This window comes from Nocardia sp. NPDC051833, assembly GCF_040681225.1.
Lineage (GTDB): Bacteria > Actinomycetota > Actinomycetes > Mycobacteriales > Mycobacteriaceae > Nocardia.
In genome coordinates, this window is sequence record NZ_JBFAYK010000001.1 from 3418294 (window position 1) to 3475964 (window position 57671).

50 protein-coding genes and 1 tRNA gene (1 of these 51 running past the window's edge) are annotated in these 57671 nt (G+C 70.5%); 31 read left to right on the forward strand and 20 right to left on the reverse strand.

Annotation, left to right across the window (positions count from 1 at the left end; translation table 11 throughout):
- Positions 1-133, forward strand: the 3' end of a protein-coding gene (locus AB0L91_RS15595) for an ATP/GTP-binding protein (RefSeq protein WP_019044951.1). It extends 470 nt beyond the left edge of the window; 133 of the gene's 603 nt are visible here — the last part of the coding sequence; its start codon lies beyond the left edge, outside the window; the stop codon is at positions 131-133.
- A gap of 48 nt (positions 134-181) precedes the next feature.
- Here AB0L91_RS15595 and AB0L91_RS15600 read toward each other — a convergent pair whose 3' ends face one another.
- Positions 182-568 (reverse strand): DUF6000 family protein, encoded by a 387-nt coding sequence (locus AB0L91_RS15600; protein ID WP_365010417.1) that lies wholly within the window; start codon positions 566-568, stop codon positions 182-184.
- A gap of 93 nt (positions 569-661) precedes the next feature.
- Between AB0L91_RS15600 and AB0L91_RS15605 the strand changes: the two genes are divergently transcribed.
- Positions 662-2173, forward strand: a complete 1512-nt coding sequence (locus AB0L91_RS15605) for a carboxyl transferase domain-containing protein (RefSeq protein WP_365011312.1) — start codon at positions 662-664, stop codon at positions 2171-2173.
- A 93-nt stretch (positions 2174-2266) separates the two neighbouring features.
- Complete coding sequence (locus AB0L91_RS15610; protein WP_365010419.1) at positions 2267-3121, forward strand: aldo/keto reductase; 855 nt, start codon at positions 2267-2269, stop codon at positions 3119-3121.
- Here the strand turns inward: AB0L91_RS15610 and AB0L91_RS15615 are convergent.
- On the reverse strand, positions 3102-4220 hold the full coding sequence (locus AB0L91_RS15615) for an NAD(P)-binding domain-containing protein (protein ID WP_355271141.1): 1119 nt from the start codon (positions 4218-4220) through the stop codon (positions 3102-3104). The two genes, AB0L91_RS15610 and AB0L91_RS15615, sit on opposite strands and share 20 nt — an antisense overlap.
- A gap of 90 nt (positions 4221-4310) precedes the next feature.
- Here AB0L91_RS15615 and AB0L91_RS15620 point away from each other — a divergent pair, with 90 nt between their 5' ends.
- The 5 genes from AB0L91_RS15620 to AB0L91_RS15640 all read left to right on the forward strand — a co-directional run bounded on the left by AB0L91_RS15620 (position 4311) and on the right by AB0L91_RS15640 (position 9012).
- Positions 4311-5039 (forward strand): enoyl-CoA hydratase, encoded by a 729-nt coding sequence (locus AB0L91_RS15620; protein WP_357346389.1) that lies wholly within the window; start codon positions 4311-4313, stop codon positions 5037-5039.
- The gene (locus AB0L91_RS15625; protein WP_365010422.1) at positions 5039-6172 is read left to right on the forward strand and encodes an MBL fold metallo-hydrolase; all 1134 of its coding nucleotides are present in this window, start codon (positions 5039-5041) and stop codon (positions 6170-6172) included. Before AB0L91_RS15620 ends, AB0L91_RS15625 begins: the two co-directional genes overlap by 1 nt.
- A 30-nt stretch (positions 6173-6202) precedes the next feature.
- Positions 6203-6448, forward strand: a complete 246-nt coding sequence (locus tag AB0L91_RS15630; RefSeq protein ID WP_355271145.1) for an antitoxin — start codon at positions 6203-6205, stop codon at positions 6446-6448.
- Between the two features lie 51 nt (positions 6449-6499).
- Positions 6500-8767, forward strand: a complete 2268-nt coding sequence (locus AB0L91_RS15635) for an ATP-dependent DNA ligase (protein ID WP_365010425.1) — start codon at positions 6500-6502, stop codon at positions 8765-8767.
- Between the two features lie 71 nt (positions 8768-8838).
- The gene (locus tag AB0L91_RS15640; RefSeq protein WP_355271148.1) at positions 8839-9012 is read left to right on the forward strand and encodes an antitoxin; all 174 of its coding nucleotides are present in this window, start codon (positions 8839-8841) and stop codon (positions 9010-9012) included.
- 125 nt (positions 9013-9137) lie between these two features.
- Here the strand turns inward: AB0L91_RS15640 and AB0L91_RS15645 are convergent, their stop codons facing one another.
- The 7 genes from AB0L91_RS15645 to AB0L91_RS15675 form a co-directional block, all read right to left on the reverse strand.
- Complete coding sequence (locus AB0L91_RS15645; RefSeq protein WP_357346392.1) at positions 9138-9785, reverse strand: isochorismatase family cysteine hydrolase; 648 nt, start codon at positions 9783-9785, stop codon at positions 9138-9140.
- Positions 9786-9835: 50 nt separating this feature from the next.
- Positions 9836-10474: an ammonium transporter gene (locus AB0L91_RS15650; protein WP_365010429.1), complete on the reverse strand. Its 639-nt coding sequence runs from the start codon at positions 10472-10474 to the stop codon at positions 9836-9838.
- 212 nt (positions 10475-10686) lie between these two features.
- Positions 10687-11364: a hypothetical protein gene (locus AB0L91_RS15655; RefSeq protein ID WP_357346393.1), complete on the reverse strand. Its 678-nt coding sequence runs from the start codon at positions 11362-11364 to the stop codon at positions 10687-10689.
- Between the two features lie 54 nt (positions 11365-11418).
- Positions 11419-12159, reverse strand: a complete 741-nt coding sequence (locus tag AB0L91_RS15660) for an energy-coupling factor transporter transmembrane protein EcfT (RefSeq protein WP_355271154.1) — start codon at positions 12157-12159, stop codon at positions 11419-11421.
- Positions 12156-14273, reverse strand: a complete 2118-nt coding sequence (locus tag AB0L91_RS15665; RefSeq protein WP_365010433.1) for an ATP-binding cassette domain-containing protein — start codon at positions 14271-14273, stop codon at positions 12156-12158. The genes AB0L91_RS15660 and AB0L91_RS15665 overlap by 4 nt, the downstream gene beginning before the upstream one ends.
- 83 nt (positions 14274-14356) lie before the next feature.
- Positions 14357-15136: a metallophosphoesterase gene (locus tag AB0L91_RS15670; RefSeq protein WP_355271157.1), complete on the reverse strand. Its 780-nt coding sequence runs from the start codon at positions 15134-15136 to the stop codon at positions 14357-14359.
- 151 nt (positions 15137-15287) lie between these two features.
- A complete protein-coding gene (locus AB0L91_RS15675) occupies positions 15288-15731 on the reverse strand; it encodes a MarR family transcriptional regulator (RefSeq protein WP_365010435.1) in 444 nt (147 codons plus the stop codon).
- Positions 15732-15792: 61 nt separating this feature from the next.
- Here AB0L91_RS15675 and AB0L91_RS15680 point away from each other — a divergent pair, with 61 nt between their 5' ends.
- The 3 genes from AB0L91_RS15680 to AB0L91_RS15690 all read left to right on the forward strand — a co-directional run bounded on the left by AB0L91_RS15680 (position 15793) and on the right by AB0L91_RS15690 (position 18653).
- Positions 15793-16404 (forward strand): TIGR03086 family metal-binding protein, encoded by a 612-nt coding sequence (locus AB0L91_RS15680; protein ID WP_365010438.1) that lies wholly within the window; start codon positions 15793-15795, stop codon positions 16402-16404.
- A gap of 48 nt (positions 16405-16452) precedes the next feature.
- Positions 16453-17394: an RNA polymerase sigma factor SigJ gene (sigJ, locus tag AB0L91_RS15685; protein ID WP_365010441.1), complete on the forward strand. Its 942-nt coding sequence runs from the start codon at positions 16453-16455 to the stop codon at positions 17392-17394.
- An 80-nt stretch (positions 17395-17474) separates the two neighbouring features.
- A complete protein-coding gene (locus AB0L91_RS15690) occupies positions 17475-18653 on the forward strand; it encodes an FAD-dependent oxidoreductase (protein WP_365010443.1) in 1179 nt (392 codons plus the stop codon).
- A gap of 152 nt (positions 18654-18805) precedes the next feature.
- Here AB0L91_RS15690 and AB0L91_RS15695 read toward each other — a convergent pair whose 3' ends face one another.
- The gene (locus AB0L91_RS15695; RefSeq protein WP_365011314.1) at positions 18806-19576 is read right to left on the reverse strand and encodes an RNA pseudouridine synthase; all 771 of its coding nucleotides are present in this window, start codon (positions 19574-19576) and stop codon (positions 18806-18808) included.
- Positions 19577-19617: 41 nt separating this feature from the next.
- Complete coding sequence (locus AB0L91_RS15700) at positions 19618-20610, reverse strand: adenylate/guanylate cyclase domain-containing protein (RefSeq protein WP_365010445.1); 993 nt, start codon at positions 20608-20610, stop codon at positions 19618-19620.
- A 261-nt stretch (positions 20611-20871) separates the two neighbouring features.
- Between AB0L91_RS15700 and AB0L91_RS15705 the strand changes: the two genes are divergently transcribed.
- Positions 20872-21747, forward strand: a complete 876-nt coding sequence (locus AB0L91_RS15705; RefSeq protein ID WP_365010447.1) for an NAD(P)-binding domain-containing protein — start codon at positions 20872-20874, stop codon at positions 21745-21747.
- On the opposite strand, the gene AB0L91_RS15710 is transcribed toward AB0L91_RS15705, so the two are convergent.
- Positions 21748-22209, reverse strand: coding sequence for a hypothetical protein (locus AB0L91_RS15710; RefSeq protein ID WP_365010450.1), 462 nt, complete (start codon positions 22207-22209; stop codon positions 21748-21750).
- Positions 22210-22330: 121 nt separating this feature from the next.
- Between AB0L91_RS15710 and AB0L91_RS15715 the strand changes: the two genes are divergently transcribed.
- The 4 genes from AB0L91_RS15715 (at position 22331) to AB0L91_RS15730 (ending at position 26207) form a co-directional block, all read left to right on the forward strand.
- Positions 22331-22990: a GAP family protein gene (locus tag AB0L91_RS15715; protein WP_365010453.1), complete on the forward strand. Its 660-nt coding sequence runs from the start codon at positions 22331-22333 to the stop codon at positions 22988-22990.
- A gap of 1 nt (position 22991) precedes the next feature.
- Positions 22992-24683 carry a SulP family inorganic anion transporter gene (locus AB0L91_RS15720; RefSeq protein ID WP_365010455.1) on the forward strand — a complete coding sequence of 564 codons (1692 nt, stop codon included), beginning with the start codon at positions 22992-22994 and terminating at the stop codon, positions 24681-24683.
- A gap of 138 nt (positions 24684-24821) precedes the next feature.
- On the forward strand, positions 24822-25613 hold the full coding sequence (locus AB0L91_RS15725; protein ID WP_365010456.1) for an SDR family oxidoreductase: 792 nt from the start codon (positions 24822-24824) through the stop codon (positions 25611-25613).
- Positions 25614-25703: 90 nt separating this feature from the next.
- Entirely contained in the window at positions 25704-26207 is a 504-nt protein-coding gene (locus tag AB0L91_RS15730) for a PPOX class F420-dependent oxidoreductase (RefSeq protein ID WP_355271730.1), read from the forward strand.
- Here AB0L91_RS15730 and AB0L91_RS15735 read toward each other — a convergent pair whose 3' ends face one another.
- Positions 26208-26906, reverse strand: a complete 699-nt coding sequence (locus tag AB0L91_RS15735) for a MerR family transcriptional regulator (RefSeq protein ID WP_365010459.1) — start codon at positions 26904-26906, stop codon at positions 26208-26210.
- 61 nt (positions 26907-26967) lie between these two features.
- Here AB0L91_RS15735 and AB0L91_RS15740 point away from each other — a divergent pair, with 61 nt between their 5' ends.
- The 4 genes from AB0L91_RS15740 to AB0L91_RS15755 all read left to right on the forward strand — a co-directional run bounded on the left by AB0L91_RS15740 (position 26968) and on the right by AB0L91_RS15755 (position 28925).
- Positions 26968-27408 carry a DUF6194 family protein gene (locus tag AB0L91_RS15740; protein ID WP_365010461.1) on the forward strand — a complete coding sequence of 147 codons (441 nt, stop codon included), beginning with the start codon at positions 26968-26970 and terminating at the stop codon, positions 27406-27408.
- Between the two features lie 145 nt (positions 27409-27553).
- Positions 27554-27820 (forward strand): hypothetical protein, encoded by a 267-nt coding sequence (locus AB0L91_RS15745; RefSeq protein ID WP_365010463.1) that lies wholly within the window; start codon positions 27554-27556, stop codon positions 27818-27820.
- A 19-nt stretch (positions 27821-27839) separates the two neighbouring features.
- Complete coding sequence (locus tag AB0L91_RS15750) at positions 27840-28286, forward strand: DUF1801 domain-containing protein (RefSeq protein ID WP_365010465.1); 447 nt, start codon at positions 27840-27842, stop codon at positions 28284-28286.
- Positions 28287-28331: 45 nt separating this feature from the next.
- Positions 28332-28925, forward strand: coding sequence for a hypothetical protein (locus tag AB0L91_RS15755; RefSeq protein WP_365010467.1), 594 nt, complete (start codon positions 28332-28334; stop codon positions 28923-28925).
- A 9-nt stretch (positions 28926-28934) separates the two neighbouring features.
- Here AB0L91_RS15755 and AB0L91_RS15760 read toward each other — a convergent pair whose 3' ends face one another.
- Positions 28935-30254 carry a cytochrome P450 gene (locus AB0L91_RS15760; protein ID WP_355271180.1) on the reverse strand — a complete coding sequence of 440 codons (1320 nt, stop codon included), beginning with the start codon at positions 30252-30254 and terminating at the stop codon, positions 28935-28937.
- A gap of 303 nt (positions 30255-30557) precedes the next feature.
- Here AB0L91_RS15760 and AB0L91_RS15765 point away from each other — a divergent pair, with 303 nt between their 5' ends.
- The 4 genes from AB0L91_RS15765 to AB0L91_RS15780 all read left to right on the forward strand — a co-directional run bounded on the left by AB0L91_RS15765 (position 30558) and on the right by AB0L91_RS15780 (position 33435).
- Positions 30558-30764, forward strand: coding sequence for a hypothetical protein (locus AB0L91_RS15765; RefSeq protein ID WP_365010471.1), 207 nt, complete (start codon positions 30558-30560; stop codon positions 30762-30764).
- 345 nt (positions 30765-31109) lie between these two features.
- Complete coding sequence (locus AB0L91_RS15770; RefSeq protein ID WP_365010474.1) at positions 31110-31352, forward strand: helix-turn-helix transcriptional regulator; 243 nt, start codon at positions 31110-31112, stop codon at positions 31350-31352.
- Between the two features lie 4 nt (positions 31353-31356).
- Positions 31357-32625 carry a HipA domain-containing protein gene (locus tag AB0L91_RS15775; RefSeq protein WP_365010476.1) on the forward strand — a complete coding sequence of 423 codons (1269 nt, stop codon included), beginning with the start codon at positions 31357-31359 and terminating at the stop codon, positions 32623-32625.
- A 147-nt stretch (positions 32626-32772) separates the two neighbouring features.
- Positions 32773-33435, forward strand: a complete 663-nt coding sequence (locus AB0L91_RS15780) for a pentapeptide repeat-containing protein (protein WP_365010479.1) — start codon at positions 32773-32775, stop codon at positions 33433-33435.
- 210 nt (positions 33436-33645) lie between these two features.
- Here AB0L91_RS15780 and AB0L91_RS15785 read toward each other — a convergent pair.
- Positions 33646-33718, reverse strand: a tRNA-Arg gene (locus AB0L91_RS15785).
- 85 nt (positions 33719-33803) lie between these two features.
- Entirely contained in the window at positions 33804-34280 is a 477-nt protein-coding gene (locus AB0L91_RS15790) for a hypothetical protein (RefSeq protein ID WP_365010481.1), read from the reverse strand.
- Between the two features lie 257 nt (positions 34281-34537).
- On the opposite strand from AB0L91_RS15790, the gene AB0L91_RS15795 reads away from it, so the two are divergent.
- The gene (locus AB0L91_RS15795; RefSeq protein WP_365010484.1) at positions 34538-35167 is read left to right on the forward strand and encodes a hypothetical protein; all 630 of its coding nucleotides are present in this window, start codon (positions 34538-34540) and stop codon (positions 35165-35167) included.
- 1274 nt (positions 35168-36441) lie between these two features.
- Here the strand turns inward: AB0L91_RS15795 and AB0L91_RS15800 are convergent.
- Positions 36442-37239, reverse strand: a complete 798-nt coding sequence (locus tag AB0L91_RS15800; protein ID WP_355271191.1) for a DUF1542 domain-containing protein — start codon at positions 37237-37239, stop codon at positions 36442-36444.
- 99 nt (positions 37240-37338) lie between these two features.
- Positions 37339-38478, reverse strand: a complete 1140-nt coding sequence (locus tag AB0L91_RS15805; protein ID WP_355271193.1) for an acyl-CoA dehydrogenase family protein — start codon at positions 38476-38478, stop codon at positions 37339-37341.
- 72 nt (positions 38479-38550) lie between these two features.
- On the opposite strand from AB0L91_RS15805, the gene AB0L91_RS15810 reads away from it, so the two are divergent.
- From AB0L91_RS15810 to AB0L91_RS15820, 3 genes are all read left to right on the forward strand, one after another.
- Positions 38551-39150 (forward strand): TetR family transcriptional regulator, encoded by a 600-nt coding sequence (locus AB0L91_RS15810; RefSeq protein WP_365010487.1) that lies wholly within the window; start codon positions 38551-38553, stop codon positions 39148-39150.
- Between the two features lie 19 nt (positions 39151-39169).
- Entirely contained in the window at positions 39170-39553 is a 384-nt protein-coding gene (locus AB0L91_RS15815) for a metalloregulator ArsR/SmtB family transcription factor (RefSeq protein WP_355271195.1), read from the forward strand.
- A 119-nt stretch (positions 39554-39672) separates the two neighbouring features.
- On the forward strand, positions 39673-41310 hold the full coding sequence (locus AB0L91_RS15820; RefSeq protein ID WP_355271196.1) for a long-chain fatty acid--CoA ligase: 1638 nt from the start codon (positions 39673-39675) through the stop codon (positions 41308-41310).
- Positions 41311-41443: 133 nt separating this feature from the next.
- Here AB0L91_RS15820 and AB0L91_RS15825 read toward each other — a convergent pair whose 3' ends face one another.
- Both AB0L91_RS15825 and AB0L91_RS15830 read right to left on the reverse strand, forming a co-directional pair.
- Positions 41444-41836 carry an SCO5389 family protein gene (locus tag AB0L91_RS15825; RefSeq protein WP_218720750.1) on the reverse strand — a complete coding sequence of 131 codons (393 nt, stop codon included), beginning with the start codon at positions 41834-41836 and terminating at the stop codon, positions 41444-41446.
- Between the two features lie 85 nt (positions 41837-41921).
- Positions 41922-42953 carry a nitronate monooxygenase gene (locus AB0L91_RS15830; protein WP_365010492.1) on the reverse strand — a complete coding sequence of 344 codons (1032 nt, stop codon included), beginning with the start codon at positions 42951-42953 and terminating at the stop codon, positions 41922-41924.
- A gap of 266 nt (positions 42954-43219) precedes the next feature.
- On the opposite strand from AB0L91_RS15830, the gene AB0L91_RS15835 reads away from it, so the two are divergent.
- From AB0L91_RS15835 to AB0L91_RS15845, 3 genes are all read left to right on the forward strand, one after another.
- Complete coding sequence (locus AB0L91_RS15835; protein ID WP_365010494.1) at positions 43220-44086, forward strand: M23 family metallopeptidase; 867 nt, start codon at positions 43220-43222, stop codon at positions 44084-44086.
- 325 nt (positions 44087-44411) lie between these two features.
- On the forward strand, positions 44412-51620 hold the full coding sequence (locus tag AB0L91_RS15840; RefSeq protein WP_365010496.1) for an amino acid adenylation domain-containing protein: 7209 nt from the start codon (positions 44412-44414) through the stop codon (positions 51618-51620).
- A 56-nt stretch (positions 51621-51676) separates the two neighbouring features.
- Complete coding sequence (locus AB0L91_RS15845; RefSeq protein WP_365010499.1) at positions 51677-57538, forward strand: amino acid adenylation domain-containing protein; 5862 nt, start codon at positions 51677-51679, stop codon at positions 57536-57538.
- Positions 57539-57671 lie beyond the last annotated feature (133 nt).

The window sequence follows — 57671 nt, forward strand, 5'->3', positions numbered from 1 at the left end:
CATCCGCCAGGCCCTGGCCGTCCCCGCCGACGTGCCGATCATGTCGATCGACGCCCGCCGCCGGGAACCGGCCAAGCAGGCCCTGGTCTCCTTGACCGAGTACGCCCTGCGCAAGGTCATGCAGGGCTACTGAGCCGAACCCGGGGCTGCCGCGATGAAGGCAGCAGCCCCGCTTCGCCCCTCAGCCCCCCGCAGCCCCGATCCGCTCCGCCAGCCCGCACAGCGGATCGATCAACTGCTCGGCAGCATTCGGTAGTCGCGCATAACCGAAACCCTCGACGAACCGCCCCGCGTACCCCGTACCCAGGCGGCGATCGAGCGTGAGCAGCGCGTGCACCGCTGGTGTCCGGCTCGGACACCGGCCGACCCGAAGGCCTCGATCGAGGTACTCGACCAGCTCGTCCCGAAATCCGGTGCGGCGATCAAGCGCGATGAGCCATGCCGCGGTGAGCCGTGGCCGCCAGTCGAATTCGAGGAGCTGACGCAATTCGGCGTCGGCGATCACCCACCGCTGCACCAGCATCCGATCCGCTGGGTGCGTTGGAGGGTGGAAGCTCATGGCTGCCATTGTGGCAAGCGACGATGGATGGCTGTCAGGGTTCCGGGTCCGGGTCTGCGCGGGTCCAGGCGAGGATGATGGGGCTAGGCTCGGCGCGTGCGTATGTCGGCGTTCGACCTGATCGGGCAGTTGCTCGATACCGATTCGTTTCTGAGCTGGGATCGGCCGCCGGTCGAGCCCGCGGTCTCGCCCAAGTACCGGCAGGAGCTCGTCGCGGCGGAGCGGCGGGCGGGTACCGACGAGTCGGTGGTGACGGGGGAGGGGTTGTTGCGCGGGCGGCGGGTGGCTGTGATCGCCTGTGAGTTCGCGTTCTTGGCCGGGTCGGTGGGGGTGGCGGCGGCCGAGCGGATCGTGTCGGCGGTGGAGCGGGCGACCGAGCTGGGATTGCCGCTGATCGCGTCGCCGACCTCGGGCGGGACCAGGATGCAGGAGGGCACAGTCGCTTTCGTGCAGATGGTGAAGATCGCGGGGGCGGTCGCGGTGCACAAGGCGGCGGGGCATCCCTACCTCGTGTACCTGCGCGATCCCACGATGGGTGGGGTGTTCGCGTCGTGGGGATCGCTGGGCCACATCACCTTCGCCGCGCCCGGCGCGCTGATCGGCTTCCTCGGGCCGCGCGTGTACGAAGCGCTGTACGGCAAGCCCTTTCCGCCCGGCGTGCAGACGGCGGAGAACCTGTACCGCAACGGCGTGATCGACGGCGTGGTGACCGTCGAGGTGTTCCGCCGGATCGCCCACCGGGCCCTCAGCGTCGCGAGCGGCGTCGTGCTGCCGGTGGCGGCCGAACCCGGCTGGGCCGCGCCGGTGCGCAGTCCGGCCGCCGCCGCCGATTCCGCGTCGACCGCCTGGGACTCGGTGCTGAGCACTCGCCGCCCTGGCCGCCCCGGCCTCCGCGACCTGCTCCGCCATGTGACCCAACGGGTTCCGCTCAGCGGCACCGGCCAGGGCGAGTCCGATCGCACCGTGGTGCTGGCGCTGGCCCGCTTCGGCGGACAGCCCTGTGTCGTCTTCGGCCACGACCGCTCCGGCCAGCAGGGCGAGCACACGATGGGCCCGGCCGCCCTGCGCGAGGCCCGCCGGGCGATGGCGCTGGCCCGTGAGCTGCGCCTGCCGCTCGTCCTGGTGATCGACACCGTCGGCGCGGCGCTGTCCAAGGAGGCCGAGGAGCGCGGCCTCGCCCCCGAAATCGCCCGCTGCCTGGCCGATCTCGTCACCCTCGACACCCCGACCGTCTCGATCCTGCTCGGCCAGGGCACCGGCGGCGGCGCGCTGGCCCTGCTCCCGGCCGACCGGGTGCTGGCCGCAGGCCACGGGTGGCTGGCCCCGCTGCCGCCGGAGGGCGCGAGCGCCATCGTCTTCCGTGACACCGCGCACGCGGCGGAACTCGCTGCGGCCCAAGGCATCCGCGCGATCGACCTGCACGCCGACGGTGTCGTCGACCGCATCGTCGACGAGCACCCCGACGCCGCCGACGAACCCGTCGCCTTCGCCCGCCGCATGGTGCTCGCGGTCACCGAGGAGCTGGCCGCCCTGCGCGCCACGCCGACGGCGGAACTGCGTGTCCTGCGGCAGGCGCGCTACCGGCGAATCGGCCTTCCCGGGGCCGGTCACTGACCGGCGCCCCGCTTCCTACCCGGTCCGGAACCGGGGGAAACACGCGAGGGCGCGTCGTTGACGGTACGGCGAAGCACTTCTACCGTCGGATGGGTGACCTTCCGTAGCGCTAACAGCCCTGTTCCCACCATCGTGCTCAATGACGGGAACGTCATTCCGCAGCTCGGCTTCGGTGTGTTCCAGGTGCCGGAGGACGACGTCACCCCGGTGGTGGCCGCCGCGCTGGACGTCGGCTACCGCAGCATCGACACGGCCGCGATCTACGGCAACGAGGAGGGCGTCGGCCGCGCCATCCGCGCCTCGGGCATCCCCCGCGACGAGATCTACGTGACCACCAAGCTCTGGAACGCCGAGCAGGGCTACGACAGCACGCTGCGCGCCTTCGACGCCAGCATGCGGCGCCTCGGCCTGGACTATCTCGACCTGTACCTGATCCACTGGCCGGTGCCATCGGCCGGTCGCTACGTCGACACCTTCCGCGCCTTCCAGGCGCTCAAGGCGCAGGGCCGGATCGGCTCGATCGGCGTCTCCAACTTCCGGGTGATCGACCTCGAGACCGTGATCGCCGAGACCGGCGAGACCCCGGCGGTCAACCAGATCGAACTGCATCCCACCCTCGCGCAGCGCGAACTGCGCCAGTACGACGCCAACCACGCCATCGCCACCGAGGCGTGGAGCCCGCTGGGGCAGGGCACGCTGCTGGACAACCCGACCGTGGTCACCATCGCCAAGGAACTCGACCGCACGCCGGCGCAGGTGATCATCCGCTGGCACCTGCAGCTGGGCAATATCGTCATCCCGAAGTCGGTCACCCCATCGCGCATCGCCGAGAACTTCGACGTGTTCTCCTTCGAACTGGACGCGCAGGCGATGGAGGCGATCAACCGGCTGGACACGGGCACCCGCGTCGGCCCCGATCCGGGCACGTTCAGCGCCGGGCTGGCGTGATCCCCAGGTAGCCGGTCAGTTCGGCGGCGGCGGCCCGGCCCGCCCGGTTGGCGCCGATGGTGCTGGCCGACGGTCCGTAGCCGATCAGGTGCACGCGCGGGTCGACCGCCACCTGGGTGGCCAGCCTGCCGGTCATCGTGATGCCGCCACCGGGCCCGCGCAGCCGCAGCGGCGCCAGGTGGTCGAGCGCGCTGCGGAAGCCGGTCGCCCACAGGATGACGTCGGCCGCCTGGAACCGTCCGTCGGCCCAGCGCACCCCGGTCGGTTCGATCCGCTCGAACATCGGCTGCCGGACGAGGACGCCGCGGTCGCGCGCGGCGCGCAGGCGCTCGTCGAGCGGCAGACCGGTCACCGAGACCACCGACCCGGGCGGCAACCCGCGGCGCACCCGGTCCTCGACGATCGCGACGGCCGCGCGCCCGTCGTCCTCGCGGAACGGCAGTGAGCGGAACACCGGCTCGCTGCGGGTGACCCATGTGGTGGACGTCACCTGGGAGATCTCGTCGAGCAATTGCACCGCCGAGATGCCGCCCCCGACGATGACCACGTGTTTGCCGGCGAACTCGGCGGCGGTGCGGTAGTCGCGGGTGTGCAGCTGCCGTCCGGCGAAGCTGTCCGCGCCGGGGTAGACCGGGATGAACGGGTGCTCCCAGGTGCCGGTGCCGTTGATCAATCCGCGGGTGCGCAGCGTCCCCGCGCCCTCGGTCTCCACGTGCAGCACCTCGCCGCGACCGGCGCAGGACTGGCCGTCGGCGGTCCGGTCGCACACCACGTTCACCGTCACCTGCCGGCGAACCCGCAGGTCGAAGCGCTTCTCGTAGAGCTCGTAGTAGTGCGGCACCGCGCTGGCCGCCGGCGCCGACTCCGAGCCGGGCGGCAGTGTCTCGGCGAAGGACATCCCCGGCAGATCGTGCACCCGGTTGACGGTGGTCAGCGTGAGGGAGGGCCACCGGAACTGCCAAGCACCGCCGGGGCCGGGGGCGTGGTCGACGATGAGGAAGTCGCGTTCGGGAACCAACCCGAGGCGGCGCAGGTGGTAACCGGCGGAGAGTCCGGACTGGCCCGCACCGATCACCAGGATGTCGAAGTCGGTCGCCACAGCCGCCGATGCTATCGCCTTACCGGGCGCCGACGGCCGCCTGTGGCAGAGTTAGGGCAACGATGGTGTCGGTACTTCTGGGGAGGACGCATGCTCGGCGTGACTCGCGATGGTGACGTGATCACCATCGAAATGCAGCGCGAGGAACGGCGCAACGCGCTCAGCGAGGAACTGGTCGGTCTGCTGCGCGACGCGATGCTCGACGCGGTGGCCCACGGCGCGCGGGCGATCGTGCTGACCGGCCGTGGGCCGATCTTCAGCGCGGGCGCCGATCTGTCGGGCGTGTACTCCGAGTCGTTCCTCGGCGGCCTGCTCGACATGCTGCACACCATCGAATCCCTCCCGGTGCCGGTGATCTCGGCGATCAACGGCGGTGCGCTCGGCGCGGGCGTGCAGCTGGCGATCGCCTCGGACCTGCGGGTGATCGAACCGGACGCGTTCATCGCGGTGCCCGCCGCCAAGCTGGGCATCTCGGTCGACCGCTGGACGGTCTCGCGGCTGGTCTCGCTGATCGGTGGCGGTCCGGCGCGCACCATCCTGCTCGCGGCCGACCCGGTCTCGGCCGCCGACGCTTACACCTTCGGCTTCGCCAACAAGCTCGGCACCCTCGCCGACGCGCAGGACTGGGCGAAGTCCATCGCCGCGCTCGCGCCACTGTCGCTCCAGGCGATGAAACTGATGCTCAACGACGACGGCACCCGCGATCCGGCCAGTGCTCAGCAGCGGGCCGCGCTGGAAGCCGCCTGGTCAAGCAACGACGCGAAGGAGGGCCGATTGGCTCGGCAGGAGAAGCGCCCGGCGAAGTTCGTGGGCCGCTGATGCGGCTCGCACGCGTTGCGGGGTCGGTGGCGAGCACGCTCGGGCTCGCCTGGGTAGCGCGTGCGGTGTGGGGACTGCCCACCGCGCTCGGCGCGGGCCCCGCGGACATCGAACCGACCGCACTGGGCAAGTCGTCGTATCGGGACGGCCGGTTCCACAACACCGAGCCGAGCAGCATGATGGCCGCGGGCGCCGCACCGTCGCTGCTGTGGTCCGGGCTGACCAAGGGCCGGGTGGGCAGGCCGTCGCGTCCGGTGCCACTGGAGACGCCCGCCCCGCCCGCCGAGGCCGCCGACCTGGCGGTGACCTGGTACGGGCACGCGAGCGCGCTGATCGAGCTCGACGGCTACCGCGTGCTGGCCGACCCGGTGTGGAGCGAGCGGGTCTCGCCGTCGCCGGTGATCGGCCCGGCTCGGCTGCACCCGGTCCCCGGCGAACTGACGGAGCTGCCCGCCGTCGACGCGGTGATCATCTCCCACGATCACTACGACCACCTGGACAAGGCCACCGTCGACGCCCTGGTCCGCGAACAGCTCGCGCCGTTCGTCGTGCCCACCGGTATCGGCGCCCACCTGCGCCACTGGGGTGTGCCCGAGTACCGGATCATCGAGCTCGACTGGGGTGGCTCGGTCTCGCTCGGCCGCGGCGAGAACGACCGCGGTCTCACCATCACCTGTGCCGAGGCCAGGCACTTCTCCGGTCGCGGCCTGGTCCGCAACACCACGCTGTGGGCGTCGTGGGCGCTGGCCGGACCCACCAAGCGGGTCTATTTCGGCGGCGACACCGGCTACACCAAGGCCTTCGCCCAGGCGGGCGCCGTCCTCGGCCCGTTCGACCTGACGCTGCTGCCGATCGGCGCCTACGACGAGCGCTGGACCGATGTGCACATGAATCCCGAGGAGGCGGTGCGCGCGCACGCCGACCTGTGCCTGGGCGACCCCGGGTACGGGCTGCTGGTCCCGATCCACTGGGCCACCTTCAACCTCGCCTTCCACGGATGGTCCGAGCCGGTGCATCGATTGGTGTCCGCGGCGGCCGCGGCGGGTACCTCCACAGTGGTGCCCAAGCCGGGCCAGCGGGTGGTTCCGAATGACCTCCCACCGCGGGTTTCGTGGTGGGAGGATGTGGAGTGACACCTTCTTACGGGAAAGGAACATCGGCAGATGAGTCTCGTGGATACCTTGAAGGGCTTGCTCGGTAAGGGCAAGGAAGCGGCTGCGCAGAACGCCGACAAGATCAACGAAGCGGTCGACAAGGCCGGCAGCTTCATCGATGACAAGACCGGCGGCAAGTACAGCGACAAGATCGAGAAGGGCAAGGACGCGGCGAAGAAGGTCGTTCCGCCGCAGGCCGACCCCGGGAGCACCGCAGGCGGCGCCGCCCCGACCGATCCGGGACCGCAGGCCTGATTCGGTGCGCGGGGGCCGCAGGCCGTCGGTCCCCGCGGCCGAACCGCGTCGATGGTCCGCCGGGAGTTCCGGGGTCCGCCGGGGGAACCGGCGATCGAGGTTGAGCTCAGCAACCTCGACAAGGAGCTGTACCCGGCGACCGGGACGACCAAAGGCGAGGTGATCGCCTACTATTCGGCGATCGCCGAGGCGATGTTGCCCCATCTCGCGGGGCGGCCGGTCACCAGGAAGCGGTGGCCCAACGGGGTGGACCACCCCGATTTCTTCGAGAAGAATCTGCCGGAGCACGCACCCGCCTGGATCCAGCGCCGGGTGATCGAGCATTCCAGCCGCACGGTGACCTACCCGCTGATCGACTCCGAAGCGGGACTGGCCTGGCTCGGCCAGCAGGCGGCCCTGGAAGTCCATGTGCCGCAATGGCGTTTCGACGGTGACCAGCGCGGCCCGGCGACCAGGATCGTGTTCGACCTCGATCCCGGCCCCGGTGCCGGCCTGGCCGAATGCGCGCGGGTGGCGCTCGCCGTGCGCGACCTGGTCGCCGAGATCGGGATGCGCGCGTTCCCGGTGACCAGCGGCAGCAAGGGAATTCACGTCTACGTGCCGCTGGATCGGGTGGTGAGCTCACGCGGCGCGTCCACCGTCGCCAAGCAGGTCGCCGCCAATCTCGAACAGCTGCACCCGGATCTGGTCACCGCGACGATGGCGAAGTCGGCCCGCGCGGGCAAGGTCTTCCTGGACTGGAGCCAGAACAACGCGGCCAAGACCACCATCGCCCCGTACTCGCTGCGCGGCCGGGCCGAGCCCAATGCCGCGGCGCCGCGCGACTGGGCCGAGATCGAGGACGCGCAGTCGCTGCGCCAGCTGCGCTTCGACGAGGTTCTCGTGCGCTGGCAGCGCGACGGCGACCTGCTGGCCGAGCTCGATCCGCCGCTGCCCAGCGGCCCCGACGCGCTCACCAAGTACCGCAGCATGCGCGATCCCGACCGCACGCCCGAACCGGTGCCCGCCGCGCCGCCGGAGCCGGGGCCCGGCGATCGCTTCGTCGTCCAGGAGCACCACGCGCGCCGGCTGCACTGGGACGTCCGGCTCGAACGCGACGGTGTGCTCGCGTCGTGGGCGGTGCCCAAGGGCCCGCCGACCGAACCGAGACACAATCGGCTCGCCGTGCGCACCGAGGACCATCCCCTCGAATATCTCGACTTCCACGGCACCATCCCGAAGGGCGAGTACGGCGCGGGCGAGATGACGATCTGGGACACAGGCACCTACCGCACCGAGAAATGGCGCGACGACGAAGTGATCGTGGAACTGGACGGCGGCCGCCTGCACGGCCGCTACGCCTTCATCCGCACCAACGGCGACCAGTGGCTGATGCACTTCATGCGCGACCAGAGCCCACGAGAACCGGTGGGGGACACCGGCACCGGGGACTTTCCGCGCGGCCTGTCGCCGATGCTCGCCACAGCGGGCGAGGTGGACGGGCTGAGCGCGGGGGACTGGGCCTTCGAGACCAAGTGGGACGGCTTCCGGGTGATCGTCGAGATCGACGACGGCATCGTCACCGTCCGCAGCCGCGCGGGCAACACCGTGACCGCCCGCTACCCCCGGCTGGCCGCGCTGGGCGGCGAGCTGGCCGGGCACCGCGTGGTGCTCGACGGCGAGGCCGTGGTCCTCGATGCGAGCGGGCTCTCGGATATCTCGGCGCTGCAAGCTGATTCGGCGCTCGCGGTGTTCGTCGCCTTCGACGTGCTCTACCTCGACGGCACCTCGCTGCTGCGCAAGAAGTACAGCGACCGGCGCGCGGTGCTCGAGGCCCTCGGCAAGCTGGCGCCGTCGATGAACGTCTCCCCGTTGCTGGCGGGGTCGGGGGCCGAGGCCATGGCGGTCAGCCGGGAACAGGGGCAGGAAGGGGTCGTCGCCAAGCGGGTCGACTCGATGTATCAACCGGGCAAGCGCACCCAGACCTGGCTCAAACAGCGCAACTGGCGCAGCAGGGAGGTCGTCATCGGGGGGTGGCGGCGCAGCGACAAGCGCGAGTTCAAATCGCTGCTGCTCGGTATCCCACACGAGAACGGGCTGGTCTACATCGGCCGCGTCGGTACCGGTTTCGGCGTCGAGCAGTCCCGGCGGATCGCGGCGGAACTGCGGCGGCTGCACCGCGCGAGCTCGCCGTTCGTCAACGAGATGACCGCCGAGGAGCGGCACGACGCGCAGTGGGTCACCCCCGAACTCACCGGTACCGTCCGTTTCCAGTCCTGGACCGACACCGGCAGGCTGTGGCATCCGGTGTGGGACGGCGTGACGAGTTCACCGAGCTGACCCTGCCGCGAAAGCTGCGGTGTTGCTAGGGTGATCGCGTTGGACCGGTTCGAATCAGCGAGGAGTGCACGGTGGATTTCAAGAACCTGGCGGGCAAGGCGATGGATCTGGCCGCCCAGCATGCGGACAAGGTCGACGGGGTCATCGAGAAGGCCGGTGACGTGGTCGACGAGAAGACCGGCGGGAAGTTCTCCGGTCAGGTCGATTCCGCCCAGGACGCGGCCAAGAAGGCCATCCGGGACTGAGGTCTCGGCGGCTGGTGCCGCAGGGCTTCCGGCCTCGTCACCTCGCGTCCGAGAAGCGATACCGCGCCGTCGGCGTTCCGTATCGCCCCTCGGGCGCGAGATGGCCGAAAACCGTGTGCCACAGGTTAGCCAGTGGGGTTCTTCATCAGGTCGGTGATCGTCGCGACGTCGGTGACCAGCGCGTTTCCCTGGAAGGCGAACTCGTCGTAGGCCCTCGCCATGGCTTCTTCGTCGCGGCCGCCGCAGGCGTCGCCGATCACCACCGGGACGAAGCCCAGGTCGGTGGAATGCGCGACGGTGGGCACGATGCCGATCTCGAGCGCGACGCCGGCGATGGCGTAGGCGCCGATCTTCAGATCGCGCAGGAGCGCGGCCAGCGGGGTGCCCTCGAAGGCCGACATGGTCATCTTGTCCAGGACCAGTTCGTCCGCGCGGGGTACCAGTTCCGGCACCAGTTCGAAGCCCGGGGTATCGCGCTGGAGGATGAACTGCACGTCATCGATGGATTCCGCGTGCTGCCAGCCCATCAGCAGGCGCATCGCGTAGACGCCGGAGAGGCGGCGCGGCGGGAAGAAGTGCCGCAGGAAGATCACCGGATAGCCCGCACTGCGGGCGGCCTCGACCACGCGCACCACCCGTTCGACGACCTCCTGGCCGTCGGGCAGCTGGCCGAGCACGCCGACCTGCATGTCGTAGACGATCAGCGCCATCCGGTCGGGCGCGCACAGATCGCCGAGGGTATCGGGAATGTCGAGTCCGTTGCCTTGTCGCACCGACGCCAGTGTAGGCGTCGATGCGACCGGCAATAGGGCTGTTGCGCAGACTATTTGGTCTGCTGCGCCCACTGCGTGGTGCCCGGCGGCGCCAGCAGCGTGTTGATCAGGTCGAAGCCCGCGACGGCCAGCGTGGGTCCGCCGACGACGAGGGTGCCGATGATCCCGCCGACGGTAGCGCCGGTGATGAAGCCGGGAATCGCGCCGACGCCGCCCGCCGCCGCGCCGACCACCAGGCCGATGACCGCGCCGACGGCCATGCCGACGAAGCTGCCGATGGCGGTGGCCAGGCCGAAGGTGGAGGCGAAGTTCGCCTGTGCCGCATAGTTTTCCGCGGGCGAGGCGACCGGGGTCAGGTTGGGCCTGGCCGCCGCGACGTCCTTGACCGCGGTCAGTTCGAGGACTCGGCTGTCCTCGCGAACCGTGTGCGGCAGCGGGTATTCGAGGCTGCCGTCACGGATCGAGAGCGGCAGCGAGACCAGGGTCGCGCCCGCTTCGTCACGGACGTGGACGGTGCCGCCGTCGATGGCGAAGGTGCCGTGGGTGAGGGTGGTGATGACTTTGTTGCCGACCAGGTCGGTGCGGTACTCGACGTCCGGGGTTACCGGATCCGCCCCTGCCACACCGGTGCCGACGAGCGCTACCGCGAGGACCGGAATGGCCGCGGCGGCGATCTTGCGGATGATCATGTGAACGTTCCCATCTGGTTCATCAGGTGACGTGCCCAAACGAAATGCGCCGTGATCATGGCTCCCCCGAGAAAGCTAGTGACGGCGCGTAAAGCGGTCCAGCTCGATGTCGAGATGAACCATAGCCTGCCCGAGGGTAGCTGAACAGTGAATTCGGGTTTTAAACATCAAATCTTTCATAGTTATTCGCTATCGCGAACCGTGCTCGCCCACTACTCGATGATGTTGATCGCGCGCGCGACGATCGTGACGACGATGACCACGGAAATGGCGGATTGCGCCATCATCAGCACCTTGCACCACCGCGACAGCGGGAGCACATCGGCCGGGGCGAAGGAGGCCGCGTTGGTGAAGGCCAGGTAGAGGTAGTCGAGGTACTCCGGCCGCCAGTCCTTGCCGCCGAGCCGTTCGTCCTGCATCTGCGGAAACAAGAAGTCTGGTAGAGGTTTCCGGCCGTTGGCGCGCGCGGCGGGACCACCCCGATCGAACTCCCAGTACAGCAGGGAGAAGGCGATGATGTTGGTCGCCCAGATCATCGCCCCGCTACCGAGCAGCGTCCCTGCCCCGCGGTTGTCCTCGCCCGTGAAGATGGTCTGCACGAGGCGCAGCGCCGACACCGTGGTCGCGAAGCTGATCAGGCCGGACAGCAGCAGGCTGAGCCGGCGGATCCAGGGTTCCTCGCGATCCATCCGGCTCGGGTTGGCGATCAGCAGCACCGCCATCACGCCGAGCTCGAGCATCGGCAGCAACCACACCGGGGCGGGCAGGAACTCGCTCGGCAGCAGCACCTGGACGACCACGATCGTCAGGATCGCCGCGGTGGCGGCCAGGCGGGACTCGCCCTCGGTGGGCTCGCGCCAGGCGGGAACCGCGCGCTCGCTGTGGGTCACGCCAGCCAGTATCGCCCGGCCCGCGCCCCGCGCGGCGCAGGACGCCCGGCGGGGTCAGAGCGCGACGCTCAGCGCGATCGCGCCGACGCAGACCGCGACGACGACGCCGAGGGCGATCGCGTCGCGGCGGGTGGGCGCGCTGGGGTGCGCGGTGAGCATGCCGGTGCCGCCGCGCGCGGTGATCGCCTCGCCGAGTTCGCCCGCGCGGCGGGTGGATACCGCCATGCACGCGGTGAGGATGTCGATGAGCGGGTTGGCATCGGCGGCGCGATGCAGCAGGTTCTCCTTCGGGCGCAGTTTGCGCGCCGCGCGCAGCACCCGGATCTCGTCGAGCAGCAGCGGCAGGCCACGCAGCGTCAGCGCGACGACCACCGCCCACTCGTCCACCGGCAGGCGCAGCTTGCGCAGTGGCGCACCGAGTTTCGCCAGCGCGGGCGCCACCTCGCCCATCGGGGTGGTGTAGGCGATCAGGAACGAGGCCGCCACCAGCACCATGCCGAACACGAAGACCTGCGCGTACCCGAGCACCGCCTTCATCCCGATCGGCGCGTTGATCAGCCCGCCGAGCAGCACCAAACCCCAGAACCACCAGGGCAATCGGGGCAGCGCGCCCAGCGGCAGCCGGGCCACCACCCAGATCAGCACCAGGAACGCGATCATCATGCCGAGCACCGGCCAGGTCGGCAGGAACATCAGCAGCAGGCTGATCAGGAAGGCGGCGATCATCTTGGTCCCCGCCCACAACCGGTGTACGACACTGTCGACCGGAACCTCACGCAGCAGCACGGTACTCATCGGACGACCCCGCTTCCCGGTTCGTTGTGCGGTGGATTGTCCAGTCGCCAGACGGTTTCCGGGCGTCCCGGCAGCAGCGGCGCCGGCTGCGCGCCGACCGGGCGCCGCGCGCCCGCGGTCTCGACGACGACGCCCGCGTCCAGGTGCACGGTCCGGTCGCACACCGCGGTCACATCGGCCACGTCGTGGGAGATGACGATCAGCGTCTGCCCCGCGTCGCGCAGCCGGGCGAGCAGTTCGACGATCTCGGCGCGGCCCTGCGGATCGAGTCCGGCCAGCGGTTCGTCCAGCACCACCACCTGGGGATGACTGGCCACCATCGCCGCGAGCACCACCCGCTTGGCCTGCCCGCCGCTGAGTTCCTCGACCGAGCGGGCGGCGAGGCGGCGGTCCAGGCCCACGGCGTCCAGCGCCCGGCCGACCGCGCCGGAGCCGGTCGCCCGGCCGCCCCAGTCGGCGATCTCGGCGCCGACGGTCTGCTTCTGCAATTGCAGCCGGGAGTGCTGGAAGGCCAGCGCGACCCGGCCGATCTGCTGGTCCACCGGATCGCCGCGCAGCTCGCAGCGACCCGAGCTGGGCGCGATGAGCCCGGCGATGATCCAGGCCAGCGTCGACTTGCCGGAACCGTTGCCGCCGACGATCAGCAGCGCTTCGCCTTGGCGCACCGACAGGTCGACGCCGTGCAGCGCGGGCGCCTCCCACGGCGTGCCGCGGTTGTAGGTGTGGCGCACGTCGGTCAGTTCCAGGATGGTCGCGCCCATCGGGCCGCGGCGCTGGTCGCGGGCGGGCTGCGGCCAGCGGGCGAGGTGGTCGACCATACGGCCGTTCGCCAGGTGGATCACCCGGTCGGCGGCGCTCGCGTCGGCCTCGTGGTGGGTCACCAGGACGACGGCGGTGCCGTGCCTGCGCGGCAGTTCGGCCAGCAGCGCGACGAGGTCGCGGCGGCCGTCGGGATCGATCATCGAGGTCGCCTCGTCGGCGATGAGCAGCGCGGGGCGCCGGGCCAGCGCGGCGGCGACGGCGAGACGCTGCTGCTGACCGCCCGAGAGGGTCGCGGTCTCGCGCCTGCCCATGCCGGTCAGGCCGACCTCGGCCAGCAGCGCGTCGACCTCGACCTCGGCGGCCAGCTCGGCCGACAGACCCCACACGACGTCGTCGGCGACCGAGACGCCGAGGGTCTGGCTCTCCGGGCGTTGCAGCACCAGCGCGGTGCCGCCCAACTCGCCCAGTCCGGCCGAGCCCGGCCTGCTGACCGCGCCCGAGGTCGGCGGCCTGCCCGCGAGCACGCGGGTGAGCGTCGACTTGCCCGAACCGTTGTGACCGACCACGGCGACGAACTCGCCCGGGTGGATGGTCAGGTCGATGCCGGACAGCGCGTCGGCGGTGGCGCCGGGATAGCGGTAGCCCGCGCCGTGCAGGGTGACCGGCAGCGGGCCGATCGCGCGGTCGTCGTCGGGGGCGTCGAGGCGGTCGCTGCCGGGCAGCCAGGCCAGCCGGTCCAGCACCGTGCCGAGCACGAACCACGACACGATCGCGCTCACCAGTACCCCGAGGAAGACCGATCCGCCGAGGTAGAGCCACCAATTGCGGAGCAGCGCTTCGGTGAGGTCGGCGGCGGCGCGGCCGAGCGGCTCGAGCGCGGGTTGCCGGGCGGCCAGGTTCTGGATGCCCTTGGCGGTATTGCGGATGGCCTCGAAGAACAGCTCCCTGGTGCGCGCGAAGAGCAGCAGGCTGCCGACCGAGAACAGGCCCCAGCCCACACCGGCGAGCGTCGCGAGCGCCAGCACCGCGGGCAGCCCGCCGCCGCGCCGCTTCACGATGCCGATGATGCCCGCGAGCGTCGCGGCGCCGAACACGCCGAGCGCGGGCATGATGCCCGCGGCGACGAAGGTGACCAGCCCCGCCGCGACGCTGGCGGTGACCAGCGCGCGCAGGCGATAGCGGTGGGCGAGCAGACCCAGCGGAACCGCCGCGACCAGTTGCAGGGCCGCGGCCATGGGCACCAGGGAACCGACGGTGATCAGGCCGACGGTCAGACCGGCCATCACGGCACCGGTGGCCAGTTCGATGGGGCGCAGGGGTCCGCGGGGCAGCTCCGCGGGCGTGTCTCTCACCTGTCCCAGTCTGCCAGGGGTGTATGTGGCCGGTCTGTGACCTCGTGTAGCGGTTGTGTGAGGAATCGGTGGAGAAACCGGGCTCAGACCGGCGGTTCGGCCAGCCAGCCGCCCATCGCCACCGTGCGGAAATGAGTTGTGAGGGTATTGGTCTCATCGATGACGTGCAGGGCGACCGCCGGATCGGGCGCGTAGTCCATCACCTTGTGCGGCAGCGTCACCTCCCAGGCGCCGCCCAGCACGGACGCGGTGCTCGGGCAGGTCACCATGGGTTTTCCGGCGAAGGTGGTCGCGATGGGGGAGTGCGCGTGGCCGGTGAGGACGCCGATGATGCGCGGATCGCCCGCGACGACGGCGGCGAGGCGGTCCGGCTCGGCCAGCGCGATCACGTCGACGACCGGGCTGGCGACGGGTTTCGGCGGATGATGCAGCGCCACCAGGATGGGGCCGTCGGCCGGCGCGGCGGCCAGCGTCGCGCGCAGCCAGTCGAAGGTCTCGTCGGCGAGCAGGCCGCCCGATTCGCCGGGAACGCTGGAGTCGAGCAGGATCACGGTGAGCGGTCCGACGCGGTGGACGCTGTTGATCGGCGCGGTGGACGGCGGTTCGCCCAGTAGATCGGTGCGGAAAGCGACGCGGTCGTCGTGGTTGCCCGGCAGCAGGTAGACGGGGATGTCGGCCGCCAGGGCCAAGCGGGCTTCGGCGTACTGCTCCGGCTTGCCGGAGTCGGTGATGTCGCCGGTGACGAGGATGACGTCGGGCTTGCGGGGGAGGTCGGCCAGATAGGCCATCACTCGCTCCACGCGCTCGGTGTTGCGCGGGGTGAGGTCGAAGTGGGTGTCGCTGAGCTGAGCCGCCAGGATCATCGGCAGTCGCTTTCTTCTCTGGGATCGCTCCGTTGCGTCAGAGTGTGCCGGTATGAGTCTTCGGCACCTCTCAAGGCTAGATGACCTGGGCTTATCCGTCTTCATGAGGCGTACCACGGCCGGTAACCTCATCGCCGGTCTGTGTCATCGATCACGCGTCGGAGATCGGCGTTCCGCTGCGTTCGGACAGGGTTTGTAGTACTCGCAGGAAGGTGTGCCGATCCGCGGCGGGGAGGTCGGCGAGCAGCCGCTGTTCCTGGGCCTGGATGTCGTGCTGGGCGCGGTCGCGCAGGTTCGCTCCGGCGGGGGTCAGCCGGACGAGGTTGACACGCCGGTCGGCCGGATCGGGTTCGCGCCGGATCAGGCCGCGGCGCTGCAGGTCGTCGAGGACCGGGATGATCCTGGTCTTGTCCGCGCGGACCGCCTTGGCCAGCGCGGCCTGGGTGTGGACGGGTTGTTCGTCGAGTCCGAGCAGCACCACGTAGGCCCACATGGTGAGCCCGTGCCGGTCGAGGATGGGCCGTTCCGCCTCCGTCAGCGCGCGGCCGAGCGGCACGAGCATGGCCGCGAGGTCGGGGCGGGTCGCTTTCGGCATGGTCGAAATCTACCGGGGTGATCGCCTTGGCAGATCGTAAGCATATGCATACGATCTACATATGCATACCATTTCGGAAGATCAACTCCTGCTCGCCAGGCATCGGCGCGCCGTCCGGTTGAGCGTCGACGCGGTTTCGCCGGTCGCCGACGCCTCGCTGACCTGCGAAACGCCGTGCGCCGGGTGGGATCTGCGCGACCTGCTCGAACACATGGGCACCCAGAACCGCGGCTTCGCGGCCGCGGCGCGTGGCGAGGACGACCCGGGAGTGTGGGAAGTCCGGCGCGCCGCCGACCCGGTCGGTGACTACCTGCGCTCGGCCGACGAGGTGCTCGCCGCCTTCGCCGCACCCGGCGCGCTCACCCGCACCCTGGCCCTGCCGGAGATCCCACCCGGGCGGTTCCCGGCCACGATCGCCCTCGGCTTCCATCTCATCGACAGCGTCGTGCACGCGTGGGATGTCGCCCGATCCGTCGGCGGCACGATCGATCTCGACCCCGACCTGGCTCCGACCGCGCTGCGCGTCGCCTTGGCCGTCCCGACCGGAAAATCGCGTCAGCGTCCCGGCGCGGCCTTCGCCCCGGCGCTCGAGATCGCTGACGACGAGGCGACGCTCGACCGCATCCTGCGTGCCCTCGGTCGTTCGCCGCGCTGGCGGCCGTCCGGCCGGTGACCTCGCACCGGGTAGCGGCGGCCCGCCCGGATGGCCGACCATGGGGGGATGATGCTCAGTACCGACCAGGCCGATGTGTTCGAGGCCTCCCGTGGCCGCCTGGAGGCGATCGCCTACCGGCTGCTCGGCTCGGCCGGTGACGCCGAGGACGCGGTACAGGACACCTACCTGCGCTGGCACGCTGCCGACCGGGACCGGATCGAGACCCCGGTCGCGTGGCTGACCAAGGTCCTCACCAATATCTGCCTCAACCAGCTCACCTCGGCCAGGGTGCGACGGGAAACCTATGTCGGACAGTGGCTTCCGGAGCCGGTGCTGGCCGGTGACCGGATGCTCGGCCCGGCCGACACCGTCGAGCAGCGCGAATCCGTCTCGCTCGCGATGCTCGCCGTGATGGAACGGCTCTCGCCCAACGAGCGCGTGGTGTACGTGCTGCGCGAGGCGTTCGGGTACCAGCACCGCGAGATCGCCGAGATGCTCGAGATCGGCGAATCGAATTGTCAGCAGATCTACCGGCGGGCCAAGCAGCATGTCGGCGGGCGCTCGCGCGTCACCGTCGACGCGGCCACGGCGGAGCGGATCGTCGAGGAGTTCCTCGCGGCGGTGCTCAGCGGTGACACCGACCCGCTGGTCCGGCTGCTGGTCGACGACGCGGTCGGCATCGCCGACGGCGGCGGCCGGATCCCGGCCCGCAAGTCCCCGGTCCTCGGCGCGCTCGGCATCGCCCGCTACCTCAGCCACGTGTTCCGGCCGACGGCGGCCAAGCGCGCCTATGTCGGTGGGACGCCGGTGTTCTACGCCTGCGTGGTCAACGGTGGGCCCGGCGCGCTGGCGATGGTCGGCGACGAGGTGATCGCGGTCGTCGGGCTCGATGTCACGCCCGACGGCATCGCCGGGGTGCAGATCCAGGTCAACCCGGCGAAGCTGGCCCGGGTCACCCAGCAGTGGACGGCCGAGGGGCCGCATACCCCGCTCGATTTCGCTTGGTGACCCAGATCACATCAGTGAAGTGTCAGGGTTCGCGCGCCTGTCCGGTTCAGGAGGGGAGTCCATCCCGATAGGAGCGAGCCATGAAGCACCGCATTGTCGTCCTCGGCGCCGGGTACGCCGGAGCCATCGCCGCCGGACGTCTGGCCAAGCGGCTGCATCGCGATGATGTCGCGATCACCGTCGTCAACGCCGACCCCGATTTCGTCGAGCGGGTGCGGATGCACCAGCTGGCGACCGGTCAGGAATTGCGCACCCGCTCGCTGCGTGAGGTGTACGCGGGCACCGGGGTCGAGGTCGTGGTCGACCGGGTCGGCGCGGTCGACGTCGAGCGCAAGCACGTCACCCTGGCCGACGGCACGACCATCGCCTACGACACCCTCGTCTACGCGCTGGGCAGCACCGGCACCGATCAGGGCGTCCCCGGTGTCGCCGAGTACGCGCACAGCCTCGCCGGAAAGCAGGCCGCGCTGCGGCTGCGGGCGCGGCTGGCTGAACTGCCCGCGGGCGCGCCGGTGGTGGTCGTCGGCGGTGGCCTGACCGGCATCGAGGCCGCGACCGAGATCGCCGAGGCCCGCCCGGATCTCGCCGTGTCGATCGCCGCCCGCGGCGGTGTCGGCGGCTGGCTGAGCGAGAAGGCGCAGCGGCACCTGGGCGCGGTGATCGACCGGCTCGGCATCACGGTGCACGACCACGCCGGCGTCACCCGCGTCACCGAGAACGCCGTCGTCGCGGGCGATACCGAGATTCCGGCGGCGCTGACCGTGTGGACCGCGGGCTTCGCGGTACATCCGATCGCCGCGGCCACCACGCTGACGGTGTCGGACACCGGCCGGATCGTCGTCGACGCCACCATGCGCTCGGTCTCGCACCCCGATGTCTACGCCGTGGGCGACGCCGCCCTCGCCGACGGACCCGGCGGTGTACCGCTGCGGATGGCGTGCGCGACCGGCAGCCCGATGGCTTGGCGGGCAGGCGACGCCATCGCCGCGCGCCTGACCGGGCGACCGGTCCCCGACGAGCAGATCGGCTATGCCACCCAGTGCATCAGCCTCGGCCGCCGCGACGGCATCCTCCAGAAGGTGACCTTCGACGATCAGCCGACCTCGACCGTGCTGACCGGTCGGCTCGGCGCCCGCGTCAAGGAGTTCATCTGCGCGGGCGCCGCGTGGAGCGTCAGCCACCCGACCCTGATGATGCCGAGCCGTCGTCGGCGGATCATCACGACCGCGGCCGAAACGGACCAGTTCGTCGCTCCGTGACGGTGGGCGAAGTCGGCTACCCGGCCGGTCGTTTCCTCGGCCCGGCGCTGCCCGGCGGCCCGGCGCGGCCCGGTCGGCGCGGCTCCGCCTGGCTTGCCCGGCGGGGTCGGCCTGGTTGGTCGAGCCGGGCGGTGGGGGGATTCTGCCGGGTATCACACGGCGAGTTCGGCCAGCCGCTCGGACGCGGTGCGGAGCAACTGCTCCGCCGCGTCCGGGTCGGCGGCCAGCGGTTCCCAGAAGTCGGGGCCGGGGGTGGCGGTCAGGTCGAGGACCGGCGGGGTGAGCCAGTCGGCGTCGAGGCCCAACCGCCAGGAGTGCAGGTGGGTGCGGGGGAAGGTGGCGGTGCGGTCGAAGAGGGGGTCGCCCAGGATCGGGTGGCCGATCCAGGCCAGCTGCACCCGGATCTGGTGGCGTCGGCCGGTGACCGGCGCGACGGCGAGCAGGGTGTGCTCACCGTGCCGGGCGACGGTGGCGAATCGGGTGAGCGAGGGGTAGTTCTTCGCGGGCAGCAGATCGGCGTCGTCGACGGACCAGCGCTCGCCGTCGCGGCGGATCGCCTCGCGCGGCGCGGCGATCCGCACCCGGTTCTTGCGCCCGACGCTGAGCGGCAGATCGATCTCACCCCGCTCGGGCAGGTCGGTGCCCGACACGATCGCCAGGTACGCCTTGCGCGCGGTCTGCTTGGTGAACTGCCTGGTCAGCTGGCCGTGCGCGGCCAGATCGACGGCCAGCAGGACCAGCCCCGAGGTGACCTTGTCGATCCGGTGCACCGGATACAGCTGGGTGCCCGCCGCCTGCGCCAGCTCGACCAGGTCGGTGTCGTGCCGCTCCCCGGTCACCGAGATCCCGGCCGGCTTGTTCAGCGCGAGTACGGCGTCGTCGGCGAACACGGTGTACCGCTCGCGCACGCTCTGCCAGTCCATCTCCACGTCGACACCCTAGAGAACGGTGTGTGGCCCGGCGGTCAGGAGGCCGGGCGCAGCCGGTGCGGGCGCAGCCGGTTGAAGCCGCGCACCCGCACGCTGCGCAGATGCCGGATGGCGAACTCGCGGTTGCCGGCGAGCGCCTCGGCGGCCGCGTCGTCGATCAGGATGTTGCCCGGCCTGGCGACACCGGTGAGCCGCGCGGCGATATTGACCACCGAGCCGTACAGATCGCCGAAGCGCTGCAGCACCTCGCCGTAGGCGAAGGCGACCCGCAGTTCCGGGGTACCGCCGACCAGCATCGTCGACTCCTGGATGGCCAGCGAGATCCGGGCCGCGTCGTCGGCGGTCTCGGCGGCGAACATCACCTCGTCGCCGACGTTCTTGATCACCCAGCCGCCGTTGTCGGTGATCGCCGAGGTGGTGGTCGACTCGAAAGCCTCCAGCAGCGTGGACAATTCGTCGGGATGCAGGTGCCGGGTGAGCCGGGTGAAGCCGACCATGTCGGCGAATCCGACGGCCAGCGTCCGCGTCGAGTCCTCGCCGGTGGTGGCGTCCACCGACCGGGCGACCGCGGCCGCCAGGTGCCTGCGCCACACATACGACTGCAACTGCTCGATGCCCGCCATGGTGGATTCGGTGGCCGCCCTGACCCGTTCGTCGAGTGGCAGCGCCGGATCGGCCGCGGCGGCGCGCGCCTTGATCTCGGCCAGCACCAGGTCGGCCTGCCATTCGGCCAGCCGCGCCATGCCCTGGCCGATGGTGCGGGCGGCGGCGGCCTGCTGCCGGATATCGGAGGCGGCGACGACGATCATGCTGCGGAAGTTGGTGACCGAGGTGATGTCGATCTGGGTGTAGTCGACCTGGTCGTCGTCGGTGGCGGGAAAGCCGAGCGCCGTCCACAGCCGCCGCGACTCCGCCTCCGGCACACCGGACTGCTCGGCGACCTGCGTGCGCGTGTAGCGGCGCGGTCCGCCGAGCAGCGCCTCCTCCACACTGCGCTGCACCAGCTCGGTCATTTCGGCATCCGACATGAGCGAAACTCTACGACGCGCGCTCGAACCGCAGGTCGGCCCGACGCGACCTTGGCGATCTTCACAAAGACCGGCCCCGCCCGCCCGGCCGCCGGTGACACCCGGCACAGCCCTACCAGAGCCATTGCACTGACCTGGATGTTTACCCGAAGGTGCGCAACTGACGGCAAAAGTGCGTACTTGTCGTCCCGCGCGGCCCGCGCCGACACTCGGAACACCGCGGCCCCACACCGAGCGCCGCGCAGTGGATCGGAGTCGCAGATGACCGCAACCGACAAACCGCCGGTGACAGTGCTCGGCACGGGCTCGATGGGCGGCGCGCTCGCCCAGGCCCTCCTCGCCGCAGGACACCCGACGCACGTGTGGAACCGCAGCCCGGACCGCACGACGACTTTGGTCGCCGCGGGCGCGACCGCCCATCGCGACATCGCCGACGCGATCGCGGCGGGCTCGGTCACCATCAGCGCCCTGACCACCTTCGCCGCCACCCGCGCGAGCATGTCGCTCGCCTCCGCGTCGCTCGCGGGCCGCGACATCATCACGCTCAACAGCGGAACACCCGCCCAGGCCCGGGAGTTCGCGCAGTGGGTGCGCGAGGCGGGCGCCCGGTTCCTCGGCGGCGCGATCAAGAACGTGCCCGCCGCGGTCGGCCTGCGCGACACGCTGCTGTACTTCGGCGGCGACCGCGCGGTGTTCGACACCCATGCCGCCACCCTGCGCGTGCTCGGTGGCGAGCTCGACTTCCTCGGCGCCGAACCGGATCTCGCCGCGCTCTACGAAGCGGCGGTCGGCGCCACCCTGCTGCCCGCGCTGCTCGGCTTCGCCGAGGGCGCCGCGGTGCTGGCCTCGCGCGGACTGCCCGCGCGCACGATGGTGCCGTACTCGGTGAAGTGGTTGCAGATGATCGAGTCGCTGCTGCCGGTCCTGGCCGAGGAGATCGACAGCAAGGACTACACCCGCCTCGGCGCGAGCGTCGACGTGTTCCACACCGCCCTCGTCGACGACCCGCAGCTGGCCGCCGAGACCGGCGTCGACCTGTCCTGGCACGCGCCCATGCACGAGCTGCTGCGCCGCGCCGTCGACGCGGGCCGCGGCGACCAGAGCATCACCGCCCTCTACGACCTGCTCGCGGGCTGATCAGCGCAGCACGCTGTACACGGCCGACAGCGTGAAGCCGTGCTCGCCGACCTCGCAGCTGACCGTCCCCTGATACCCGATCCCGCAGGTGGTGTTCTCCAGGCTGATCCGATGCCCCTCCGGCAGCACCTTCGCGGCGGGGTGGGTGAAGATCGGCCGGTCGGCATCGACGAAGTGCGCGGCCTCGAGGATCCCGACCCGCAGCTGATCGGTGCCCGCCGGCGCGTCCATCGACACCGCGTCGCAACCGGCCGGACCGTTGTTCCAGTAGATGGCGCAGTGCCGCCCGTCGGGCGTGGTGAAGAAGACCGTCCCCGCGTACTCGGGTTCGCCGACCTGATAGTCGAATCGGTCGACCGGCGTGTAGTCGTCGAGGCCCGATTGCGCGGCGGCGGGCCCGGCGGCGGCGCAGACCGCGAGCGCGACGCCGGACAGCGCGATGAGTGTGGATCGATACGACATGAAACGTCCTCCCTCGTCTCTCGTATATCCGGTGTTTCGCCGTGCTCACGATCAGCGTTAACGCCGATCTCACCCACAATGTGTGACGCGTCCTGGTCTCGGCCCGACCTACCGTGACCGGATGGGCTCAGTCATCGGTGATCTGCTTCCGCTGGCCGTGGGTGTGGCGATCTCGCCGATCCCCATCGTCGCGGCCATCCTCATGATCCTGTCGAAGAACGCGGGCGGGGCGGCGCGGGGATTCGCGGTGGGCTGGGTCGGCGGGATCCTGATCGTGACCGCCGTGGTGACGCTGCTCGCCGGGGCGCTGGGCGATTCGGGCGAGAAGGAACCGTCGGCGGTGGCGTCCTGGCTGAAAATCGTGCTGGGCGTACTGCTTGTGGTCCTCGCGGCCGAACAGTGGCACGCGCGGTCGGACACGGCGGTGCCCGCCTGGATGCAGGCGATCGACACGCTCACCGTGGTCAAGGCGGCCGGACTCGGCGCGCTGCTGTCGGCGGTGAATCCGAAGAACCTGCTGCTGTGCCTGTCCGCGGGCGTCGTCATCGGTTCGGCGGGGTTGAGCGCGGGCGGCGACCTCGTCGCGATCGTGGTGTTCACCCTGCTCGCCTCGACCACGGTGCTCGCGGTGGTGCTCGGCTACGCGCTGGCCGCCGACAGTCTCGGCCCCACCCTCGACAGCGCCAGGCAGTGGCTGCAAGCCAACAACCACGCGGTGATGGCGATCGTGCTGCTGGTGATGGGTGCTGTCGTGGTCGGCAAGGGCATCGGCGGTCTCTGAGGTGCGCCGGCCGCCGATCTTCGAATCGCTGCACGGTTATCAGCGCGCGTGGCTGCGGCCCGACGTCATCGCCGGGCTCACCGTCTGGGCGGTGCTGGTGCCCGAAGCCCTCGCCTATGCCTCGATCGCCGGGGTGCCGCCGGTCATCGGCCTCTACGCGGCGGTGCCCGCGCTGGTCCTGTACGCCTTGGCCGGGAGTTCCCGGCACCTCGTCGTCGGCCCGATGTCGGCGACGGCGGCGCTGTCGGCCGCGATCATCACCCCGCTGGCGGGCGCCGACGCCGGTCGCTACCTGGCGCTGTCGACGGCGCTGGCCATCGCCACCGGCATCGTCGGCCTGCTGGCCGGGTTGATCCGGTTGGGGTTCATCGCCGCGTTCATCTCCGAGCCGGTGCTCAAGGGCTTCATCGTCGGGCTGGCCCTGACCATCATCATCGGCCAGGTGCCCAAGCTGCTCGGCATCGACAAGCACGACGGCGACTTCTTCGAACAGGCCTGGGGCGTGCTCGGCCACCTCGGTGACACCCAGTGGCGCACACTGCTGATCGGCCTGCTGAGCCTGGCAGTCGTGCTCGGCCTGAAGCGCTGGCTGCCCCTTGTGCCCGGCTCGCTGCTGGCCGTGCTGCTCGGCATCCTCGCGGTGCGGCTGTTCGACCTCGACGACAAGGGCGTCGACATCGTCGGCCACATCGACGCGGGTCTGCCGTCGATCGGGCTGCCGTCCGGCGTCGGCTTCGACGACTACCTCGACCTGCTCGGTCCCGCCGTCGGAGTGCTGCTGATCGGTTTCGCGGAAGGGCTCGGCGCGGCGAAAACCTATGCGGCCAAGGCGGGTTACTCGATCGACGCGAACCGGGAGCTGCTCGGCCTCGGCGCGGCCAATCTCGGGTCCGGGCTCGGTTCGGGCATGGTGGTCAACGGGAGTCTGTCCAAGACCGCCGTCAACGGTGGGGCGGGCGCGAAAACCCAGGCCAGCGGGCTCATCGTGGCCGCGCTGACGGTGCTCACCCTGCTGTTCCTCACGGGGCTGTTCGAGAAGCTGCCCGAGGCGACGCTGGCCGCGGTGGTCATCGCCGCGGTGATCGAGCTCGTCGACATCGCGGCCCTGCGCCGCCTGTACCGGGTCTGGACCCAGCTGCTCGGCAGCATCTACGGCAAGGCCGCGCGCGCCGACTTCCTCGCCGCCCTCGCCGCCATGTTCGGTGTGCTGCTGTTCGACACCCTGCCCGGCCTGCTCATCGGCATCGGCGTCTCGGTGCTGCTGCTGGTCTACCGCGCCTCGCAGCCGCACGTCGCCGCGCTCGCGAAAAAGGGCTCGCTGTGGGTGGATACGGTCCGCCACCCCGACCTGACCCCGCGCCCCGATCTGCTGGTGGTACGCGTCGAGTCCGGCCTGTTCTTCGCCAACGCCGACTATGTCCGGTCGCGGATCGAGGCCCTGTGCACCGACGCCACCCGCCTGGTGGTGCTCGACGCCGAGACCTCACCCGCCCTCGACGTCACCGCCACAGCGATGCTGCTCGATCTGCGCAATGCCCTGGCCCACCGGCGCATCGACTTCCGCATCGCCCGCTCGGTGGCCCAGTTCGGCGAAGCCCTCGGTTCGGCCGAGGCGGGCGACACCCCGATCGGCATCTACCCGACGGTCGCCGCCGCGGCCGCCGACCTCCCCGAACACCCACCGGTGGGCTAGCAGAACCACTACCGGGGTAGGAGCCACAGATCCGACCGCGCGCGGATGTGTTCGACCCTGTCGGCTCGCTACCGTGCTCCCAGACACGGGACAACAGCCGCGTTCCGAGCACCGCGGCGACAGGGGACGGTACAGCCGATGAAGATCGAAGGTTCACGAGTTCTGATCACGGGCGCCACCGGCGGCATCGGGCACGCCATCGCCCACGCCTTCGCCGAACGCGGCGCCGAGCTGTTGCTCACCGGCCGCCGCGTCGACGTCCTCGCCCCGCTGGCCGAGCAGACCGGCGCGCGCGCCGTGCCCGCCGATCTGGCCGACCGCGACGGCGTGGCGGCGCTGCTCGCCGCGGCGGGCCCGGTCGACATCGTCGTCGCGAACGCGGCCGTGCCCGCCAGCGGACTGCTCACCGACTACTCCATCGAGGAGATCGACCGCGCACTCGACGTGAATCTGCGCGCCCTGATCCTCACCGCCCGCCTGCTCGCCGAATCCCTCATCGCCCAGGGGCACGGGCACCTGGTGTTCATCTCCTCCATCGCGGGCAAGCTCGCCTCACCGCAAGCCTCGCTCTACAACGCCACCAAGTTCGGGTTGCGCGGCTTCGCCCAGGCGCTGCGCCAGGACCTCGCACCGCACGGTGTCGGCGTTTCGACGGTGTTCCCCGGCTTCGTCCGCGACGCGGGCATGTTCGCCGACGCGGGCGTTCCCGCCGCGTTCGGCACCGGCACCTCCACGCCCGCCCAGGTGGCGGCCGCGGTGCGACGCGCGGTCGAGCGCAACGTCGGCGAGATCGACGTGGCCTCGCCGCAGGTGCGCGTCGGCGCCCTCTTGGCCGGCATCGCGCCCGGATGGTCCGCGTGGGTGCAGCGGCGCGGGGGCGCCGACAAGATCGCGGCGGCACTGGCCGAGGCGCACCGCGCCAAACGGTGACCGGCTCGACGGTGTTCCCGGTTCGGGTTCGGGGTGGCGGGTGGCTCGGTATGGTCGGCGGGAATGGTTGTGGCCGGAAAGGTGGATGTGGTGGGGATCAAGCAGCGGGCCGTGGTGCAGATGAGCGCGGACGAGATCGCGGCGTTTCTCGACCGGAGCCGGGTGCTCACGCTGGCCACGCTGAATGCCGACGGCAAACCGCATCTGACGGCCATGTGGTTCGGGCACATCGACGGCGTCCTCTACTTCGAGACCAAGTCGAAGTCGCAGAAGGCGGTCAACCTGCGCCGCGATCCCACCATCACCTGCATGGCCGAGGCCGGTGACACCTACGACCAGTTGCGCGGGGTCTCGATCGAGGGCACCGCGCACCTGATCGAGGACACCGAGGACGAGGAGTACTGGAAGGCGGGCATCGACATCTACGAGCGCTACGTCGGTCCGTACAGCCCCGAGGTCCGGCCGTTCGTCGAGGCCATGATGAACAACCGGGTGGTCGTGCGGGTCGAGCCGACCCGCGTGCGGTCCTGGGACCACCGCAAGCTCGGCCTGCCCGCCATGCCGCTGTCCGGCAGCACCGCCGACGCGCCCTGATCACTCGGCGAGCAGCTCGCGCAGCACCGCCGCGCCGTCGAGCAGCGCGAGCGAACGCGCGGTGATCGCCGCGTCCCTGGCGGCCAGCGCCGCCCGCACCTGTCCCGAATGCCGCCGGAACTCGGGCATGACCGCGCGCACCTGCGCGATCCGGTAACCCGCCTGCCGCAGCTGGTGGACGATCCGCGCGTCGCGCACCTGTGCGGGGGAGTAGTGGCGGCCCGCCGCCGCGCGATCGGGCACCACCAATCCCTCGGCGTCCCAATGCCGCAGGGTCGAGGTCCGCAGCCCGAGCGCCGTGGCGAGCTCGGTGACGCTCATCGCGTCCGAACCGCGCACCTCGGTGATCGGCTCCGCCGCAATGGCTTCGGCGGCCTGCCTCGCCAGCGCCAGCTCGGCGCGTTCGGTGTGCAGCCCGGCGTGCGCGGCATCGAGCAGTGCCAGTAACTCCGCCCGGTCCCCGGTGTGCGCGGTGCGGACGATCCGTTTGGCCTCGACCGGGCCGACCCCCGCCGCGAGCGCGCGGTAGGCCAGCGCCGAGTGCACATGGATCTCGCGATAGCTCCGGTGCCCGCCCGGCGAACGGTCGGCGGGCGGCAGCACGCCGTCGCGTTCGAGATTGCGCACCTGCTGGACCGAGTACCCCGCCCGCCGGGCCACGTCGATCGTGCGGCCGACCGGCGAGTTGAGGTTTGTCACCGGAAACTCCTCGTCATCGGCGAAAAAGTCCACACAACCACTTCAATGAGACGCTCGAACCATGACGATAGACGAGATCATCGAATACGTGACCGGCCTCGGCGGCGTCCTGCACCTCGCGCCCGGCCCCGGCGGCGAATGGCCCGAGATCAGCTGGGGCGACTCCTTCTTCTATTACGCCCCGGACGGCGTCGTCCCGACCACCACCCAGCCCTTCGCCACCATCGTGACCAAGGACTACCCGGACGACCGCGACTCGCGCCTGGACCGTCCCGGCGCCTTCCGGCTCAATATCTCCGCGGGCCGGGAGGCGTTCGGCGAGTGGGCGAATCCCCAGGTGGATGCCGGTACCGAGGACACCGTGATCGCCCACCCGGTCTACGCCGCGGCCAACTGGCTCGCCGTCGTTAACCCCGGCGCGCGCACCGACGCCGTCGTCCGGGACCTCCTGCGCACCGCCCACGACCGGGCACGAAACAGGGTCGAGCGGCGGACACGATGAGAACGATGCTGTTCGCCACCGAGAATCGGTGTCAACATCGACGGTAGGTGACCGAGGCTCGCCTCACTCGGTTCGGCGGTTCGGCGCGGTACCGTTGGTGCGCGGTTCAGATGCACTTCCGAGTGGGTTCCCGAAGGGGGATGGCATGACTGTCGAGCATCGTTTGCTACACACCGGCTCTCGGGGCGGCAGGTGGGCGTTCAGCTCGGTCGAACTGACGACCGTCGGTCTCCTGCTGACCGCCGCGAGCCTGGCGATGATCGGCCCGCTCGTCGCGGCCCTGCTGATCCACCGCAGCGGCGCGCCCGGCGCCGGCGCCGCGACGGCACCGCTCATCCTGCTGACGGTCGCGATCGTCCTCGCGCTCGCGGCCGGTATCGCCCTGTTCGTGACGGCGAGCCGCCGTCGCTGATCGACTAGGAGGAATGTCCATGGCTACCTCGAAGTCTCGCAGCGCCGCCGCGTTCTCCGCCGAGGAACGCGCCGCGATGAAGGAACACGCCCAGGAGTTGAAGACCGCGGCCCGGCGGGGCAAGACGTCGAAGGCCGACGGCGAGGCGGACCTGCTCGCCAAAGTCGCCGAGATGCCCGAACCGGACCGCTCGATCGCCACCCGCGTCCACGAGATCGTCATGACCGAGGCGCCCGAACTCACCCCCAAGACCTGGTACGGCCAGCCCGCCTGGGCCAAGGACGGCAAGGTCGTGTGCTTCTTCCAGTCGGCGGCCAAGTTCAAGACCCGTTACGCGACCCTGGGTTTCAGCGACACCGCCACCATCGACGACGGCACCATGTGGCCCACCGCCTTCGGTCTCACCGCCCTCACCCCCGCCGACGAAGCCCGCATCGCCGAACTGGTGCGCAAGGCGGTGCACTGACCTCGGTATCGGGTTGTTGTCGGCGCCCGATGGCACGATGCCGGTGTGGGCGACTTTTTCGAACGCATCATCGACATCGACGTCACCGCGGCCGACGCGGGCGCGCTGGCGGCGCGGACGGTCGACTGGATGGTGGCGCGCGGCTGGCTGCTGCGCGAGACCTCGCGGGACGCGATGTACAGCCTTCAGGTCGACGAAGGCTATCGGCCGGGCCCCGAATGGTCACGGATCACCCAGGATTGGGGCGCGGACTGGACGCCGGGCCCGGTCGCCGTCATCGTCGGCAGGCATCCCCACTTCCCGGGGCAGGGCGCCATCGAACCCTCCGCCACCGACTGTCCGCGCTGCCGGGCCACCACCGTGATCATCGACTACCCGCAGCGGTGGGAGGCGGACGAGGCGGTCTGGCAGCCGTTCGCCGACGCGATCGACACCTGGCGCGACACCGGCTCCGGCGTGGCGACCTGCGCGTCCTGCGGCACCGCGAGTCCCATCACCGAGTGGGAGTGGGCCGACGACTTCGCCCTCGGCGCTCTCGCTTTCGACTTCTGGGGCTGGCCGCCGCTCACCGACGAATTCGTCGCCGAGCTGGGTGCCCGACTCGGTCATCGAATCGGGCACCACACCGGCAAGTTCTGAGGCGGGCGCTCAGTCCTCGGACGCGGCGGTGGCGGCGGGCACCACCTCCGCCGCCTGGCTCAGCAGGGCGGGCATGCGATCGAAACCGTGCAGCGTCGACAGCCCGCGACGGTGCGGTTCACCGTCGAGCCGCAGGTCGGGGAAGCGCTCGAACAGGGCGGGCAGCGCGTTGATGCCTTCCAGCCTGGCCAGGCTCGCGCCGATGCAGGCGTGCACGCCGCTGCCGAAGGCGAGGTGCTCCTTGGCGTTGGCGCGGGTGACGTCGAAGCGATGCGGATCCTCGAACTTCGCGGGGTCGCGATTGGCGCCCGCCAGCGACATGATGACCGACTTGCCCGGCTGCAGTGGCGCGCCGCCCAATTCGACCGGCTCCAGCACCCGGCGCGCGGTGAGCTGCACCGGCGGCTCGAACCGCAGGATCTCCTCGATCGCGTTGGGCCAGTGCTGCGGCTCGGCGCGCAGGAGCTCGAGCTGGTCGGGATGGGCCAGCAGCAGCGGGATCGCGTTGCCGAGCAGGTTCATCGTGGTCTCGAAACCCGCGCCCATCAGCACGTTCGCGCTGGCCATCAACTCGGTGGTGTTCAGCTCGCCCGAGGTCACGAGGGTGCTGAAGATGTCGTCGCCGGGGTCGCGGCGCACCTTCTCGATGTGGTCGGCGAGGTAGGTCTTCATCGCCGCCGTCGCCGACATCGCGCGCTGGTGCGTCTCCCAGGAGATGCCGACGTCGAGCAGCGGCGTGACCACTTCGCCCCAGGCCAGGAACATCTCGCGGTCGGAGTCCGGGAACCCGAGCATCTCGCCGATCACGGCCACCGGGACCTGCGCGGCGAATTCGCTGATCAGTTCGGCCGATCCCGTGGCGGCCATCGAGTCGAGCAATTCGGTGGTGACCTCACGGACCCGGTCACCCAGCCGGGCGACCGCGCGCGGGGTGAACGCCGAGGCGACCGGCTTGCGCAGCCTGCTGTGCTCGGGCGGGTCCATCATGAACATCGACGGCGCTTCGATCGGATTGGGCGGCAACTCGATCGACTCGACGTAGCGGCGGATCGGTCCCGGCAGCATCGGATCGATCGGGGTCCGCACGCCGAAGCGCCGGTCCCGCAGGATCTCCTTGCACAGCCCGTGCTCGAAGACGGCGTATCCGGTCTTGACGGTCTGCACCCCGCCCTCCCCGCGCAGCTGATCGATCAGCGTGTACGGATCGTTGCGTCCCTCGTCGCCGCTGAGCAACTGCGCGAACGTGTCACCCTTGCGGTGCAGCGCCATCAGCCCCAGCCGCGGCAACCCGTGCTCAGCCGCCCATCTGACCGCATGCCCTACGTTCATCAAACCCTCGATCCATCGCAAAGAACTCGCAACGCGACGTGTCGACGCCCGCGGTACCAGGTCGAACCCGCACAGTCACAACCCTTTTCAGCGCCACAGATGCCGAACTTCGCATGTTCAGCAGTCTTCCACGCTGGGTAATCCCGCGCACCGTTTGCTGCGCCGCGCTCGAGAACACCTCGCCCCTGGAACCGTGGGCCCCAGAACCGGGGCCTGGGGTCAACGCCACCGCCGCAATAGCGTTGTCCCCGCGGTTCACGCTGCGTTGAACAGCTCGACAGCATCAGATCGAAGGTACCTCCGGTGAAGAAATCACTCGCTGTTTGCACACTGGCGGGCGCGCTCGCCCTTGCCCCCGCCGCGGCCGCGAACGCCGCCGCTCCCGCCCCGGTCGCCCCCGTCGCGGCCTGCTACGAATGGCCGGTCGGCGCGCCGGGCGGCTGCGACTTCTTTCAGAACGTCCTGCAACTGCTGAGCGCGGGTTCCGCCAGCCTCAGCGGTTCGAAGTAGCGATCACCGCGCGACAAGACCGCGCACCGGAGGGCTCGACCGACCGACTCCCCTAGATTCCGATGTCCGAGTCGAGCTGGTCCGGGTGCGTATCTTCGGCCGAGGACGTCCGGGCCGTGGGCGGTGGTTTCCTCATCGTGGCGCCGGCCATGAACCGCTGGGTCACCGCCCAGCCCGTTGAGCTGGATGTTGTCAGACCGCACCTGGTCGAAGATCGCCAGCGGTGGGGGTGCCGCTGGTTCTTCCGGCTGGTTCGGGTCATGATTCATATAAAGATCTTCTGGCCTATGTCCGTGGATGATCGGTATATGGATCATTATTACGTTTGCGCGCTATGATCGCTATATGGATCAGATGCGGGCTGTCACGTCGGTCGAATTCGGCCAGGCTGTGCGCCGCGCGCGGGAGCGACGGGGACTGCACCAATCGGAACTTGCCGAGCGGCTCGGCGTCACGAGGATGACCGTGTCGCGGCTGGAACGCGGGGGCGCGGTCAGCATGGAAACGGCTATCCGGGCACTTTCCGAGTGCGGCTACGAGGCTGTGGTCGTGCCCAAGTTCAGCCGGGTCACCGTCGAGGGACGGTGACCTGATGGCCCGCAAAAAGGCTCCGGGTTTGGATGTGTGGCTGTACGGGTGCCACGTCGCCCACCTCATCGAACCGAGCACCTATCGGTACAGGCTCGAATTCACCGATGAGGCGCTGGATGTCTTCGGTCAGGGAGCGAGGGTGCTCTCGCTCGCACTGCCCTTCGATACCAAGGCGATCACTGACGCGGCGGGGGGTCGTCGACCTGTGGCGGCTTTCCTGGAAGGACTCCTTCCCGAAGGTAACCTCCGTCGGTATCTCGCTGCGAGTCTCGGGGTCACCGCAATCGATAAGCTGGAACTATTGCGAGCAGTGGGCGCCGAGTGCGCGGGTGCGGTGCAGTTCCTCCCCGAAGGGGAAACGCCGTCCGCCGGAACGATCAGAAAACTTGCCGACTACGAAGTGAACCGCCTTGTCGCCGATCTCCCTACCTACCACCTCCCCGAGGGAGCAGTGCCGCAAGCATCGCTTGCCGGAATTCAGGACAAGGTGCTGCTGGTTGCGCAACCGGACGGTTCCTGGGGATGGCCCGAGGGTGGCGCGGCGTCGTCACACATCGTCAAACCCGAGCCGTTGGGTGGCGCAGCCGTGCCCCATCTCATCCAGGCCGAGCACTGGGCAATGTCGGTCGCCGATGCCGCGGGCCTCAGCGCCGCACAGACCACTGTCGAATCCTTCGACGGGCGTAGAGCTCTCGTCGTTGCCCGCTATGACCGGGCCGACGGCGGGGGCAGGCTGCATCAGGAGGACTTCTGCCAGGCGCTCGGACTGGACCCCGACGCGAAGTATGAAAGTACTACCGAATTCGGACGTCTCGGGTCCAGACTGCGCCGACTCGCGTCGGTGGCGGCTGACCGTGCGATCGATCCCCAGGCGTTCCGCGTTGATCTGCTGTCGGCCGTGACCTTCAACGTGATCATAGGCAACGGCGATGCCCATTCGAAGAATTATTCGCTGCTGCTCGGCCGCCGCGGCGAGGTATCACTCGCTCCGCTGTACGATTCCGCCCCGGTCATGTACCTGGATCCTCGATTCAAAGGCACAGGCCACATCATCAACGGCCGCAGCAGTATCGACTCTGTCGACGAAAGCGACCTCGTGGCCGAAGCGCGCTCGTGGGGGCTGGCACCGCGAGTAGCGCAGGACACGGTCCGTTCCGTAATGGCGAAAGTCTGGGAAGCTGCGCACTCGATCGCCCTGCCGCCCGGCGCCGAGCAGATCTCGGACAACCTCGACCGTCTATGGGTTCGGCGACTTTGGGCTGTGCCGTGATCTCCTCGCCCGCGATGCCGGTCTGATGTGGAAAGAACTCGCGAAAGTGTGCCCTCGGCGAGGCACATCGAACGGAATGTCGCCAGCGCGGCGTGCGCGATTGGAACAACTAGTTTCTGAACATCCCGGGTGGGAAGAAAAAGTGGTATGGGGCAGTTGATTTATGGCCGGACCAGGAGCGATGTCAAGCGTTGGCCTTCTGGCCCTGCGGCTCGAGCGGCTCTGGGGCTCTACCTGGATCAGTTGCCACCGGTGTCGATGTCGATGTCGGCATCCAATCTCTTCGATGGGGACGGTCTGGACCTTTCCCGCTCTGATGTATCGGGTTTGTTCTTGGAGGGCGCGTCCTTGAATGGGGCCGATCTGACTTCGGCATGTGTATCCGATGCGGATCTGTATACAGCGTGGATGATTTCGGCCGATTTGCGTAGTGCTGATTTCAGTCGTAGCGATCTCCGTAAAGTCGAAGGGCGTGGCTGTTCGGCATCTGGTGGTATTTTCTGTGATGCCCGCCTTCAGGGCGCGGTCTTCGAGGATTCGGACTTCCGGCGTGCAAATCTGGTTGGTGCTGACTTGCGGAGCGCAAGCTTTGCGGCTGCCGATCTCGGATCCGCCGATCTGCGAGGCTGCGAGTTTTCTTCGACAGACTTTTCGGACGCACGAATGGGCGGATGTTCGGTGGCAGGCGCTTCGGGGTCCATAATTGGTCCAGTGGATGTCGGAGTGAAATCGGCTATAGTTCTCGCGGGTCTCGAGCTCAAGAAATGGTTCAGCGAAAATGGAGCTGTGAATGTCACCATTCGATTGTGACCCGGCTGTCATCGACGCCGAACTTCGAGCCGGACTGCCGACCAGGCTTGGGACGGGGAGGGGAGTCGGAACCGGTGGCGGCCAGATGGCCACGAGCGCTGTGCCCGATCTCGCGCGCGGCCCGGAACAACCGGTCGTGGTCATCACAATCGGCGGGTTCGCAACGGGACGAAGGGGCCGTTGACCTGAGAAACCAGTGTCGCAGGTTTGTGCCCTCGGCAGGATTCGAACCTGCGACACCCGCTTTAGGAGAGCGGTGCTCTATCCCCTGAGCTACGAAGGCGGGGTTGGTCGGGGTCGGGTTGGGCCCGGTTCGACCGTGCCGAGTATAGCGTGCGGGGGGTACGGGGAAGCAAAGCTGGGGATGGCTAGTCGAGCTGGCGTTCGGCGTCGGCGGGGATCCAGGGGAAGGGGAGGTCGGGCCAGCGGGCGGTGGGCCAGGTGGTGAGGTCGATGGCGAGGACGGCGTCGATGAAGGGTTGGGGTGGGCGGTAGGCGTGGGTGGTGATGTAGTGCCGGATCATGGATGGGGCGGCGTAGGCGGTGCCCGGGGCGGCGGGGATGCGGACCTCGCCGGAGTGCTCCGGGGCCTCCGCTGCCGGGCACAGGTCGCAGGCGTGCAGGCCGAGGCAGTAGTTCATCATCTGGACTCGCTGCACGGCGTGTAGTTTCTCGACGAACTCGTGCGGGACCGTTCCGGTCGGATACGGGTGGCCGACTTCCAGCCAGCCGACGTTCAGGCGGGTGTAGGCAGGGCGGAACCAGGCGCCCTTGTAGCCGGACTCGATATCGATGAACGAATCCTCGTCTTCGTAGGTGTACTCGCTGAGGTCTTCGAAGAACATCCACCCATCCTGGCGCGCGGCCCGGCGACACGCTGATCTGAAACGGGTGTGGGCCCCTGAGGTGGGGTTTCGGTGTTCTAGCGTTCCCGGTGGTTTCCGCCCGGCCGGCCGGGCATTCGTGCACGCAATGACTTTCTGCCTTCGCTCGAGGAGTACGTGGTCATGGTTGTGGGGTTCCGCTTACGGCGGCACGGCGCGCTGAGTCGCGTCGAGCCGCCGGGGTTGTTCGTGTCGAAGACGGTGCTCGACGTGCGCAGGTGGTGAGGGCGCTCGTGCTGGCCGCGGCGGTGTGCGTCGGGCTGGCCGGGTGCGCGGTCGACGGTGGGCTGGTCGATGCGGATTCGCCGTCGGCGCAGGCGGATCGGGCGGCCGCGGCGCGGACCGAGGAGATCGAGGGTGCGAGCGCGGTGACGCAATCGACGATGCTCGCGTTCTATCGGTCCGTCTGTGCTTTGCAGACGCGATATCGCGCTGACCTGAAAGCCGCCGACCGCGACGCCGGGACACTCACCCCCGCGCAGTACCGCGACGTGGCCGCGACGATCCTCGGTGGCCGGGCCGCCGCGGCCGACGGCGCGCGCGACTCCGCGCACCGGTTGCCGATCCCGGATCTGTTCCCCGACGAATGGCGTTCCGCGCAGGGCGAATTGGTCGGGCTCTTCGATCGGCTCGGACAGGCGGACCGGGTGCGGGCCGGCGAGATGGGTGGCGTCGACCTCGCCGACACCGACCGGCTGCGCGGCGTCGCCAGGGATCTGCTCGCCGCCTCGGCGCAGCAGATCGAGAACGAGAACCCGCGGATCCGGGTCGTCGCCCAGCGGCTACCCGCGTCCAAGCAGGTGCGGCGGGACGCGGGGGAGTTGACGGAATGTCGGACGCCTAGCTGAGCGTGGTCCGTCGAAACCAGCCCTGACGAGAAAGGAAGGAGTGTGTGATGCGCGCAGCCGGGTTCATTCGTGGTGGGCTGCTGGCCGGCCTAGTGTTCGCCGCCCTGTCGGTGGCCGGCGTGGCCGCCGCCGACGACCACACTCCGGCCGCCCCGCCCAGCACACTGGCCACCGCGTTCGGTCCGCATCGGTCACCGTCGATCGTCGACGCGGACCTCGGACGATCCACCACGGAAGACGCGACAGCGGAAGGTAATCCGCCCTCGGAACCCGGAACGCCGTTGGCCGTCACCAGCCCTGCGCTGGACCGGATCCTCCCGGCGAGCCCATCGCCGATCGAGCCGATCCTGTCGCTGCTCAGCACATTCGGCATCGCAATACCGCACCAGGCCGACCCTGACCAGCCCGCTCCCGGCGTCGATTCATCCGAGCCCGCGGCTGAAGCCCAGCCGCCCGAGCCGTCGACCGAGAGTGGCCCCGGACCTGGCTATGCCGAACCGGCATCCAAGGACGGTCCGCCCCGACCCCGTGCAAGAACCGAGCCTGCCGACCCGCCTGCCGGGGGCGATTCCGCGGAGCCGACGATCAAGGGTGCTCCTCCCGAGTCGACGGTCGGGGCTGGACCTGCGGGGCTGGCCGAGGGCGTTGCTGTGGAGTCGGCGGCCGGGGCAGGTGCAGGGCAGCCGATCGGGGCCGAGCTATCGATTGCGGGCTGTCGTACGTTGCCGACGCGCGAGGGCGGGACGGCGACGGGGGCCGGGCCTTCTGGGTCGACCGTCAGGGATGGTCCGGCGGAGTCGGCCCGGGATGCGGGAGTTGCCCGGGCGGGGATCGAGGGTGGATCGAGGCCGTTGGCGGTTGACAGTCGGCTGGGTCAGCTGCCGATCGGGGCCGGCGGACCGGTCTGCCTCGGTGCGATCGACTCTGGCCGGATCGGGTTCGGCGGGATCGAGCGAGGCCAGGTCGGCGTTGATGCGATCGACCTCGGCCCAGGCGGACTCTGGCAGATTCCGGCGCAGGTCGGTCTATCTGTGCGCGGTGCGCCCTGGGCGGATCGAAGTGACCTGGTCGCCGGGGTCCACCGGCTGTTCCCCGGCATCCGGGCCGAGCCGGCGATCAGTCGCGCCGACGGTCGGCACCGGCATCACGTGAACTGCGTCGACGGCCGAGCCCCGGACGACCACAACCCGACTCACCACCGCGAGACACCCCTCACCCACCATGGCCCCGGCTATCTCGGCGGCGCCAGAGCCGGTCCCGGACCACCGGCTGGTTCAGAACGAGTCGAGTCCGCCGCCGTCGAACCCGCCGCTGTCGTATCCACCACCGTCGAAACCCTCGGAGCCGCCCCACCCACCTGAATCCTGACCCGGGTCGTACCCCGGATCCTGGCCGACCTCGCCCTGACCGGCATCCTGGTCGAGCGCCGCCTCGCCGGTGCCGTCCTCGAAGGCCTGGGCGTCGTAGCCGACTCCGGACATCCCGGCGAACAATGTCGTGAACAGCAGTGCCGAACCGGCGCCCCAGGCGCCGGCGATCAGCGCGGGCTTCCACCACGGCTCCGAATACCACCCCGCGGGGACCGGCCGACCTGCCACCCGCCCGCCGGGGTAGTAGTTCGGCGTGCCCTGGGACGGGGCGGGGGAGGCCGCGATGCGGCGGCCGTTGTGCTCGACGACCCGTAGCTCGTCGACCTGTCCCGCGATGTCCTGACCATCGAGGGCCGGTACCGGCGGGCCCGGGTCCATATTCATCGCGGTGCGCGCAGCCCGGATGTAGTACAGCCCTTCCATCGCCGTCTGCTTGGCCAGGCGGGCCTGGGCGGGTGAGTTCGCCCTGTCCATCTGCCCGCCCGCCGCGTTGTAACGTTCGGAGGCGTCGGCCAGCGCCTGCCGGGCCGCTTCGTTGCGCGGCGACAGCTGGTACACCTGGCCGCCGAGCCGTTCGATCGTCACTCGCGCGTCGGCCTGCGCTTCGTCGAGTTCGCGCGCGTTCCGCTTGTTCTGCTCGGCGCGCAGATACAGCAGTGCCACCACGCACACGATGACGATCACGATCAACCACCACAGCATCGCGCACCTCTTTCGCCCGAGGTCTCGAGACGCCGTCCAGTTTACTGGCCGGTTGCCGGATCGGGCTGAGGCTGCTTGATCAGCGCGTTGCGGGGTAGCTCACCCCGCGAGGTGGCGGGCGATCACCAGCCGCTGGATCTGGTTGGTGCCCTCGAAGATCTGCATGACCTTGGCCTCGCGCATGTAGCGCTCCACCGGGAAGTCCTGGGTGTAGCCGTAGCCGCCGAAGACCTGGACCGCGTCGGTGGTCACCTTCATCGCGGCGTCGGTGGCGACCAGCTTGGCGACGCTGGCCTGGCGCGAGTACGGGAGACCGGCGTCGCGGCGCCGGGCCGCGTCGAGGTAGGTGGCGCGGGCGGTGTCGACGGCGGCCGCCATGTCGGCGAGCACGAAGCCGAGGCCCTGGTGGTCGATGATCTTGCGGCCGAACGCCTCTCGCTCCTTGGCGTAGGCGACGGCCTCGTCGAGCGCGCGCTGGGCGACGCCGGTCGCCACCGCGGCGATGCCGAGGCGGCCCGCGTCCAGGGCGCTGAAGGCGATCGACAGGCCCTGGCCCTCGTCGCCGACGCGGCGTTCGGCGGGCAGGAAGGCGTCGTCGTAGGCGGCGGTGGTGGTGGGGATGCCGCGCAGGCCCATCTTCTCCTCGGGCTTGCCGAAGCTCAGGCCCGCGGTGTCGGCGGGGACCAGGAAGCAGGAGATGCCGCGCGAGCCCTCGCCGGTGCGGGCGAACAGGGTGTAGAAGTCGGCGCGGCCGCCGTTGGTGATCCACGCCTTGGTGCCGGTGAGCCGGTAGCCGCCGTCGACCGGGGTGGCGCGACAGCGCAGGGCGGCGGCGTCGGAACCCGCGTGTGCCTCGGACAGGCTGTAGGCGCCGATGGTTTCGCCGGAGAGCATGCCCGCGAGCCACCGCTGCTTCTGCTCGTCGGTGCCGTAGGTGAACAGCGGGTGGCAGGACAGGCCGTGCACGCTCACCGCGACCGCGACGGCGGCCCAGCGGCTCGCCAACTCCTCGAGCACCTGCAGGTACACCTCGTAGGGCTGCGCGCCGCCACCGAATTCCTCCGGGTACGGCAGGCTCAGCAGCCCGGCCGCGCCGAGGGCGGGGAAGACGCCGTCGGGGAAGACGCCGGTCTTCTCGCTCTCGGCGACGCGCGGTTCGAGCACCTTGTCGGCGATATCGCGGGTCAGCTCGATCAGCTCGCGCGCTTCGTCGGTGGGCAGCATCCGGTCAACAGCCATGCTCGACACAGTACGTCCAGCATTGAATTGCGTGCAAGGCAGCACGGAATTTCCACCCCCTATACTGGGTCGATGCCCGAGCTGCCACCGAACAAGCATCAGGAGAAGAGTCTGCGAACGCGGACACTGCTGCTCGATGCCGCGATCGAGAGCCTGGCCGAGGTCGGCTACGCGGGCGCCTCGATCGCCGACATCACCGCCAGGGCCGGGGTCACCCGGGGCGCGCAGCTGCATCAGTTCCACACCAGGAGCGAGCTGTTCGCGCAGACCATCGGTCATCTCACCGAGCGGCAGCGGGAGGCCATGCAGCGCAAGGCGAAAGCCCTGCCCGGCGACAGCGCGGCGGGCGCGGTGCTGGTCGAACTGGTCACCGCGACGTTCGCCGGGCAGCTCGGTCGCGCCGCCGTCGAGCTCTACGTCGGCATCGCCAACGATCCGCCGCTGCGCCGCGAGATGCTGCGGTTCCAGCACGAGCTGACCGTCGAGCTGCTCGACCGCTGCGCCGGGCTGATCGACCCGGCCATCACCCGCGAGCGGCTGGAGAGCACCTTCTGGCTCACCATCAACCTGGTCCGCGGCGCCACCCTCGACGAGATGGTCGGGCGCGACCGGGTGCGGCGCAAGCAGGTGCTGGCCGACTGGACCGCGCTGGCCGACCTCGCCCTGCGCTGAGCGGGCCTATCATCTGCGCATGAACGCAGACGGCGGACCGGGCCGCGCGCCGCTGGCCGACGACCAGGTGGGACTCGTCGTCGAGGTCTTCCGGATGCTGGCCGATCCGACCCGGGTCCAGGTGCTGTGGGCGCTGGCGGACGGTGAATTGTCGGTGAACGAACTGGCGACCGCGGTCGGAAAGCCGGGGCCGTCGGTGTCGCAGCATCTGGCCAAGTTGCGGATGGCCCGCCTGGTGCGGACCCGGCGCGAGGGCACCACGATCTTCTACAGCCTGGAGAACGATCATGTCCGCCAACTGGTCCTCGACGCGGTGTACAACGCCGAGCACGCGGGTCCGGGCGTGCCGGCGCATCATCGCGGACCCGACGCGCAGCCACCGCACCGGGCGCAAGAGGGCTGACGCTGAACACACCGTTCACCAGGAAAAGTTACGCCGGGAAACGGTTGCCGCCCGCTCTCCCTTCGGTAGCATCCGCTTGTGACGTGGCTCATGCCGCGGCGGGACCGAAGGAGTTTTCGATGCTGAGCACCATGCAGGACGACCAGCTGTCGCTGGCCAAACTGCTCAACTATGCCGCCACCTTCCAGGGCAATTCGACCGTGTCCACCTGGACTGGCGACGGTGTGCGCACCATGACCTTCCGCGAGCTCGGCGCGGATGCCGCGCGGCTGGCCAACGCGCTGCGTGGTCTCGGCGTCGAAGAGGGTGACCGCGTCGGCACCTTCATGTGGAACAACAACGAGCACATGGTGGCCTACATCGCGGTGCCCGCGATGGGCTCGGTGCTGCACGCGCTCAACATCCGCCTGTTCCCGGAGCAGCTGGTCTTCGTCGCCAACCACGCCGAGGACAAGGTCGTGCTCGTCGACGGCACCCTGGTGCCGCTGTTCGCGCAGTACCTGCCGAACCTGAAGACCGTGCAGCACGTGATCGTCGTCAACGGTGACGCGGCCGCGCTGACCGCGCCCGAGGGCGTGCAGGTGCACTCCTACCGCGAGCTACTCGACAGCCAGCCCGCCGAATTCGACTTCCCGGTCGTGGACGAGCGGTCGGCCGCCGCCATGTGCTACACCTCCGGCACCACCGGCGACCCGAAGGGCGTCGTCTACTCGCACCGCTCCAACTGGCTGCACGCCATGCAGGTGAATCAGCCCAACGGCATGGGTTTCCAGGGCTCGGACTACGTGCTCGCGATCGTGCCGCTGTTCCACGCCAACGCGTGGGGCCTGCCCTACGCGGCGCTGATGTCGGGCGCGAACATCCTGATGCCGGACCGCTTCCTGCAGCCGGGCCCGCTGCTGGAGATGATGGCGGCCGAGAAGCCGACCTTCGCCGCCGCCGTGCCGACAATCTGGGGCGGCGTGCTGGCCGGCCTGGCCGCGCAGCCGCAGGACATCTCGCACCTGCGCACCGCCGTCGTCGGTGGCTCCGCGGTGCCGCCCGCCATGATGCGCGCGTTCGAGGAGAAGCACGGCGTGCGCATCCTGCACGCGTGGGGCATGACCGAGACCTCCCCGCTGGGCAGCGTCGCGCACGCGCCCGCCGGTGTCGATGGCGACGAGGCCTGGGCCTACCGCTACACCCAGGGCCGCTTCCCGGCCAACGTCGAGGCCAGGCTCGTCGGCGACGACGGCAAGGTCGTCCCGAACGACGGTGAGTCGCTCGGCGAGCTCGAGGTCCGCGGCGCGTGGATCACCGGCTCCTACTACTCGCCGACCGGCGCGGAGATCGACCCGGACAAGTTCGACGACGGCTGGCTGCGCACCGGCGACGTCGGCAAGATCAGCCCCGACGGCTACCTCACCCTGGTCGACCGCTCCAAGGACGTCATCAAGTCCGGTGGCGAGTGGATCTCCTCGGTGGACCTGGAGAACGCGGTGATGGGCCACCCGGCCGTCGCCGAGGCCGCCGTGATCGGTGTGCCGGACGAGAAGTGGGACGAGCGCCCGCTGGTCGCGATCGTGCTGGCCGACGGCGCCGCCGCCGAGGCTGTCGAACTGCGCGACTTCCTGGCCGACAAGTTCGCCAAGTGGCAGCTGCCGGAGCGCTGGACCTTCATCGCCGAGGTGCCCAAGACCAGCGTCGGCAAGTTCGACAAGAAGCGGCTGCGCGCGCAGTACGCCGAGGGCGAGCTGGACGTGACGACTGTGGGCTGATCCCCCGGACGAACAACGGCGGGCGTGGAATCGCTTCCACGCCCGCCGTTTCTGTTCAGTTGTTTGTTCTGTTGTCGGATCCTGTTGTGCGATGCAGTTGTCGATATTCAGTTGTCGACAGAAACGCTGGTGCTCAACAGTTCCGGAGTTCCGGGCTCTGGTTGAGGAGCTGGGCGCGCGGGCTGATGTAGCGGCTGTAGGTCTCGCCGCCGACCGCCGAGAGCGGGAACGCCGCGACCCGATGGCAGTTCTGGAAGGCGAGTTTCACGCCGAAGTGCCGTTCCAGCCCGCCGCGGATCGCGTCGGAGGCCAGGGCGCGCAGCAGCTGGCCGCGAGCGACCTCGTCCGGCGGCGGCACCACGTTGTCGGCGAATTCCGCGTCGCCCGCCCGCAGGTCGCCGGCTACCCGGCTCACCACTTCCCAGGCGTAGGGCAGTGATGTGCGGACGCATTCGACGAATTCGGCGTCGTCGATATCGCCCTGTTCGGCGCGCTCGAGCAATGCTGCGGGAACATCGAGGGACATGGCGCTCTCCTCCTGCTTGGTGGTGGTCGGCGGGATGCGATGCCCCTTCGAGTCTAAACGAAATCCGTTGTCAATAACCCTGGATTCATTCTGAAAGTGCTTTCCGTAGTGCGCTTTTCGCGTCGGCGGCCAGGTCCGCGATCAGTTCGCCTGCCGATAGCTCGGTCGCCAGTGAATGCGTTTGCCCCGCCCACAGATTCACATCGTCGGTGTTGCCCGCGGCCCGTCCGGCGGCCCGCAACGGTGCGGTGGCGTAATGAATTTCGGGGTACGCGGCGGGGGCGGTGGCGGTGTGCTCCCGAAGAAAACGGTTGCGGATTCCGCGCGCACGTCGTCCGGTGAAGGCGCGGGTGAGCATCGTCGATTCCGGTGACCCGATCGCGCCGCGGTGCGCGGCGTTGGTGCCCGCCTCGGCGCAGCGCAGCAGCGCGGTGCCCAGCTGCCCGGCCGCCGCGCCCGCGGCGAGCACCGCGGCCAGGCCCGCGCCGGTGGCGATGCCGCCGGCGGCGATGATCGGGCGGTCGGTGCTCGCGGTGAGCAATTGGAGCAGGGCCAGCAGGCTCAGTGGGTCGACCTGGTCGTCGGCGGGATCGTCGAGGAAGCTCGCGCGGTGCCCACCCGCCTCGGCGCCCTGGGCGATGAGCGCGTCGGCGCCCACGTCGATGGCGATCGCCGCCTCGGCGGGGGAGGTGACCGTCACCCAGACCTCGGTGCCGACCGCGTGCAGCCGGTCGACCTCGACGGCGGTGGGGCAGCCGAAGGTCGTCGACACCACCGCGACCGGGTCGGCGACCAGCAGATCGATCTTCTCGGCCCAGCCGTCGGTGTCGTGCCTTGGCGTGCCGAGCGGGTACTCCTCGCCGAGTTCGGCCAGGTAGGCCGCGTAGGTCGCCGGCTCGGCGACCGGGCCGGGTGCGAACAGGTTCATGCCGAACGGCGCGGCGGTCGCGGCTCTGGTCGCCGCGATCTGGTCGGCCATCGCCGCGGGCGCGAGGTAGCCGGCGGCCAGTTGGCCGAACCCGCCCGCGTTCGAGACGGCGACCACCAGCTCCGGGGTGGACGGGCCGCCCGCCATGGGCGCGGCGACGATGGGGACACGCAAACTCTCGATCACCATGTCCCGAGTCTGTCCGGTCGGCGCCGGGTGCGGCGCCCGGATAGGCGCGTGTGACCGACTCGGCAACGGGATCGTTACTGTGCGATGGGCCTCCCACCTGCGAGTTCGATACAGAAGGTTGCGGAATGATCACGACGGGGTAGAGTTCCCGTCACAACGGATGCCGAACCGTTACACACGGTGAGGTGGCGGGAACCGCTCAGGCGGATTCCGGGCCGGTCGCAAGCCGGTTTCGTTTCCTTGTTGTCGGACGCTAGGACGAGACTTTGTCGCAGCACCGTATGGGCCCCGAATCCATCTCCGTCAAGGCCCTGCTGGGTGACGGAGGCGCCGGGCGCCCGAGCCGGCACCGCGCCGAACCGTCGCGTTCCGACCGGATGCGGGTCGCCGCCAGCGCCGCGGTCGCCGCGGGCGCCATCGTCGGCACCGCAGCCTCGATCGCTCCGACGATCGCCTACGCGGCCCCGCTGCTACCGACGCACAACGACGACGTCGAGGAATCCGTCGTCCCCGATTCCGCTCGCCAGGCCGCCGACGTGAACTTCGTCGCCGCCAAGCAGGTCACCGCGCCCGCCGAGGCGCCCGGGCAGGTCGACGCCGTCGCCGCGCCGATCGCGGCCCCCGTCGCCGCCCCGTTCGGCATCGGCAACCTGCCGCCCGAGATCGCGGGCCCGCTGGCCCAGGTCGAGGACATCATCCAGGGCATCCAGCACCAGGTCGCGCCGCCGCAGGCCGCCCGTCCGGTCGCGGGCCCGATCAGCTCCGGCTTCGGCGCCCGCTGGGGTGCCATGCACTACGGCGTCGACTTCGCCGACTCGATCGGCGCCCCGATCCACTCCGTGTCCAGCGGCACCGTCATCGAGGCGGGCCCGGCCTCCGGCTTCGGCCTGTGGGTCCGCGTGCTGCAGGACGACGGCACCACCGCCGTCTACGGCCACGTCAACGAGATGCTGGTGACCCAGGGCCAGCGGGTCAACGCGGGCGATGTCATCGCGACCGTCGGCAACCGCGGCCAGTCCACCGGCCCGCACCTGCACCTGGAGATCTGGGATCAGGGTGGCGGCAAGATGGACCCCATTCCCTACCTCGCCGCCAAGGGCGTGCCGCTCGAGTGGGGCCCGTCCGCGCACTGAGTTTTTCGAGTCGCGGACTTCTCCGCGAAAGCCGAGTGACGGTGGTTCAGTATGAGCCCCGTCACTTTGCTGTGTGATCCGGCAACACGCCTGATCGACGGGCCGATACTCCTCAGGGCCCGTGGAACCGGGGGCCCCGTAATCGGGGGCTGTCGGCACGACGTTCGGCCGGTCTGTGGTCGCTCGATATGATGGCTCGATCTGCACGGGGCGGCTATCGGCGCGTCCATGCTCGATGAGAGGTGAATGAACCCGAATGGAAACCGCCCGTCGTTCTGCCCGCGGTAACCGCCGTCGCCGGTCGAGCAGTCCGACATTCGGTCAGTTGCTGACGGCCGCCGTCGAATCGGCCGCCGACGCCACCGCCATCCGGTTCAACCCCACCGGCGACCAGGCCGACCAGCGCGAACTCACCTACCGCGCGCTGGACGAGGAATCCTCCCGGCTGGCCAGGGAACTGATCGCCCGCGGCGTCGGCCCCGGCGACATCGTCGCCGTCGCGATCACCCGCTCGATCGAATCGGTGCTCAGCGTCTGGGCGGTGGCCAAGTCCGGTGCCGCCTACGTGCCGATCGACCCGGCCTACCCGGCCGAGCGCATCGCCCACATCGTCACCGACTCGCGCGCCGTCCTCGGCGTCACCACCACCGCGCACCGGCCCGCCCTCGGCACATCGACCGAGTGGCTCGAGCTCGACGACCCGGCCGTCGCGGCGCGGATCGCGGCCCAGCCCGCGCACGCCATCTCCTACAGCGACCGGGTGCGCACGCTCGACGAGCAGCACCCGGCCTATGTCATCTACACCTCGGGTTCCACCGGTCTGCCCAAGGGCGTCGTGGTGACCCAGGCCGGTCTGTCGACGATGGCCGCGGTGGGCAGGCAGTACCGCGTCGACGCGGGCTCACGGGTGACCCACCTGAGTTCGCCCAGCTTCGACTTCTCCCTGATGGAGATGCTGTTCACCTTCACCGCGGGCGCGACCCTGGTCGTGGTCCCGCCGACCGTGTTCGGCGGCGACGAACTCGCCGATCTGGTTCGCCGCGAACAGGTCTCGCACCTGCTGATCACCCCCGGCGCGCTCGAATCGGTCGACTCCACCCGGGTCGACACCGTGCGCGTGGTCGTCACCGGCGGTGACAAGCTCGGCCCCGAACTGGTGGATCGCTGGGCGGCCCAGGGCCGTTCGGTGTTCAACGCCTACGGTCCCACCGAGGCCACCGTCATGGTGACCACCGGCGAGATGACCGCGGGCGAAGCGGTGACACTGGGTTCGGTGATCCCGGGCGTCGCGGCCTTCGTGCTGGACGCGCGGCTGCGCCCGGTGCCCGCCGGTGTCGTCGGCGAGCTGTACCTGGCCGGGCCCGCGCTGGCCCAGGGCTACCTGGACCGTCCCGAGCTCACCACCGAGCGTTTCGTCGCCAACCCGTTCGGCGCCGACGCGGGCGCGCCCGGCGGACGCCTCTACCGCACCGGTGACCTCGTGCGCCGCAACACTTCCGGTGAGTTCGAGTACCTGGGCCGGTCCGACTTCCAGGTCAAGATCCGCGGCCTGCGCATCGAGCTCGGCGAGATCGACAACGCGCTGACCACCCATCCGGACGTCGACTTCGCGGCCACCCTCGGCCGCACCCTGACCAACGGCGTGACCTCGCTGGTCGCCTACGTGCTGCCCCGCGCGGGCGCCGCGGTGACCCCGGCCGACCTGGCCAACCACCTGTCGGGTCTGCTGCCCGCGTACATGGTGCCCGCGGCGATCGTGCTGCTCGACGAGATCCCGCTGACCCCGGTCGGCAAGCTCGATCGCAAGGCCCTGCCGGAGCCCACCTTCACCGCCCGCGAGTTCCGTGCGCCGAGCACCCCGATCGAGGAGATCGTCGCGCAGGTGTTCGCGGCGCTGCTGGTGTCGGGCGACAACCAGAAGGTCGGTGCGGACGACGACTTCTTCGAACTCGGCGGCAACTCGCTGCTGGCCGCCCAGGCCGTGGCCCGGATCGGCACCGCGCTCGACGCCAGGGTGCCGGTGCAGCTGGTGTTCGAGGCCTCGACGGTGTCGGCGCTGGCCGCGCGGGTCGAATCGCACGTCGGCGCGGGCACCGGCAACCCGCTGACCGCGCAGACCAGGCCCGAGCAGATTCCGCTGTCCTACGCGCAGCAGCGGATGTGGTTCCTCAACCGCTTCGATCCGGCCAGCGGCGCCAACAACATTCCGCTGCCGGTGCGGCTGTCCGGCGAGCTGGACGTGGCCGCCATGCGCGCCGCGGTCGCCGACCTGGTGGGCAGGCACGAGGTGCTGCGCACGATCTACCCGGAGGTCGACGGTGACGCCGTGCAGCTGGTGCTGCCGGTGGGTGATCCGCGTGCCGTCCCGCAGGTCGAGCTGGTCGACACGACACCCGAGCAGCTGCCCGGCCTGATCGCCGAGCAGGCGGTGGCCGGTTTCGATGTCGCGGTCGCGCCGCCGGTGCGCGTGCGGCTGTTCCGCCTCGGCGCCGAGGAACACGTGCTGCTGTGCGTGGTGCACCACATCGCCGCCGACGGCTTCTCGATGGCGCCGCTGACCCGCGACCTGATCGCCGCCTACTCCGACCGGCTGCGCGGCAGTGCCCCCGCCTGGCGTGAGCTGCCGGTGCAGTACGCCGACTTCACCCTGTGGCAGCGGGCCACGCTCGGCGCCGAGTCCGACCCGGATTCGCTGCTGGCCCAGCAGATCTCGTTCTGGCGTGACGAATTGGCCGGGCTGCCCGAGCAATTGGACCTGCCCGCCGACCGGCCCCGCCCCGCGGCGATGAGCAACCGCGGCGCGAGCTACGACTTCCGGATCGACGCCGACACCCACGCCGCGCTGGATCGGCTCTCCCGCGAACACAATTCGACGCTGTTCATGGTCGTGCACACCGCGCTGGCCGTGCTGCTCGCGCGGTTGTCTGGCACCACCGACATCGCCGTCGGCACCCCCGTCGCCGGTCGTGGCGAAGCGGTGCTCGACGACGTGATCGGCATGTTCGTCAATACCCTGGTGCTGCGCACCGAGGTGGACCCGGCCCGCAGCTTCGACGAACTGCTCGGCAGTGTCCGCGGCACCGACGTGGCCGCCTTCGGGCACGCCGACGTGCCGTTCGAGCGGCTGGTCGAGCTGCTCGACCCGGCCAGGTCGATGGCGCGCCACCCGCTGTTCCAGGTGATGCTCACCTTCCAGAACCTCGCGGGCGCCGAACTGACGCTGCCCGGCCTCACGGTCGCCGGTGTCGATCTGGCCGTGCCGTTCGCCAAGTTCGACCTCGAGCTCACCCTCGTCCCGCTGGAGACCGACGGTGTCGCGAGCGGGGTGTCGGCGGCGTTCACCTACGCCACCGACCTTTTCGACGAGGCCACGGTCGCCGGGTTCGCCGACCGGCTGGTGCGCCTGCTGGCCGAGGTCGTGGCCGATCCGGCCCGCCCGGTCGGCGCGATCGAGCTGCTCGAAACCGTCGAGCGCGAGCGAATCCTGCAGCGGTGGAACGACACCGAGCACGAGCTCGCGCCCGCGCTGCTGCTCGACGGTTACCGCGCCGCGGTCGCGGCGCGGCCCGACGCGATCGCCCTGTCCTTCGAGGGTGCCGAGCTGACCTACCGCGAGTTCGACGAGCGGGTGAACCGGCTGGCCCGGCTGCTGGTGCGGCGCGGGGTCGGCGCGGAGTCGCTGGTCGGGCTGGCGGTGCGCCGGTCGCTGGATCTGGTCGTCGGCATGTACGCGATCGTCACCGCCGGTGGCGCGTACGTGCCGCTGGATCCGGATCATCCGGCCGAGCGGATCGCGCACATCCTCGACACCGCGCGGCCGGTGTGCGTGCTGACCACCACCGCCGACGCCGTCGAGGTGCCGGTGTCGACGCCGGTGATCACCATGGACACCGTCGCGCTGGACGACTTCTCGGGTGCGCCGCTGAGCCCGGCCGAGCTGGTCCGCCCGGTACTGCCGCAGCACCCGGCCTATGTCATCTTCACCTCCGGTTCCACCGGCCGCCCGAAGGGCGTCGCGGTCTCGCACCGGGCGATCGACAACCAGATCGCGTGGATGCTGGCGGAGTACCCGCTGGCGCCCGGTGACGTGTACCTGCAGAAGACCGCGACCACCTTCGACGTGTCGCTGTGGGGCTACTTCATGCCGCTGCGCACCGGAGCGAAGCTGGTCGTCGCGACCCACGACGGCCATCGCGATCCCGCCTACATCGCCGAAACCATTGCGGCGCAGGGCGTCACGATGACCGACTTCGTGCCGTCGATGCTCACGGTGTTCGCCGCGCACACCACGCCCGGCGCCATCCCCACCCTGCGCGACGTGTTCGCCATCGGTGAGGCGCTGCCGCCGGAGACCGTCGCCGCGCTGCGCGCGGTCTCGCCCGCGCAGGTGCACAACCTCTACGGCCCGACCGAGGCCGCGGTGTCGGTGACCTACTGGCCCGCGGGCGAGACCGATCGCGGCTCGGTGCCGATCGGCGTGCCGCAGTGGAACACCCAGGTCTACGTGCTGGACGCGCGGCTGCGGCCGGTGCCCGCCGGAGTGGTCGGCGAGCTGTACCTGGCGGGCGATCAGCTCGCGCGCGGGTACGTCGCCCGGCCGGATCTGACCTCGGATCGCTTCGTGGCCAACCCGTTCACGCCCGGCGCGCGGATGTACCGCACCGGTGACCTGGTGGTCTGGCGCACGCCCACCGACGACGGCCACGTCCTGGAATACCTGGGCCGCACCGACTTCCAGGTGAAGTTCCGCGGACAGCGCATCGAGCTGGGCGAGATCGAGACGGCGCTGCTGGCGCAGCCGTCGGTCAGCCAGACCGTCGCCGTCGTCGCCGATTCGCCCGCCGGTGAACAGCTGGTCGCCTACGTGGTGCCCAAGCCGGGGGAGCGGATCGAGCAGGCGGCCCTGCTCGCCTCGATCGGTGATTCGCTGCCCGCGTACATGATTCCGGCCGCGCTGGTCGAGTTGGATGCGTTCCCGCTGAACCCGAGCGGCAAGCTCGACCGCAAGGCGCTGCCCGCGCCGACGTTCACCGCGGGCGAGTTCCGCGCACCGGCCACGCCCACCGAGGAGATCGTGGCGGGCGTCTACGCCGAGCTGCTCGGCATGGCGCGCGTCGGCGCCGACGACGACTACTTCGCGCTCGGCGGCAACTCGCTGCTGGCCACCCGCGCGATCGCCCGGATCAACGAGGCGCTCGACGCCGAGGTGACCATTCGCGACCTGTTCGAAGCGCCGACCGTCACCGCGCTGGCCGCGCGGGTCGGCGCGGTCGGCGGCGCGGCGGCCCGGCCCGCGCTGGTGGCCACCGCACGGCCGGAACGGATTCCGCTGTCGCTGGCCCAGCAGCGCATGTGGGTGCTCAACCAGCTCGATCCGGCGTCGGGCTCCTACAACATCCCGTTCGCCATCCGGCTGACCGGCGCGCTCGACGTGGCCGCGCTCGACGCCGCGGTGACCGACGTGCTCACCCGCCACGAATCGCTGCGCACCCGCTTCCCGTCACAGGACGGCACCGCGGTCCAGGAGATCCTGCCGGTCGCCGAGGTGCTGCCCGCCGGGCTCGAGGTGGAGACCACGACCGAGGTGCTCGCCCGCGCCGCCGCGCTGGCCGAGGCCGGCTTCGACGTGACCAGGGAAGTGCCCGTGCGGGCGCGGCTGCTCACCGACGGATCGGCGGCCGACTGGCTGCTGGTGTTCGTGGTGCACCACATCTCCGCCGACGGCGCGTCGCTGGCCCCGCTGGCCCGCGACCTGATGACGGCCTACGTCGCCCGCGCCGGACAGCAGGCCCCGGCCTGGACGCCGTTGCCGGTGCAGTACGCCGACTTCGCGCTCTGGCAGCGCGCGGTCGTCGGCGCCGACGACGAGCCGGACTCGGTCGCCGCCGCGCAGCTCGACTACTGGCGGACTCAGCTGGCCGGCGTGCCGCCGCTGCTGGAGCTGCCGCAGGACCGCCCGCGACCCGCGACGCCGACGCTGCGGGGCGCCACCACCGAGCTGCGGCTGCCCGCCGAGGTGCACGCGCAACTGAATCACCTCGCGCGCGAGCACAAGTCGTCGCTGTTCATGGTCGTGCACGCGGCGCTGGCCGTGCTGCTGGCCAGGCTCTCGGGCACCACCGACATCGCCATCGGCACCGCCGTCGCCGGGCGTGGTGAGCGGGCGCTCGACGAGCTGGTCGGCATGTTCGTCAACACGCTGACCCTGCGCACCGCGCTGGACCCGGCCGGGTCCTTCGACGAGGCGGTGGATCTGGCCCGCGAGACCGACCTGGGTGCCTTCGCGCACGCCGACCTGCCGTTCGAGCGGGTCGTCGAGGTGGTCGCGCCGGGTAAGGGCAGCGCGCACAATCCGCTGTTCCAGGTGGCGCTGACCTTCAGCAACAACGAAGCGGCCGCGCTCGAACTGCCCGGTCTCAGCGTGACCGCGCTGGAGACCGCGGTGGCGGCGAAGTTCGACCTGCAGGTCGACGTCGAGCCCCGGTTCACCGCCGAGGGCGCGCCGGACGAGCTGGTCACGCTGTTCAACTACGCCACCGACCTGTTCGACGAGGCCACGGTGCGCACCATCGGCGCGCGCTTCGCCCGCATCCTGACCGCGGTGGCCGCCGATCCGCAGATCCGGGTCGGCGATATCGACATCCTCGACGAGCAGGAGCGGGCCAGGCTGCTCGCGGGCGCCACCCAGACGCCGGCACCGGTCGCGCCGTCGGGCGGCACCACGCTGGCGCAGGCGTTCACCGCCGCGGCCGAGGACGATCCGGACGGGCCGGCGCTGGTCTGGGGCGACGACTCGCTCACCTACGAACAGCTCGACACCCGCTCCTCGCGGTTGGCGCGGCTGCTGATCGGCCGTGGCTTCGGGCCGGGTGCCGGTGTGGCCGTTGATCTTCCGCGCGGTGTCGACTGGGCGGTGGCGGTCTGGGCCGTGCTCAAGTCCGGTGCCGCGGTGCTGCCCGCGCCGGGCGTCGGCGCGGCGCCCACCGAACCGGCCGCCAAGATCGGCATCACCGCGGGCGCGACGCCGGACGGCGATTTCGAGTGGGTGGTCCTGGACGATCCGGCGATCCGCACCGAGCTGTCGACCCAGTCGGCCCGCCCGGTGACCTACGCCGACCGCACCAGGGCGCTGCGCGGCGGCGACCCGGCCTTCGTCGGCGTCGACGGTGTCCGCAGCTACGACGAACTCGCCACGGCGGGTGCGCGCGTGCGCGCCGACGCCGCGCTGACCTTCGAGTCGCGCACCTTCGGCAACGGCGCGGCGGACAGCTTCGCCGTGCTCGTCGAGCCGGTCGCGGCCGGTGTCGCCGGCGCGTCGATGGTGCTGGCGCCCGCGGCGGGCGACGATCTGTCGGCGGTACTGGCGGAGGAGTGGGTGAGCCACCTGTTCGGCGATCGGGCCGGTCTCGAGGCGGTCGACACCGCCGGGCTCGACGACCTGCAGGCATTGATCGCCGACGAGGTCGCGCCGGGCAACCCCGGCCCGGCCGAAGTCGTACTGGTGCTCGGGGACCCGCGTCCGTCGGTGTCCTGAGCCGTGACCGTGGTGACGGGGCGACGAGTTCCGGTGATGGGTGAGGTGGAATCGCGATGACACGACCGGTACGGACGCGCCCGGTGCGGACTCGCCGCGCCAGGGTGACCGCGTTGCCGCAGCTGCTGGCCACCGCCGTGGAGACCAATCCCGACGGTCTCGCGGTGGTGCTCGCCGACGCCGCGAGCACGCTGGGAAGCCTGAGCTATGCCGAGATCGATGAGCGCTCCAGCCGGATCGCGCGGCTGCTGATCGAGCGGGGCATCGGGGCCGGTGACCTGGTGGCCGTCGGCATCCCGCGCTCGATCGAATCGGTGCTGGCGGTCTGGGCGGTCGCCAAGACGGGTGCCGGGTTCGTGCCGGTGGACCCGAACTATCCGCCGGATCGGGTGTCGCACATGGTGTCCGACTCCGGCGCGGTCTTCGGGCTGACCGTGACGGCGGTCGCCGACCGGTTGCCCACCCAGGTCGACTGGTTGGCCATCGACGACGCGGGCCTCGTCCCGCTGCTCGACGAGGTCTCCGGTGACCCGGTCACCAATGCCGACCGGCTGCGCCAGATCCGCGCCGAGGACCTGGCCTACCTCATCTACACCTCCGGTTCCACCGGTCTGCCCAAGGGTGTCGCGGTGAGCCAGGCCGGGCTGGCCGGGTTCTGCGAGGAACAGCGGCTGCACTACGGCATCGAGATCGGTTCGCGCACCCTGCATTTCGCCTCGCCGTCGTTCGACGCCTCGCTGCTGGAGCTGCTGCTCGCGGTGGGCGCGGGCGCGACGATGGTGATCGTCGACCCGAGTGTCTACGGTGGCGACGACCTGGCCGCGCTGCTGCGCCGGGAACGGGTGAGCCACGCGTTCATCACCCCCGCCGCGCTGGCCTCGATCGATCCCGACGGCCTCGACGACTTCCGGGTGGTCGCGGTCGGTGGCGAGGCGGTACCGCCGGATCTGCTGCGGCGCTGGGCGATACCGCTCGCCGACGGCACCCTGCGGCAGTTCCACAATGTGTACGGGCCCACCGAGACCACGATCGTGGTCAATATCAGCGTGCCGCTCAAGCCGGGCGACCCGCTGACCATCGGCGGTCCGCTGCGCGGCGTCGCGGAGTACGTGCTCGACGACCGGCTCGGCCCGGTCCCGCCCGGTGTCACCGGCGAGCTCTACATCACCGGTGCCCAGCTGACCCGCGGCTACCACGCGCGGCCCGGTCTCACCGCCTCGCGCTTCGTCCCGAATCCCTTCGATCCGGCGGGTTCCCGGCTCTACCGCACCGGCGACCTGGTCCGCTGGACCGCCGACGGCGCGCTGGAATACGTGGGCCGCAACGACTTCCAGGTCAAGATCCGCGGCTTCCGGATCGAGCTCGGTGAGATCGACGCGGTGCTCTCCGCGCACGAGAGCCTCGACTTCGCCGCCACCGTCGGGCACGAACTCGACAGCGGCGCCACGATTCTGGTGTCCTACGTGCACGCGGCGCCCGGCGCGACGATCGACACCGCCGCGCTCACGGCGTTCGCCGAGCGCAGCCTGCCCGCGCACATGGTGCCGACAGTGCTGATGGAGCTCGACACCATCCCGCTGACTCCGGTCGGCAAGCTGGACCGCCGGGCGCTGCCCGCGCCGGTGCTCGAGCACGCCGCGTTCCGGGCGCCCGCGACGCCGGTGGAACAGATCGTCGCCGGGACCTTCGCCCAGGTGCTCGACCTCGGCGAAGACACCCAGCTCGGCCTCGACGACGACTTCTTCGCCCTCGGCGGCAACTCGCTGCTGGCCACCCAGGTCGCCGCCCGGCTCGGCGCCGCGCTCGACACCGACTTCCCGGTCCGGCTGCTGTTCGAGGCCCCGACGGTGGAGGCGCTGGCTCAGCGGCTCGCCGAGTCCGCGGGCGCGGGCGCGCGTCCACCGCTGGTGGCGACCGAACGGCCGGAACGGATTCCGCTGTCGCTGGCGCAGCAGCGGATGTGGTTCCTCAACCAGTTCGACCCGGAGTCGGTCGCCTACAACATCCCGATGGCGGTGCGGCTCGGCGGCGCGATCGACGTGGACGCGCTGCGGGCCGCGGTCGGCGATCTGGTCGCCCGGCACGAGACGCTGCGCACCGTCTACCCCGAGACCGACGACGGCCCGATCCAGCGGGTGCTGCCCGAGTCGGCCGCGACGCCGCAGCTCGAGGTGCGCCGGGTCCAGCCCGCCGACCTGGGCGCGGCCATGCACGCGCTCGGCTCGTCCGGCTTCGATGTGCGCAGCCAGGTGCCGCTGCGGGTCGCGCTGTTCGAGCTCGGCCCGGACGAGTCGGTGCTGGCCGTGGTGGTGCACCACATCGCCGGTGACGGCTCCTCGCTGACCCCGCTGACCAGGGATCTCATGCTCGCCTACGCGGCGCGCTCGGCGGGCGCGGCACCGGAGTGGGCGCCGCTGGCCGTGCAGTACGCGGACTACGCGCTCTGGCAGCGCGCCCTGCTCGGCAGCGAGGAGGATCCGCGATCGCTGGCCTCGGCCCAGCTGGCCTACTGGCGCGAGGCGCTGGCCGGGCTGCCCGACCAGCTCGACCTGCCCGCCGACCGCCCGCGTCCGGCCGTGCAGACCTTCGCCGGCGGCCGGGTGCCGATCGAGATCGACGCCGCGACCCATCGCGCGCTGCTCGCGCTGGCGCACGAGCGGGGCGCGACCCTGTTCATGGTGGTGCACACCGCGCTCGCGGTGACGCTGGCCCGGCTGGCGGGCACCGACGACCTCGCGATCGGCACGCCCATCGCGGGCCGTGGTGAGGCCGCGCTCGACGATCTCATCGGCATGTTCGTCAATACCCTGGTCTTCCGCACCACGCTGCGCCAAGGGGAGCCGTTCACAGAGCTGCTCGCCCGGCAGCGCGACACCGACCTCCAGGTCTTCGCCAATGCCGACCTGCCGTTCGAGCGGCTCGTCGAGGCGATCAACCCGGCCCGCTCGACCGCGCGGCACCCGCTGTTCCAGGTGGGTCTGTCCTTCCAGAACCTGACCCGCACCGGGCTCGAGCTCGGTGAACTGGCGGTCGAGGGCGTCGACGTGGATCTGGCGGTGTCGCAGTTCGATCTGCACGCCGTCGTCGCCGACACCTACGACGCCGATGGTGTCGCCCAGGGCATCAGCGGTGTCTTCACCTACGCCACCGACCTTTTCGACGAGGCGACGGCGGCCGGCTACGCGGACCGCTTCGCGCGGGTGCTCGCGGCCGTGGCTGCCGCGCCGCACCGGCCTGCCGACGAGCTGGAGCTGCTCTCCGACAGCGAGCGGGAGCGAATCCTGCACGGCTGGAACGCGACCGGGCATCCGTGTCCGCCCGCCACGCTGGCCTCGCTGTTCGCCGAGACCGCCGCCGGGCACCCCGACGGTGTCGCGCTGATCGATCCCGACGGCGCGCCCCTGACCTATCGCGACTTCGCCGCGCGGGTCCATCGGCTGGCACGACACCTGATCGCGCAGGGCGTCGGCGTGGAAGACCGTGTCGCGCTGGCGATTCCACGATCCGTTGACCTCGTCGTCGCTATGTACGCGGTGACAGCGACCGGTGCGGCCTACGTGCCCGTCGACCCGTCGCAACCGGCCGACCGGATCGGGCACGTGCTCGACACGGCCGCCCCCGCCTGCGTATTGACCACGGCAGCAGCGGGATTCACAGCGGTTGCCGGCGCGGTGCCGGTGGTTGTCGTCGACGCGATGGACCTGTCCGCGCTCTCGGATCAGCCGATCGCGGCGACCGAGCGTCGCGGGGTGCTGCGTCCGGAGAACACGGCGTACGTGATTTTCACGTCCGGGTCGACCGGCAAGCCGAAGGGTGTCGCCGTCTCGCATGGCGCGATCGTGAACCAGTTGCGGTGGAAGGTCGCCGCGTTCGGGCTCGGCCGCGACGATTCGGTGCTGCTGAAGACGGCGGCCACCTTCGACCTGTCGGTGTGGGAGTTCTGGTCGGCCGCGGTGTGCGGCGGCACGCTGGTGATCGCCGCGCCCGACGGGCACCGCGACCCCGCGTACCTGCTGGGCGTGCTCGCCGGACGGTCGGTGACCACGCTGCACGTCGTCCCGTCGATGCTCGACGCGCTGCTCACCGAGTCGGGTGGGGCACTGCCGCCCGCGCTGCGCCGGGTGCTCGCCATCGGCGAAGCCCTGCCCGCCGCGACCGCGCAACGCTTCGTCGCCACGAATTCCGCCGCGCTGCACAACCTGTACGGCCCGACCGAGGCCGCCGTGTCGATCACCGATCACCGGGTGACCACGGCCGACCGGGCGACGGTGCCGATCGGCGCGCCGGAATGGAACAGCCGGGTCTACGTCCTGGACGCGCGTCTGCGTCCGGTGCCGGTGGGCGTCTCGGGCGAGCTCTACCTCGCGGGCGCGCAGCTGGCCCGCGGCTACTTCGGCCGCCCCGACCTGACCGCCGACCGCTTCGTCGCCGACCCGTTCGCCACTCGGTTCCACACATCGCACGGCGCCCGGATGTACCGCACCGGCGACCTGGTCGCCTGGACGGCCGACGGCGAGCTGGAATACCGGGGCCGCACCGACTTCCAGGTGAAGATCCGGGGCTTCCGCATCGAACTCGGTGAGATCGAGGCTGCGCTGCTGGCCGCGCCGCAGGTCGCGCAGGCGGCCGTGCTCGCGCAGTCCGACGCGCAGCTCGGCGACCGGCTCGTCGCCTACGTGGTGCCCGCGCCGGACACCGAGCTCACCGCGAGCGCGGCCAAAGCCGCGGTGGCGCAGGTGCTCCCGTCGTACATGGTGCCCGCCGCCTTCGTCGTCCTCGATCGGCTGCCGCTCAACGCGAACGGCAAGCTCGACCGCGCCGCGCTGCCGGCGCCGGTGCTCGAACCGCGCCGCTACCGGGAACCGGTGGGGGACAGCGCGATCGCGGTGGCGGAGGTGTTCACCGAGGTGCTCGGTGTCGCCCGGCCCGGTCTCGACGACGACTTCTTCTCCCTCGGCGGCAACTCGCTGCTGGCCACCCGGGTGGTGCACCGGCTGCGCGAGCGCACCGGCACCGAGCTGACCGTGGCCGCCTTCTTCGCCGACCCGACCGTCGCCGGACTCGCGGACCGGCTGACCGCCGGTCCGGCCGGGCTCGGCGGTGACCTCGACGCGGCGCTGGCCACCACGCTGCCGCTGCGCCGGGGCGGCGACCGGGAGCCGCTGTTCTGCCTGCACCCGGTCTCCGGCTTGGCCTGGGCCTACGCGGGTCTGGCCCCGCACCTGCCCGAGGACCGCCCGATCATCGGCATCCAGTCGCCGGCCCTGAGCGACCCGGACTTCCGGCCCGCCACGGTGGACGCGCTGATCGACCACTACCTCGCCGAGATCCGCGCGACCCAGCCGCACGGGCCGTACCACCTGCTCGGCTGGTCGCTGGGCGGCGTGCTCGCGCAGGCGGTCGCCACCCGGTTGCAGGCGGCGGGGGAGACGGTGGCCTCGCTGACCCTGCTGGACAGCGTGCCCGGCGCCGACCTGGCCGATTTCGGCGCCGAATTGCGGGCGGCGTTCCATGAACTCGGCATCCCCGACCAGCAGTTGCCCGCCGCAGACCGACTGGTCGGTCTCGGCGACGACGCCCTGGCCGCGCTGCACGGCGCGCTGGCCGGATCGACGCCGATCTCGCTGCCGCGCTTCGTCGGGATGTACCGGGGTGCGCTGCGGACTGTCGAACTGGTTACCCAACTGATGCCGGATCGATTCGTGGGTGATCTCACCTTCTTCACCGCCCTGCGAACGGCCGGAAAAGCGCCGGGTGGCGCGTCGCGCTGGCGCCCCTATTTCAGTGGGGTCATCACCGATCATCCGGTCGACGCGAGTCATCAGCAGATGCTCGGCCCGGTGGCAGTCACCACAGTCGGCCCGGTAACGGCGCAGGTCATCGCCATTTCCGGGCGGTCCATCGATAGCTCCACGTAACAGGCTCCGCGCAGATTACGATTCTGTTGCAGAGAGTTGGTGTGTCGTGGCGCACACCTCGGCGACGGTCGGCGACAGCGATATAGGTGTGACTATGCTGTGTCCGACTCGGCTGCCGGACGCGAGAGGTGTA

Excerpts from the sequence above, each read along its gene's own strand:
- AB0L91_RS15815 (WP_355271195.1), top strand. The coding sequence starts at position 39,170 with ATGAACGCAGACGGCGGACCGGGCCGCGCGCCGCTGGCCGACGACCAG.
- AB0L91_RS15805 (WP_355271193.1), bottom strand. The coding sequence starts at position 38,478 with ATGGCTGTTGACCGGATGCTGCCCACCGACGAAGCGCGCGAGCTGATC.
- AB0L91_RS15775 (WP_365010476.1), top strand. The coding sequence starts at position 31,357 with ATGGCCCGCAAAAAGGCTCCGGGTTTGGATGTGTGGCTGTACGGGTGC.
- AB0L91_RS15830 (WP_365010492.1), bottom strand. The coding sequence starts at position 42,953 with ATGGTGATCGAGAGTTTGCGTGTCCCCATCGTCGCCGCGCCCATGGCG.
- AB0L91_RS15790 (WP_365010481.1), bottom strand. The coding sequence starts at position 34,280 with ATGTTCTTCGAAGACCTCAGCGAGTACACCTACGAAGACGAGGATTCG.
- AB0L91_RS15635 (WP_365010425.1), top strand. The coding sequence starts at position 6,500 with ATGGTCCGCCGGGAGTTCCGGGGTCCGCCGGGGGAACCGGCGATCGAG.
- AB0L91_RS15660 (WP_355271154.1), bottom strand. The coding sequence starts at position 12,159 with ATGAGTACCGTGCTGCTGCGTGAGGTTCCGGTCGACAGTGTCGTACAC.
- AB0L91_RS15820 (WP_355271196.1), top strand. The coding sequence starts at position 39,673 with ATGCTGAGCACCATGCAGGACGACCAGCTGTCGCTGGCCAAACTGCTC.
- AB0L91_RS15710 (WP_365010450.1), bottom strand. The coding sequence starts at position 22,209 with ATGTCGTATCGATCCACACTCATCGCGCTGTCCGGCGTCGCGCTCGCG.
- AB0L91_RS15695 (WP_365011314.1), bottom strand. The coding sequence starts at position 19,576 with ATGGACTGGCAGAGCGTGCGCGAGCGGTACACCGTGTTCGCCGACGAC.
- AB0L91_RS15845 (WP_365010499.1), top strand. The coding sequence starts at position 51,677 with ATGACACGACCGGTACGGACGCGCCCGGTGCGGACTCGCCGCGCCAGG.
- AB0L91_RS15630 (WP_355271145.1), top strand. The coding sequence starts at position 6,203 with ATGAGTCTCGTGGATACCTTGAAGGGCTTGCTCGGTAAGGGCAAGGAA.
- AB0L91_RS15650 (WP_365010429.1), bottom strand. The coding sequence starts at position 10,474 with ATGATCATCCGCAAGATCGCCGCCGCGGCCATTCCGGTCCTCGCGGTA.
- AB0L91_RS15750 (WP_365010465.1), top strand. The coding sequence starts at position 27,840 with ATGGCTACCTCGAAGTCTCGCAGCGCCGCCGCGTTCTCCGCCGAGGAA.
- AB0L91_RS15725 (WP_365010456.1), top strand. The coding sequence starts at position 24,822 with ATGAAGATCGAAGGTTCACGAGTTCTGATCACGGGCGCCACCGGCGGC.
- AB0L91_RS15675 (WP_365010435.1), bottom strand. The coding sequence starts at position 15,731 with ATGCCGAAAGCGACCCGCCCCGACCTCGCGGCCATGCTCGTGCCGCTC.
- AB0L91_RS15690 (WP_365010443.1), top strand. The coding sequence starts at position 17,475 with ATGAAGCACCGCATTGTCGTCCTCGGCGCCGGGTACGCCGGAGCCATC.
- AB0L91_RS15780 (WP_365010479.1), top strand. The coding sequence starts at position 32,773 with ATGGGGCAGTTGATTTATGGCCGGACCAGGAGCGATGTCAAGCGTTGG.
- AB0L91_RS15740 (WP_365010461.1), top strand. The coding sequence starts at position 26,968 with ATGACGATAGACGAGATCATCGAATACGTGACCGGCCTCGGCGGCGTC.
- AB0L91_RS15620 (WP_357346389.1), top strand. The coding sequence starts at position 4,311 with ATGCTCGGCGTGACTCGCGATGGTGACGTGATCACCATCGAAATGCAG.
- AB0L91_RS15625 (WP_365010422.1), top strand. The coding sequence starts at position 5,039 with ATGCGGCTCGCACGCGTTGCGGGGTCGGTGGCGAGCACGCTCGGGCTC.
- AB0L91_RS15825 (WP_218720750.1), bottom strand. The coding sequence starts at position 41,836 with ATGTCCCTCGATGTTCCCGCAGCATTGCTCGAGCGCGCCGAACAGGGC.
- AB0L91_RS15705 (WP_365010447.1), top strand. The coding sequence starts at position 20,872 with ATGACCGCAACCGACAAACCGCCGGTGACAGTGCTCGGCACGGGCTCG.
- AB0L91_RS15700 (WP_365010445.1), bottom strand. The coding sequence starts at position 20,610 with ATGTCGGATGCCGAAATGACCGAGCTGGTGCAGCGCAGTGTGGAGGAG.
- AB0L91_RS15770 (WP_365010474.1), top strand. The coding sequence starts at position 31,110 with ATGGATCAGATGCGGGCTGTCACGTCGGTCGAATTCGGCCAGGCTGTG.
- sigJ (WP_365010441.1), top strand. The coding sequence starts at position 16,453 with ATGATGCTCAGTACCGACCAGGCCGATGTGTTCGAGGCCTCCCGTGGC.
- AB0L91_RS15715 (WP_365010453.1), top strand. The coding sequence starts at position 22,331 with ATGGGCTCAGTCATCGGTGATCTGCTTCCGCTGGCCGTGGGTGTGGCG.
- AB0L91_RS15745 (WP_365010463.1), top strand. The coding sequence starts at position 27,554 with ATGACTGTCGAGCATCGTTTGCTACACACCGGCTCTCGGGGCGGCAGG.
- AB0L91_RS15670 (WP_355271157.1), bottom strand. The coding sequence starts at position 15,136 with ATGATCCTGGCGGCTCAGCTCAGCGACACCCACTTCGACCTCACCCCG.
- AB0L91_RS15810 (WP_365010487.1), top strand. The coding sequence starts at position 38,551 with ATGCCCGAGCTGCCACCGAACAAGCATCAGGAGAAGAGTCTGCGAACG.
- AB0L91_RS15600 (WP_365010417.1), bottom strand. The coding sequence starts at position 568 with ATGGCAGCCATGAGCTTCCACCCTCCAACGCACCCAGCGGATCGGATG.
- AB0L91_RS15605 (WP_365011312.1), top strand. The coding sequence starts at position 662 with ATGTCGGCGTTCGACCTGATCGGGCAGTTGCTCGATACCGATTCGTTT.
- AB0L91_RS15800 (WP_355271191.1), bottom strand. The coding sequence starts at position 37,239 with ATGCTGTGGTGGTTGATCGTGATCGTCATCGTGTGCGTGGTGGCACTG.
- AB0L91_RS15680 (WP_365010438.1), top strand. The coding sequence starts at position 15,793 with ATGCATACCATTTCGGAAGATCAACTCCTGCTCGCCAGGCATCGGCGC.
- AB0L91_RS15760 (WP_355271180.1), bottom strand. The coding sequence starts at position 30,254 with ATGAACGTAGGGCATGCGGTCAGATGGGCGGCTGAGCACGGGTTGCCG.